This is a genomic window from Streptomyces sp. NPDC048734 (genome assembly GCF_043198675.1).
In the GTDB taxonomy this organism is placed as follows: Bacteria; Actinomycetota; Actinomycetes; order Streptomycetales; family Streptomycetaceae; genus Streptomyces.
In genome coordinates, this window is record NZ_JBICUZ010000002.1 from 221445 (window position 1) to 277288 (window position 55844).

Sequence of the window (55844 nt, forward strand, 5' to 3'; positions counted from 1 at the left end):
CCGCCCCCCCCCCCCCCCCGCCCGGGGTGGGGGGGCCCCGCGGGCCCCCCGCCCGCCCCGGGCGCCCCCCCCCCCCGCCCCCCGGGGGGGGCGCCCCGGGGGGGGGGCCCCCCCCCCCACCAAAAGGGGTGAACGGTCGTAACTTTCCCGCGCGGGCGGCGTTCCGTCGCGCTAGGAGATCAGGCGAGCGCGAAACGTTACGACTCGGGGGAGCGCGGAGGTACCGCCGGAGGCGTCCCGTGGTCGGCGCCCCGCCGTTCGTCAGTTGTTCGGGTAGGGCCAGGGGTTGGGCAGGCAGCGGATGCCGTCGTACTCCAGGAACTTCGTCTGCTGCTGCATGACCGGGGCGAGGTCCCCGTCCTTGTCGCAGGTGACATGGCCGTAGCCGAGCCGGTGGCCCACCTCGTGGTTGATCAGCATCTGCCGGTAGGCGTACATCTCGTCGCCGTAGGTCGCTGACCCCTGCGCCCACCGGTAGGCGTTGATCATCACTCGTTCGGTGGCGGCCGAGTCGCAGGAGACGTTGTCCTCGGTGGTGTCCAGGCCGGACTTCGCGCACCAGTCGGCGGTGGTGCCGGGGCTGGCGAGCGTGATGACGAAGTCCGGCTCCCCCGAGTGGATCCGCTCGAAGGTCCGCGCGCCGCCGTGGGCCCAACTGCGTTCGTCGTTGAGCGTCTTCTGCACGGCCTGCGCGAACAGTTCGGCGTCGAGTCCGAGCCCCTGCTCGACATCCACGCGGTAGGTGTACTTCTGTCCCTTGCCGGGCGCCTTGTCGATCCCGGGCACGGCGTCGAACTTCCCCGACCCCGCGAGCGTGGCCCCGAAGCGGTAGCGCGCGCTCATCATCTGGTCGTACGTCAGCGGCACCGCACCGGGTGACGCCGACGGGCTCGGCCGTTCGGCGCCGCGCGCGGCGGAGTCGCGGGCGTCACGGGCGGCCTTGTCGGTCGTGGTGTGCGACTGGACGGAGTCCTCGTCGCGCGCGTCGGTGACCTGGCCGGCGACGACGATGGCCAGCACGGTGGTGACCGCGGCGGCCGCGATGCCGGTGAAGGCCCGGCCCTTGCCGCCCCCGGCCGCCGGTTCACCGGTGGGCGGCTCGCCGCCGGCCCCGCCGCCCGTGGGAGCCGGACGGGGGTCTCGGTCCCGGTCGGTGGCGGAGACGTAGGCGTCGGTGGGACGCGGGGCGACACACGTGTCCGTGGCGAGTGCCGTGGCCGTGGCGGCCGTCACGGGCGCGCGGCGCTCGAAGACGTTGTCGTCCTCGGTGAAGGCGTCGAGGTAGTCCTGGCGCGGACCCGCCGCCGTGTCGGACGCCCGCTGCCGGGACGCTGCCGCGGACTCGGGCCGCTGACGAGGGATCAGTGGGCCGGATCCGCTCGCCGTACGGCCCCGCAGCTCGCCCCAGGCGCCCCCTGCCTCCCGCTGCTCGGGATGTCCGCCGCGAACCTGCGGGGTGCCGTGGGCGGGAGTGCCGCCGGGGGCACGGCGAGCCCCCGGGAGGGGCAGGCCGTGGGCGGGGGTGCCGTCGGGAAGCCGCGGCACACCGCGAGCCGGGGTGCCGTCGGGAAATCCGGACTTCACCGAGGGCGCGTCGGCGGGCGGGGCCGCGCCATGGGGGCGGGCGTCCCCCGCCTCGCCCGGGGCGGCTTCCCGGGGGGTACCGCCGGTGCCCTGCTGTGCTGTGCTCCTGGGCGCGGGCCCGCGCCGACTGTGACGTCCCACGGCCCCCTCAGCTCCCCGTGCCCGCGGATCCGCCGGCTTGTTCGGTGAACGCCCCGGAGCCCGGTCCGGTTCCCGGGCCCCCCTCCGGCCCCGCCCCGGTGTCCGCTTCCGACCACGCCCCGGCACCGGCATCCGGTGCCGGGGCGTCGCCCGGGCCCGTCCCGGCCCGCGCCTCCATGGCCGGTCCCGGATCCGCCGTCTGCTCCAGCAGTTCACGGAACGCCGTGGCGACCGTCTCCGGGTACTCCATCATCGCCACGTGCCCCGCGTTCGGCAGGGTGAGCAGGCGGGAGTTGCGGAAGGTGCGTGCCGCCCGCTGGGCCATGCGGAAGCCGACGAGCCGGTCGCGGCCGCCGTAGACGAGGAGCGCCGGGGCGAGGACGCGTTCGGCCTGGCGCCACAGGCCGTGCTGGCCGCCCAGCGTGTAGGCGCTGACCAGCCCGCGGGCGGAGCGCGTCATCGCGTCCCAGAAGTACGGCAGCCGCAGCCGCCGCTCGAGTTCCTCCACGGCGTGGCCGAACGCCTCCGGGGTGACTCTCCCGGGATCGCCGTAACACAGGGCCATGACGCCGCGGACTCGCTGCTCGGCCGTCCACTCCCGGGTGAACCGGGTGAACAGCGCGGCCACACCTGGCATGCCGATCAGGCCGGTGGGCACAGCCGTGCGCTGGACGCGCAGTTCCGGGAGAGCGGGCGAGACGAGGGTCAGCGTCCGGACGAGGTCGGGGCGGACCGCCGCGACACGCGTGGACACGGCACCGCCCAGCGAGTTGCCGAAGAGGTGGACGGGTCCGCGGCCGGACGCGTCGAGGTGACGGATCACGGCACGCGCGTGTGCCGTGATGGAGTAGTCGCCGTCGTCCGGCGGCGGGGAGTCCCCGAAGCCGGGCAGGTCGACGGCCTCGCTCTCGACGACGCCGTCGAGCTGCGCCATCAGCGCGGACCAGTTCTGCGAGGAGCCGCCGAGGCCGTGGACGTACAGCGCGGGATGCAGTCCCGCGCGCGCGGCCGGCCTGGAGCGGACCGTCAGGGTGATGCCGGGCAGGCGGACCGACCGCAGCCTCTCGCCCTCGGCGACCCGGACCGCCGCGGCCTTCGGCAGCACGCTGGTGGGCGGCACGGACGGCAGCTCTGTCGAAGACATGCCGCAATGTTACGAGACGATCACACGCGGAACCGTGTGTTCGGCGTCACAAGAGGCCGACCGCGCGTCGCGCGGATGGCGGCGCGATTCCCGGGCACATCGCATGGCGTCCGAAATGGGTGTCTCCTAGGCTCGTACAGAGGGCACCCGCGTGTGACCCCTGCGTTTTCAGGGACGTTCGTAGGAAGGGAGCCCGTCATGGCCATCGACCCCACCGATCCGGAGACGTTCGCGGACCAGGAGGACGCCGCCGCGGAGATCGACGTCGAGGCGCCGGAGAACGACACCGCCGAGCAGCAGGCCGATGTCGCGCCGGAGAGCGACGACCCGCTGGACGAGATGGATCCGAGCCGGGCCAACGAGGCGGACGTCATCGAACAGGCGCGTGTCGTCTCGCAGGACGAGGACGACTACCGCTGAGCGGACCCGGGGCCACCCCCGGGGACACCGAGGACCGCCGCGCGCCCGGCCGGAGCGGAGCACGATTCTGCCCGCTACGCCCCGCTACGAAACCTTACCTACGGCTTTTGCCTTCGTCCGGTCCGTGAAATTCTGCGCTCGCACCGCGCACACCACGGTTACCGAAAAGTACGATGGCGGCGCGGCGGCACACCGCAAGAGGGACGACATTGGGAGGCGGCGTGACAGCCATCGAGCAGACCGAGGCGGCGCGCCCGCGAGGCACCCGCCTGCCGCGCCGTGCCCGACGGAACCAACTGCTGGGCGCCGCCCAGGAGGTCTTCGTCGCGCAGGGCTACCACTCGGCGGCGATGGACGACATCGCGGAACGGGCCGGCGTCAGCAAGCCGGTGCTCTACCAGCACTTCCCGGGCAAGCTCGACCTGTACCTGGCGCTGCTGGACCAGCACTGCGAGTCGCTCATCCAGGCCGTGCGCAGCGCGCTCGCCTCGACGACCGACAACAAGCAGCGCGTGCGCGCGACGATGGACGCGTACTTCGCGTACGTCGAGGACGACGGCGGCGCCTTTCGTCTGGTCTTCGAGTCGGACCTGACGAACGAGCCCGCCGTGCGCGAGCGCGTCGACAAGGTCACCAACGAGTGCGCCGAGGCGATCTGCGAGGTCATCGCCGAGGACACCGGCCTCTCGCGTGCGGAGTCGATGCTGCTGGCCTCCGGCCTCGGCGGTCTCGCGCAGGTGGTGGCGCGTTCCTGGCTGCACAGCGACCGCAGCGTCCCGCGCGACCAGGCTGTGCAGTTGCTGGCCTCCCTCGCCTGGCGGGGCATCGCCGGATTCCCGCTGCACGGCATCGAGCAGCACTGAGCGGCACCGCCCCGGCCGTTTGTTCCCGTTCGCTGTTCGCTCCTGGCGTGGACGGCCGCGCCGTGCACGTCCCCTCACCGGGCTAATGTGTGCAGCGTACGGCGCGGACGCCCGCGCACCTCGTGATCGTCGGAGGGACTTAGCCGTGGAGGTCAAGATCGGCGTGCAGCACGCGCCCCGCGAGATCGTTCTGGAGAGCGGTCAGACTCCAGAGGAGGTCGAGCGCGTGGTGGCCGACGCCCTGGCCGGGAAGTCGCAGCTGCTCAGCCTCACGGACCAGCACGGCCGCAAGGTCCTGGTTCCGGCCGACCGCCTGGCCTACGTGGAGCTGGGCGAGCCGGCCCCGCGCAAGGTGGGCTTCGGCGCACTGTAGGCCACGCTCGACGGAAGGGGCCCGGCGGCCGTTCGGCTGCCGGGCCCCTTCCGCGTCCCGCCACGCCGGCACGCAGATCAGCAGACACACCGGCCCGGTCAGCCCATGCACCGGCCAGATCGGCCCGCACCGGAACGCGCACCGGATCCCGCGCCGCGCCCGCCACGGACGGAGCACGGCCCGACCGCGCAGGAGGATTGCATTCCGCAGGTCACGGGTAAGACGGGCTACGACCTTGGTGCACGGCCCGGCCGCCTGGAAGGACCCCGGATGATCTTGGAAGTGCTCGGCTCCGCTGTGCTCGGTCTCGTGCTCGCGTGGGTGGCGGTCCACCGCCTGTCCCACCGGCTCCCCGCCCGCACCCTGGTGTTGGCGACGGGCGTCGCCGGAGCCCTGTTCGGCGACTTCGTCACCCACAGCGCGCTGGATCCCGGCTCCTCGATCGCCGCTCTCCTCGGCGCGGCGGTCGTCTCCACCGCCTCCCTCTCGCTGCTCCTGCGCCCCGCGGCCGGAATCCGTCGCAGATCAGCCACCGCGTAGCCGCGTCGGCCCGGCGGGAACCGAGCCGGCAAGAGGCGCGGGGAACCACCTGACCAGCCGCGCGCGGCAGGCCCGCGGCGCTCCCACCCGGAGTGCTGCAGGGCCCCCGGCGGAGCGCTACGCGGCCAGGCCCAGCGCAGCCATCCGCTTCGTGTGCGCCTCGGTGATCCGGGAGAACATCCGCCCCACCTCCGCGAGGTCGAACCCGTCCGCGACACCGCCCACGAGCATCGTCGACAGCGCGTCACGGTCGGCCACCACCCGTTGCGACTGCGACAGGGCCTCGCCCATCAGCCGCCGCGCCCACAGCGCGAGCCGCCCGCCCACGCGCGGGTCCGCGTCGATCGCCGCGCGCACCCGGTCGACGGCGAAACCGGCGTGACCGGTGTCGTCGAGCACGGCCAGCACCAGGGCGCGGGTGTCGGTGTCCAGACGGGCCGCGACCTCGCGGTAGAAGTCGCTGGCGATCGAGTCGCCGACGTAGGCCTTGACGAGGCCCTCCAGCCAGTCGGACGGGGCGGTCTGCTTGTGGAAGCCGTCGAGCGCGGCGACGAACGGCTCCATCGCGCGCGTCGGCTCCTCGCCGACCTCCGTGAGCCGGTCGCGCAGCCGCTCGAAGTGGTGGAACTCGGCCGACGCCATCTTCGCCAGTTCCGCCTTGTCCTCCAGCGTGGGCGCCAGTTTGGCGTCCTCGGCGAGCCGCTCGAAGGCCGCGAGCTCGCCGTACGCGAGCGCGCCGAGCAGGTCCACGACCGCGGCCCGGTACTGCGGATCGGCGGAGGCCTTCGCCCAGTCCTGGGCGGCGATACCGGTGGCGGCGTTCTCAGGCTTGTCAGAGCTCGTCATGGAGCGCACAATAGCCCGCCCGTCGCGAGAGGGAAGTCCCTGGTCAGTCAGTGCGACGACGACGACGCGAGGGACCGTGTCCGACGGTGTGACAACCACAACGTGACCGGATCGGCCGTCGCATGTGCGCGAATCCGGGGTATGGTGGTAATGCGCCTGCCGAGTATTCGACGGGCCGCACGTATGAGGATGCCCGGTCGGTGGCCCGATCGGCTCCGACCCGACAGCCCTCCCTGGCCGTACGGCACATTGCGTACGACGACCGGAGGGACCCCTCAGCGGTACGAACGCTAGAGCGTCGGCAGAGGTCCCGTGTCTTGCCGGCTTCGCCCACAGGGCGGCCGACGTCCCCGACGCGGTCCGCCACGACCCCCGCGCTCGCCTCGCACCGCGCACACAGAAGAGGCAGCACCCTGACTACCACGTTCCGAGAGCTCGGGATCCTCCCCGAGACCGCCGAAGCCCTCGAGGCCGTCGGCATCATCACCGCCTTCCCCATCCAGGAAATGACGCTCCCGGTCGCCCTCACGGGCACGGACGTCATCGGACAGGCCAAGACCGGCACCGGCAAGACGCTCGGCTTCGGCCTTCCGCTGCTGGAGCGCGTCACCGTCCCCGCCGACGTCGAGGCCGGGCGCGCCGGGCCCGAGGACCTGACCGACGCCCCGCAGGCGCTCGTCGTCGTCCCCACCCGCGAGCTGTGCACCCAGGTCACCAACGACCTGCTCACCGCGGGCAAGGTGCGCAACGTGCGCGTCCTCGCCATCTACGGCGGCCGTGCCTACGAACCCCAGGTCGAGGCCCTGCAGAAGGGCGTCGACGTGGTCGTCGGCACCCCGGGCCGGCTGCTGGACCTCGCGGGCCAGAAGAAGCTCGATCTGAAGCACATCCGCTCGCTCGTCCTCGACGAGGCCGACGAGATGCTCGACCTGGGCTTCCTGCCCGACGTCGAGAAGATCATCAACATGCTTCCGGCGAAGCGCCAGACCATGCTGTTCTCGGCGACCATGCCGGGCGCGGTCATCGGCCTCGCCCGCCGCTACATGTCGCAGCCCACGCACATCAACGCCACGTCGCCGGACGACGCGGGCGCGACCGTCGCGAACACCAGGCAGCACGTGTACCGCGCGCACAACATGGACAAGCCCGAGATGGTCTCGCGCATCCTCCAGGCCGAGGGCCGTGGTCTCGCCATGGTCTTCTGCCGCACCAAGCGGACCGCCGCCGACCTCGCCGACCAGCTCAAGCAGCGGGGTTTCGCCTCCGGCGCGGTCCACGGCGACCTCGGTCAGGGCGCTCGCGAGCAGGCGCTGCGCGCCTTCCGCAACGGCAAGGTCGACGTCCTCGTCTGCACCGACGTCGCCGCCCGCGGCATCGACGTCGAGGGCGTCACCCACGTCATCAACTACCAGTCCCCCGAGGACGAGAAGACGTACCTGCACCGCATCGGCCGCACCGGCCGCGCGGGCGCCAAGGGCATCGCCGTCACCCTCGTCGACTGGGACGACATCCCGCGCTGGCAGCTGATCAACAAGGCGCTGGACCTGGGTTTCCCGGACCCGCCGGAGACGTACTCCACGTCCCCGCACTTCTTCGAGGACCTCGACATCCCCGCCGGCACCAAGGGTGTCCTGCCGCGTTCGGAGCGCACGCGCGCCGGACTCGACGCGGAGGAGATGGAGGACCTCGGCGAGCCGGGCGGCCGTGGTGGACGCGGCCGCAACGACCGGGGTGACCGCCGTGGCGGCGGCCGTGGCGAGTCCCGCTCCGCCGAGCGCGAGCGTCCCGCCCGTGCGCCGCGCCGTCGCCGCCGCACGCGCAACGGCGAGCCCCTCGACGCATCGGCCCCCGCCGTCGCCGCGGCGCCCGAGCAGGCGCCCGTCGCGGAGGAGGCGGCCACGTCGCGCACGCCGCGCCGTCGGCGCCGTACGCGTGGCGCGGTGGCACAGGAAGTCGCCACGGCGGCGCCGGTGACGCCCGTCGACGCCCCGGAGGCCGCGCAAGCGGCGGTGGCGTCCGCGGAGGGCCCGGCCCTCGACGCCCCGGAGGCCGCCAAGCCGCGCCGCCGCCGCACCCGCCGGAACGCGGACGTGCCGGCGGACGTGACGGAGACGGCGGTCGAGACCGCGGTCGAGACCGTGGTGGAGATCCCCGCCCAGGCGCCGGTCGCGGCCCCCGAGACTGCCGTCGACACGGCGGAGGCGACGGAGGCCAGGCCGCGCCGTCGCACCCGCAAGGCGACCGCCCCGGCGGATTCCGGGGTCGACACCGCCGAAAGCGCCGCGGTGGCCACCGAGGCGAAGCCTCGCCGGACCCGCAAGGCCGCCGCCACGGCACCGGCCGCCGAGGCCGCCGTCGACACCGCCGAGACCACGGAGGCCAAGCCCCGCCGCACCCGCAAGACCGCGGTGGCGGAGACGACGGCCACCGTCGCCGACATCCCGGCCCAGGCCGCGCAGGAGCCGGAGCCCAAGCCCCGCCGCACCCGCAAGACCGCCACCACGGCACCGGCCGCCGAGGCCGCCGTCGACACCGCCGAGACCACGGAGGCCAAGCCCCGCCGCACCCGCAAGACCGCGGTGGCGACGGAAGCCGTGGCGGGCGTCGCCGACGCGGTCGAGGCCAAGCCCCGTCGTACGCGCAAGACGGCGGCACCGGCTGCGGAATCCGCGGTCGAAACGGCCGAGGGCGCGGAGGCCAAGCCCCGCCGCACACGCAAGACCGCCGCGTCGGAGGCCGCCGCCGACACGGCCGAGGCGAAGCCGCGCCGGACCCGCAAGACCGCCGCGCCGGCCGAGGCCGCCGTCGACACCGCCGAGACCACGGAGGCCAAGCCCCGCCGCACGCGCAAGACGGCCGCCGCCGCACCGGCCGCCGACGACGCCGAGGCCAAGCCCCGCCGCACCCGCAAGGCCGCCCAGCCGGAGACGACGGCCACCGTCGCCGACATCCCGGCCCAGGCCGCGCAGGAGCCGGAGCCCAAGCCCCGCCGCACCCGCAAGACCGCCACCACGGCACCGGCCGCCGAGGCCGCCGTCGACGAGGCGAAGCCGAAGGTCCGGCGTACGCGCAAGGCGACGGCCGCCGCGGAGTCCGCGGAGAGCTGATCGCCCGCGAGGGCACAGTCCGAGGGCCCGGTCACTCCCTGGTGGAGCGACCGGGCCGTCGGCGTTCCCGGCACCGGGCGTCGTTCGCCGACCGGTCCCCTCCGCAGCGGTCCCGTCGACGTGGCCCGGTAACCTCGGCGTGTGACCGTCCCGACCTCCTTCACCCCGCCTGCCGGCGCTCGCGCGTACCGGTTGCGCACCGCGCGCGGCGAGTTCGCCGTCGTCGACTCGCCCGTGGCCGACGGTGTGGTGCCGCGGGGCGTCGCGCTGTTGCTGCCCGGGTTCACCGGCAGCAAGGAGGACTTCCACCTGCTGCACGAGCCGCTCGCGGCGCGCGGGTACCGCACGGTCGCCGTGGACGGGCGCGGGCAGAACGAGAGCGACGGGCCCGCGTTCGACGAAGCGCCTTACGCACAGGAGGAGTTGGCGCGGGACGTACTCGCGCAGGCGGCCGCGCTCGGCACCCCCGTGCATCTGGCCGGGCACTCGCTGGGCGGCCAGATCGCCCGGGCGGCCGTGCTGCTCGACCACTCCCCCTTCGTCTCGTTCACACTGGTCGCGTCGGGCCCGGCGCAGATCTCCGATGTGCAGCGGCAGCGCGTGCGACTGCTGCACGACGCGCTCGCGCTGATGACGATGCCGCAGGTGTGGGAGGCGATCCTGGCGATGGGCCCGCCGGAGGAAGTCGGCGGCCCGGCCCGCGGGTTCGGCGAACCGCCGCTGCTGCGGCAGCGCTGGGTGAACCACAAGCCCGCCCAACTCCTTTCCACCGGAAGCCAGTTGCTCATCGAGCCGAACCGCGTCGCGGAACTCGCCGCTGTGCCGCTGCCCTTCCACGTGCTGTCGGGGGCACGCGACGACACCTGGCCGGTGACCGTCCTGGACGACATGGCGATGGACCTGGGCGCGCACCGGACGGTCGTCGCGGGAGCCGAGCACTCCCCCAACCTGGACCAGCCCCTGCCGACGGCCCACGCGCTCGCCGACTTCTGGGACAAGATCCGCCCCGATGGGGACTGATGCCGCGACGGGCGACGTTCGCCCCGTCGCGACGCCCGGCACGCTCCCCCGGAGGGGGGACCCCACTCGCCGCACCGGCCGAAGACCCGAGCACGCCCAGTACGAGGGCCTCCGGCGGCACTCCCCCAGCCTTCGGCCGGGGGTAACGCCGGAGCACGCACCGGCCGCCGCTCCTTCACGGGCGAACGCTGCCCGCCACGGCACACCTAGTACTGCGTCTGCAGGTGCTCCCAGAACCCGTCCCGCAGCGCCCGTCTGAGGTCCGACTGGCCGCGCAGCGAGTACTGGAGCAGGCCCTCCGCCTCCACGAGGAGGTCCTGGTCGACGGAGCCGGGCAGGTAGGGGTGGCCCGGCAGCAGTTCCACCAGGGACTCCCGACCCCGCGCCGCCAGCCACTTCGCCGCGATCTGCGCGCCCACGAAGCGGACGTCGTCGCGGGTGGGCCGGGCCGCGCCGGCCGGCTCGTAGGTCCGGTCGGTGCGCCGTGAGACGTACGGCTTGAAGAAGTCGAGGTCGAGGGTGCGCTGGCTGTCGACCTCCCACAGCAGGGGTTCCGCCTGGTTGCGGCCCTCTGGGGCATCGATGCCCCAGAGGTGGACGCGGGCGCCGTACCCCTGCGCCGCCTCCACGGCGGAGACCAGGTCCTCGTCGCCGCCCAGCAGCGCGGCGTCGCTGATGGCGCGGTGCCGGGCGAGGGACTCCAGGTCGCTGCGGATCAGGGAGTCGACGCCCTTCTGCTGGTTGTTGGCGTTGAGGTTGCCCAACCGGACCTTGACGTCCGGGAGTTCGGCGATGGACTGCTGCTCGGCCGTGTGGATGCGGCGGCGGGCGCCGTCGTACCAGTAGACGCGCAGCAGCCGGCTGTCGGCGAAGATCGTGCGGGCGCGGTCGATGAGGGCGTCGATCAGACCCTCGGCGTCGAGGTCGAAGGCCCGGCGGTCCTCGGTCCCGGCGACCAGCCGGCCCGCCGCCGCGTAGAGGTACCCGGCGTCGACGAAGATGGCATGGGTCGAGGGTGTCTTCGCCACCTCGGCGAGCATGCGGGTCAGCAGCTCGTTCGTGCGGTCGATGTGGGCGGCGAGGGCCGTGAGGTCGTCGTTCATCGCGTCCATTGTCCCGGCGGTCACGCTGCGAACACAACCGGTCCCGTTCGGTCCATACCGGCTGGGTGACCGATCGAGGCGGACCGTCGGGCGGCCGTCCACCGCGACAGCTCCCTTACCAGTCAGTAATTAGACGTTCGAAAAATTTCTTTAGCGTAGGGAATGTTCGTAACACGCGCCGCGTTGACTCTTCACGTACAGCAATTCTCCTCAGGAGGATGACCAGACGAAGGGAGAAGCCCGTGCGCTTCGAAATCATGCGACTCGACGACGTCGACGGCACGCCCGTGGACAGCACCGTTGTGGACGCCGCCTCCGTCAACCGGATCGTCCAGCAGGCCGCCGCCATAGGGCAGCGACTGTGGATCCGCCCGGCCGACACCTCGGCCTCGTAACACTCAGGGTCTTCACCCAAGACTTCAGAGCCCCCCACGGCACGATGCCGTGGGGGGCTCTGCCTGCACCGGAGGAACCTCCGCGCGCGCCGGAGGTGCTCAGGCCGCCTGGATCACCTGCGTGACACCGTTGATGATCTGCTGTACGGCGATGGCGGAGAGCATCATGCCCGCCAGGCGCGTCACCAGGACCACGCCGCCGTCCTTGATGACGCGGATGATCAGCAGCGAGTAGCGCATCACCAGCCACAGCACCGCGTGGATGGCGAGGATCGCCGTCCACACCGACACCTGCGTGGCGGCGCTGTCGGCCTTCTGCACGGCCAGGATCACCGACACGATCGCGCCCGGCCCGGCCAGCAGTGGCATGCCGAGCGGGACCAGGGCCACGTTGACGTCCTTGGTCTGCTGGGGCTCGTCGGTCTTGCCGGTCAGCAGGTCGAGGGCGATCAGCAGGAGCAGCAGCCCGCCGGCGATCATCAGCGCGGGCACGGACACGTGCAGGTAGCCCAGGATCTGGTGGCCGAGGAGCCCGAAGACGGCGATGACACCGCCGGCCACGCAGACGGCCTGGAAGGCCATCCGCTTCTGCACCTTGGCGGGACGCCCCGCGGTCAGCGCGAGGAAGATCGGGGTGATCCCAGGGGGATCCATGATGACGAAAAGGGTGAGGAAGAGGGAGCCGAAGACGGCAACGTCGAACATCAGTGCGAAAGCCTTGCGGAAAGAGAGGAAGGGTGACGGGTCGGGGGAGCCTCAGGCCCCGCCGGTCCCCGGCACCGGGAACGCGCCGGTCGCGCGCCGGGTGATCTCCCCGTAGACCTCGGGGTCCGTGGTGTACTCGCCGAGCACGCAGGTCTTGCGGCTGCCGTGGTAGTCGCTCGACCCGGTCACGAGGAGCCCCAGGTCGGCGGCGAGCCCACGCAGTCGCGCGCGGGTGTCGTCGCCGTGGTCCATGTGGTCGACCTCGATGCCGTCGAGGCCGGCGGCGGCCAGTTCGGCGATCACGGACTCGGGCACCGTACGGCCCCGCTTGCTCGCGCCCGGGTGGGCGAAGACGGTGACCCCGCCCGCCGCCTTGACCAGCCGGATCGCCTCGAAGGGGTCGGTCTCGTGCTTCTCGACGTAGGCCCGGCCGCCGTCGGCCAGCCATTCCCGGGTGAACGCGTCGCTCACGGTCGGTACGACGCCGAGTTCGACGAGCGCGGTGGCCACGTGCGGGCGCCCGACGGAGCCCTCCCCGGCGATCCGCGCGACCTGCTCCCAGGTGACGGGCACGCCCAGCTCGTTGAGCCTGGCGACCATCCCGCGCGCCCGCGGCACCCGGTCGTCGCGCACCAGCTCGCGCTCGGCGAGCAGGGCGGGCTCCTCGGGGTCGAAGAGGTAGGCCAGCATGTGCATGCCGACGCCATCGACACGGCAGGACAGCTCGGCCCCGGTGACGAGGGTGAGTCCCGGCGGCAGCGCGGCGATCGCCTCGGCGTGCCCCCGGGTGCTGTCGTGGTCGGTCAGCGCCACGACGTCCAGCCCGGCCGCGGCGGCGTTGCGCACCAGCTCGGCCGGGGTGTCCGTACCGTCGGACGCCGTGGAGTGGCAGTGCAGATCGATGCGCACGACGCGGACTCCAAGCGGTGACGGGCGGACGGGGACGCTCAAGGATAACCGGATTTCCGGACTTCTCCGTCACACCCGAACCAGTCGAGCGCCCCCGCCCGTACGCCCCCCGCCGGCCCGCCCGCTACGGCTTCAGCAGCCGCGGCGAGAGCGCCCCGCACGGCACCAGCTCGACCTCGGCCCCGGCATCGCGCAGATCGGTCAGCACCAGCTCGTCGTACATCAGCAGCCCCGACTGCTCGGGCCAGACGACCGCCCACAGCCACAGCCCCCGCGCCTCGCCCGCGAAGACCGCGCGGTCGTCCGGGGCGCCGTTGACCAGCCAGAGCGGGGTGGGGCGGCCGGCGGCCAGGACCTTGGCCTGGGGCGGCTTCTCGACGTCCAGGTACGGGCCGGGGTCGGGGCCGTCCATCCCGGCGTACCGCGCGCCGAGTCCGACGCCCAGCTCCTCCGCGACGAGGATCAGCTCCCCCATGCCGCCGAGCGGGCCGGGGCCCGTACAGGCGACGGCGCTGGCGCGGCCGCCGCTGCGGTCGTCACCGGCGTAGGTCACGCCCGTGAAGAGCCAGCCGACCGGCAGCGGCCACGGCATCCACACCGGCACCCGGGTCCGGTGCACGACGACGTCGAGGGCCTCGACGCTGGGCGGTATCACGGGCTGGAGCGGATGCACGGCCCCGTGCACATCGCACTGCCAGGAATCGGAGAAGAGGCCGGGAGCCCTGACCCGGCCACCACACTTCGGGCAACTGGGTTCGCCCCTCATAGAGCCCCACGGTCCTACCCGATCCGGTCCGCGTCAAGGACGATCACCCGTCCGGGCGGAACCCAGCCCGAACGGCCGATATAGATGTAAATTACATTCATTAGCTTGGCTAACTTACTGTATGTAAAAGCCAACCATCTGTCGGGGCGGGAGCAAGCATGGACCCCTTCGAAGCGGGAGCCGGTGGCCTTCTGCGCCAGCCCAAGGCGGTCTGGGCGACCGCCGGCGCGTCCGTCGTCGCCTTCATGGGCATCGGACTCGTCGACCCGATCCTGCCCTCCATCGCCCGGGGGCTGGACGCCACGACCGGCCAGGTCTCCCTCCTCTTCACCTCGTACTTCCTGATCACCGCCTTCGCGATGCTGCTGACCGGCTTCGTCTCCAGCCGGATCGGCGGCCGCAGGACCCTGCTGCTCGGCCTCGCCCTCGTCGTCGTCTTCGCGGGCCTGTCCGGCACCTCCGACACGGTCGGACAGCTCGTCGGATACCGCGCCGGCTGGGGACTGGGCAACGCGCTGTTCGTCTCCACCGCCCTCGCGGTGATCGTCGGCGCGGCGGCGGGAGGCAGCGCCGCGGCGATCCTGCTGTACGAGTCCGCCCTCGGCCTCGGCATGGCGTGCGGGCCCTTGCTGGGCGCGCTGCTCGGGGACGCCAGCTGGCGCTACCCGTTCTTCGGCACCGCGCTGCTGATGGCGGTCGGCTTCCTGTGCATCACGGCGTTCCTCGGGGAGCAGCCGAAGCCGGCCCGCAGGACCTCGCTGCTGGACCCGCTCAAGGCGCTCGGCCACGGCGGTCTGGCCTCGACGGCGGTCTCGGCGTTCTTCTACAACTACACGTTCTTCACCGTGCTGGCCTTCACACCGTTCGTGCTCGACATGACGCCCTACAGGTCGGGCGCGGTGTTCTTCGCCTGGGGCGTGCTGCTCGCCGTCTTCTCGGTCCTGGTGGCCCCGCGACTGCAGAAGCGGTTCGGCTCGCTGAAGGTGCTCGGCGGCTCCCTGGTGCTGCTCGCCGCCGACGTCTTGGTGCTCGGCTACGGCGGCCACACCACCGCCGTGGTGTGCACGGTCCTGTCCGGCGCCCTCATCGGCGTGAACAACACCGTCTACACCGAGCTGGCGCTGGGCGTGTCGGACGCGCCGCGCCCGGTCGCGAGCGCCGGCTACAACTTCGTGCGCTGGTTCGCCGCGGCCGCCGCGCCGTTCTTCGCGCCGCGGATCGAGGAGTGGACGGACATCCACGTCCCGTTCGCCGTCGCCGCGGTCACCGCGCTCCTCGGCGCGGTCGTGGTCCTCGTACGGCGCGAGGCGCTCACCGCACGGGCGGAGGAGCTGGAGCCGAGGCACGCGGCGGAGGACGGGGTCGCCGTCTTCGCCGACCGACGCGTCCTCCCGGCCGACCGGTGAGTTCGGTCACTCCAGCGGGACGGACCCGCGGGACGGGTCCCGCAGGTCCGTCCCGTGCGTCAGCCAGCGCTCCTGGAGGGCCTGCGCGCCGTGCACGCGCTTCCAGGCGGCCTCGTTGGGGGTCATCGGCAGCAGCGGCAGGAAGTGGACCGGGTCCAGGGGCCCGTCGAGGTCCAGGTCCTCGACCAGGCCGCCGGGCTCGGCCACCAGCACGGAGGTGAACGGGGCGCCCGGCCACAGGGGTTCACCGACGTCGAGGGAGGCGCCGGGTGCCACGATCACGCCCTCGACCTGCGGGGAGGCGGCGAGCACGGCGAGCGGGCGGAGCACCTTGTCGGTGTCGGCGAGGCCCGCCCGCACGGACAGGACCAGCTCGGCGCGCGGCCCCTTCACCGGATCGGCGAGCACCGCGGTGGGGTCGCTCATCGGCTGCGCGGACATGCCGAGCGTGGCGTAGCGGACGATGTCGCCCTCCTGGAAGCGCAGGACCTCGATGCGGTCCGTACCCAGGAAGGTGACCGCGGCGCGGGCGTCCGGCTCGCCCAGCGCGCTGCGCAACCGGGCCTCGACCAGAGGAAGAACATCAGCCATGCCGCGAGCATAGAACTCGCCAGTACTGGGCAAAGCAGCGCCTTGACACTTCGGTCGGCTGATACTGTTGCCCGGTGGTTCGGGGCAGCACGCAGAAGCGTCGCGATCAAGTCCCGACGCCGAGGTAGTCCCTCACGGGGGACCGGCTGGAGGAGGTGGGGCTGTCATGGATCGAAGTCGACCGTGCAGTACCACTCGCTCTTCCCGCCGCTGATGTAGCTCTGGCTCCGGCCGACCGCCGCCTCTCGCGTTCTCGTCCTCACTCGGAAGAGCACTTCGTTTCGTTGTACCGGATCTGCCCGATCCTCTCGGTCCGCGCGATCCGTCTGATCTGAAGCAGTACCTGAATCAGTAGCGAAACCCGCCACCGCGACGGAGCGGTGCTCCCCGCTTTGTGGACGTGCCAAACATCCTTCCCTGCCTCGAAGGGCGGGAGACTCCTTGTCAGGACGTCAGGACGTCCCCATTCCGGGTAGTTCCACCCTCGTCGGCGCCTTTCGTTGCCTGTCGCGAAGGAGCCTGCCATGTCGATGATCCGTGACCTGCGTGCCGTGGTCCGCCCGTCCCGCCCCAGCCTGCGCAAGGACAGCGGCGCGTACGACACCACCCGCGACCCCGCCACCCCCTCGGCCGTCGTCGACTGCGCCGTCTACCGTGACGGCGCCCGCGTCGAGACGGCGGCGCCGCTGGCCCCGCACGAGGCGATGCGTCAGGTGCGCCGCGACGGCGGCTTCGTGTGGATCGGCCTGCACGAGCCGACGGAGAGTGAGTTCGCCGGGATCGCCGGGGAGTTCGGACTGCACCCGCTGGCCGTGGAGGACGCGGTCCAGGCCCACCAGCGCCCCAAGCTGGAGCGCTACGACGACTCCCTGTTCACCGTCTTCAAGACCATCCACTACGTCGAGCACGACCAACTCGACGCCAACAGCCAGGTGGTGGAGACCGGCGAGGTCATGTGCTTCACCGGCAAGGACTTCTTCATCACCGTCCGGCACGGCGGCCAGGGCTCGTTGCGCGCGCTGCGCCACCGACTGCAGGACGACCCGGAGTTGCTCGCCAGGGGCCCCTCGGCGGTGCTGCACGCGATCGCCGACCACGTCGTCGACGGGTACATCGCGGTCGCCGACGCCGTGCAGGACGACATCGACGAGGTCGAGACGGAGGTGTTCTCGCCGGGCCGCAAGGGCAGCCCGCGCGGCACCGACGCCGGCCGGATCTACCAACTCAAGCGTGAGGTGCTGGAGTTCAAGCGGGCGGTGTCGCCGCTGCTGCGGCCGATGCAACTGCTGAGCGAGCGGCCGATGCGGCTGGTCGACCCCGACATCCAGAAGTACTTCCGGGACGTCGCCGACCACCTCGCCCGCGTCCAGGAACAGGTCATCGGCTTCGACGAGTTGCTCAACTCGATCCTCCAGGCCAACCTCGCGCAGGCGTCCGTCGCGCAGAACGAGGACATGCGCAAGATCACGTCCTGGGCGGCCATCATCGCCGTACCGACGATGGTCTGCGGGGTCTACGGCATGAACTTCGACCACATGCCGGAGCTGCACTGGCGCTACGGCTACCCCGTCATCATGTCGGTGACGGTGATGCTCTGTGTGGGCATCCACCGCACGCTCAAGCGCAACGGCTGGCTGTGACGACCACCTGGATAGGGTGGGCCCCATGACACGCGAGCTGCTCGAACCGGCCCTCGTCGAGGAGGCCACCAAGAAGTCCGGCCTCGTCTGGGTCGAGGCGGCCGGTGAACGGAGCGCACGGCCGCTGTGGCACGTGTGGCACGAGGGCGCCGCCTGTCTGGTCGGTGACGGGCCCGGCGAGCAGCCGCTGCCGGGACTGGCGGACGGTGTGACGGCCGAGGTGACCGTCCGCAGCAAGGACAAGGGCGGCCGGCTGGTCACCTGGACGGCGCGGGTCGCCCAGCTCGCCCCCGGCACCGAGGCGTGGGAGGCGGCCGTCGCCGACCTCAAGGGCAAGCGGCTGAACGCGCCCGACGGCGAGGCGATGACGGCGCGCTGGGCGCGGGAGTGCCGGGTGATCCGGCTGGAGCCCACCGGGGTCACGTCCCCGCTGCCCGACGGGGATCTGGCGGCACCGCCGGCGCCGTCCCCGGCGACGACCCGTCAGCCGGTCCCGGCGGGCCTTCCGCGGCTGCTGTGGAAGAAGCGCGGGAAGGGCACGCGCGCGTAGCCGGTCACGACGTCGGCAGTTCCTTGCCGTAGTCCACGGTCTCGCTCTCCGCGGGCTCCTTCAGGGCGAAGTCCTTGCCCCAGGCGGAGAAGGCCAGGGTGCCCGCCCCGCCCGCGCGCACCAGGCGCAACGGGTACGGCTTGCCCTCCAGGGACACGTCCAGCGTGCCGCCGGAGCCCCCGTCGCCCGTGATGCGGATGGTGCGCACCCCGCCCTGCTCGTGGTGCCCGTCCTTGCCCAGCGAACCGTGCAGTGTCAGCACACTGTCGAGAAGGAGGTCCTTGTCCGTGAACCCGCTGAACTTCTTGTACGAGGGGTCGCCGGCCGGCACCTTCACGTACTTGTCGTCGAGTTTGCCCGCCGCCGCGTCGTCGGAGCCGGCGTCGTCGGACGCGCCGTCCTCGTGCTTCCAGAACGCGGCGTCCGCCTTGAGGTACAGCTCCTCGTCGACCCGCAGCAGGTGGAAGGTGCCGCCCTCGGCGGTGACCGACCCGGTCGCGCCGTCCGACTTCAGGCTCATGTCGAGCCGGTACGACTTCCCGCCGGCGACCACGGTCCCGGACAGCCGCACCGCGTCCACCGCCGCGGCGGCCGCCCGTGCCTTCGCCTGGATCTTGTCGGCGGCCAGTTTGCCGACCCCGTTCGTCCCCGCGTCCGGGTCCTCAGCGCACCCGGTGAGCCCCAGGCCCGTCACGGCCAGCGCGCACATCGCGCTCACCAGCGCGGCCCGGCGACGGGTACGGCCCTGGGCGATCGCAGTCACAGAGGGAGCTGCCTTTCTGCGGGGGACTCCTGAGCGGCGTACCGCAGCGTACCGGGGTCCCGGCGGGGGAACGGAGCCAGTCCGTCCGGACCGCTCACCAGGGCGTACCCGATCGGGACGGGCTAGCCTGAAGCCCGCACGAGCGGGCAATTGGGAAAAGAACCTCACCCGCAACAGCGCGGGGAGCACGACAGCGAACACCCCGTACCGGCGCGTACGAGAAGGAGGTCCGGACATGGCAGCGGGCGCCCCCCGGATCTTCGTCTCCCACCTCGCCGGAGTCGCCGTCTTCGACCCCAACGGCGACACCGTGGGCCGGGTGCGCGACATGGTCGTCATGCTGCGGGTCGGCCGCAAGCCGCCCCGGTTGCTCGGGCTGGTCGTCGAACTCACCACCCGGCGCCGGATCTTCCTGCCCATGACCCGGGTGACCAGCATCGAGTCGGGCGAGGTCCTCAGCACCGGCGTGCTGAACGTCCGCCGCTTCGAACAACGGCCCACCGAACGGCTCGTCTTCGGCGAACTGCTCGACCGGCGCGTCACGCTCACCGAGACCGGCGAGGAGGTCACCGTCCTCGACCTGTCCGTGCGGCAGCTGCCGGCCCGCCGGGACTGGGAGATCGACCGGATCTTCGTGCAGAAGGGCCGGAAGTCGGGCGCCTTCCGGCGCGGCAGGGGCGAGAAGCTGACCGTGGAGTGGTCGGCGGTCACCGGCTTCTCCCTGGAGGAGCACGGGCAGGGCGCCGAGAGCCTCCTCGCCACCTTCGAACAGCTGCGCCCGGCCGACCTGGCGAACGTCCTGCACCACCTGTCCGCGAAGCGCCGCGCGGAGGTCGCCGCCGCCCTCGACGACGACCGGCTCGCCGACGTCCTGGAGGAGCTGCCGGAGGACGACCAGATCGAGATCCTCGGCAAGCTGAAGGAGGAGCGCGCCGCGGACGTCCTGGAGGCCATGGACCCCGACGACGCCGCCGACCTGCTCTCCGAACTGCCGGAGGAGGACAAGGAGCGGCTGCTGAGCCTGATGGAACCCGACGACGCCGCCGACATGCGCCGGCTGATGGCGTACGAGGAGCACACGGCGGGCGGGCTGATGACGACCGAGCCGATCGTGCTGCGGCCCGACGCGACCGTCGCCGACGCCCTCGCCCGGGTCCGCAACCGCGACCTCTCCCCCGCCCTCGCCGCCCAGGTCTACGTGTGCCGTCCGCCCGACGAGACGCCGACCGGCAAGTACCTGGGGACGGTCCACTTCCAGCGGCTGCTGCGCGACCCCCCGTACACGCTGGTCAGCGCGCTCCTCGACGACGACCTGCAGACCCTCGCCCCGGGCGCGACGCTGCCCGTGATCGCCGGGTTCTTCGCGACGTACGACATGGTCGCGGCGCCCGTCGTCGACGAGGCGGGCTCGCTGCTCGGCGCGGTGACGGTGGACGACGTGCTGGACCACATGCTGCCCGAGGACTGGCGGGAGACCGAGTTCCACCTGGCCGAGGGGGAGGTGGCCGATGGCTCCCGAGCGTGACCCCGCCCGCGTCGAGCGCGGCCCGGCCGGCGCCACGGCGACGACCCGCCCCCGGGTCCGGCTGGACCAGCCGCGCCCGCCCAGGCGCCGGATCCTGCCCGAGTGGGACCCCGAGGCCTTCGGACGGCTCTCGGAGCGCATCGCGCGGTTCCTGGGCACCGGACGGTTCATCGTCTGGATGACGATCGTCATCATCGTGTGGGTGCTGTGGAACATCTTCGCTCCACGTGACCTGCGCTTCGACAACTATCCCTTCATCTTCCTGACGCTGATGCTGTCGCTCCAGGCCTCCTACGCGGCCCCGCTGATCCTGCTCGCGCAGAACCGCCAGGACGACCGCGACCGGGTCAACCTGGAGCAGGACCGCAAGCAGAACGAGCGGTCCATCGCGGACACCGAGTACCTCACCCGGGAGATCGCCGCCCTGCGGATCGGGCTCGGCGAGGTCGCCACCCGCGACTGGATCCGCTCCGAACTCCAGGACATGGTGAAGGAACTCGAGGGGCTGCGGGACGGTCACGTCGTATTCCCGGCGGAACGGTCGCGCGGACGTGACGTAGACGACCGCTGACGGCCATGCCAAGGCTCCAGCGGGGCGCCGTACCATCGTCCTCATGGCTACGGAAGACGCGGTGCGTGAAGCACTGGCGACGGTGAACGACCCCGAGATCAACCGCCCCATCACCGAACTCGGGATGGTCAAGTCGGTGGACGTCGGCGCGGACGGGGCGGTCGCGGTCACCGTGTACCTGACGGTCTCCGGCTGCCCGATGCGCGAGACGATCACGCAACGCGTCACCGAGGCGGTCTCCGGCGTCGACGGCGTCACGCGGGTCGACGTGACGCTGGACGTGATGAGCGACGAGCAGCGCAAGGAGCTGGCCTCCGCGCTGCGCGGCGGCCAGACCGAGCGCGAGGTGCCCTTCGCCAAGCCGGGCTCGCTCACGCGCGTGTACGCGGTCGCGTCCGGCAAGGGCGGCGTCGGCAAGTCCTCGGTGACGGTGAACCTGGCGGCGGCGATGGCGGCCGACGGCCTGAAGGTGGGCGTCGTCGACGCCGACATCTACGGCCACAGCGTGCCGCGCATGCTGGGCGCGGAGGGCCGTCCCACCCAGGTCGAGAACATGATCATGCCGCCGTCGGCGAACGGCGTGAAGGTCATCTCGATCGGCATGTTCACACCCGGCAACGCCCCGGTCGTCTGGCGCGGCCCGATGCTGCACCGCGCGCTCCAGCAGTTCCTGGCCGACGTGTACTGGGGCGACCTCGACGTCCTGCTGCTGGACCTCCCGCCGGGCACCGGCGACATCGCCATCTCGGTGGCCCAGCTGGTCCCGAACGCGGAGATCCTGGTCGTCACCACGCCCCAGCAGGCCGCCGCCGAGGTGGCCGAGCGCGCGGGCTCGATCGCCGTCCAGACCCACCAGAAGATCGTCGGCGTCGTCGAGAACATGTCCGGGCTGCCCTGCCCGCACTGCGGCGAGATGGTCGACGTCTTCGGCACCGGCGGCGGCCAGAGCGTCGCGGACGGTCTGACCCGCACGACGGGCACCTCGGTGCCGGTCCTCGGCTCCATCCCCATCGACGTCCGCCTGCGCGAGGGCGGCGACGAGGGCAAGCCGGTCGTCCTCACCGACCCGGACTCCCCGGCGGGCTCCGCCCTGCGGGCCATCGCGGGCAAGCTGGGCGGCCGTCAGCGCGGTCTGTCGGGCCTGTCCCTCGGCATCACCCCGAAGAACAAGTTCTGACCCGTCGTCCGAACACGATCTCCGACCCTTCGTACGACCGCGGGGGCGCCGTCCGTCAGGACCGCGCCCCCGTCGTCGTCACCGCCGCTACGCGTACTCGGCGATGTCCTTGATCACGGCGAAGCCGAGCCCGTACGCGCTCATGCCCCTCCCGTACGCCCCCACGTGCACCCCTTCCCGGGTCGAGCCGGCCAGCACCCAGCCGAACTCGGACTCGCGGTAGTGGAAGGGGGTCGGCACGCCGTCGACCGGCAGGGACAGCGTGGACCAGTCCGGGCCGGACAGGTCGTCGGCCAGTACCCACGCCGTCTCGGTCTGCTGCTCCAGCCAGTCGTCGCGCAGGCTGTGGTCCATCTGGCCCGGCCAGGTGAAGGACAGCAGTCCCACTCCCGCCAGCCAGGCCGCCGAGGACACCGAGGTGGCCTCCAGCAGCCCCGTGCCGTCCGCGCTGCGCCGGTCGGGGTTCGCGGCGACGGTCACGACGACCGCGAACTTCCCGCGGTCCTCCCCCGCCGTCTCGTGCCGCACGGAGGGCTCGTCACCGTGCCCGATCGAACCGTGCTCGACGGCACCGTCGGCCGCCGTGCCGACCTGCATCAGCCAGCGCGGTCCCGTGAAGGCCTCGTCGAGGCCGTACCAGGGGAACGGCGCCTCCAGGTATCCGTCGACCGTGCGCCGGGCGGAGGGGACCTGTTGTCCGCCCTCCGCGGCCGGCGCCTGCACGACTGCCCGACTCGTCGTCTCCATGTGCCCGGACGCCTCCTCGCTCTCGCCGGACCGTACGGCCCGCCCCCCTTCGGGCGGCGTTGCCCTTTTGGGTACGGCCCGCACAACAACCAGGCAGCATAGCCACCTCACTCGTGGCTGCGGGGAAGCCGCCCGGCGCGGGGGACGTGCGCCCCCTCACATCCGGGGACGCGGGAGGCTCAGGTGGCGTCCGCGTCGAAGGGCGGGCGGTCGTCCCTGCCCGGCTCCTCCGGCTTCTTCGTCATGTCGATCCGGCCGCCGGACGAGCCGGACGAGGACGAGGAGGACTCCTGGTCGCGGCTGTGGACGGCGTCCGTGACCTCGGCCATCTCCTTCTTCAGGTCGAAGCCGTTGCGGATCTCCTTCAGCCCCAGGTCCTCGTTGTCCAGCTGCTTGCGGATGAAGGTCTTGGGGTTGAGGTCCTCGAACTCGAAGTCCTTGAACTCCGGGCCGAGTTCCTGCCGGATGTCCTGCTTGGCGCTCTCGGAGAACTCGCGGATCTTCCGGATCGTGCGCATCACGTCCTGGATGACCTTCGGGAGCTTGTCCGGACCGAAGACGAGCACGGCCAGGACGATGATCGTCACCAGCTCGAGCGCCCCTATGTCATTGAACACCTGAAGCTCCTTGCGATGTCCGCGGTCCTCGGTGGCCCTGGCGGCCCTCGGTGGTGGGTGCGGGTCTTCCGTGGTCCGGGCCGGGTCCACGGTACCTGTCGCACCTGTCCGACCGGTACCGTCCCGAGGTGTCCGGCTGGTTGCGGGCGGCCTGTTTCCGCGTGGTCCGCCCGGTGGGGCGGCACGCGGGCGGCCGGACTGTGAGGTTTCTGTGAATCGGCCGGGGTGCCGGCCGGCTCAGCCGCTGTCGGAGGAGCCGAGCACGAGGGGAAGGGTCCGTTCCTCTCCGTCGCGTTCGACGGTCAGCTCCAGGCGGTCGCCGGGGCGGTGCGCGCGGATCTTCACGATCAGTTCCTCGCCGGAGTGGACGGGCCGGCCGTCGACCGCGGTGATGACGTCCCCGGGCCGGATGCCGGCCCGGTCGCCGGGGCCGCCGGCGGTCACCGGATCGCTCCCGCCACCGTCCTCGGTGCCGACGCGGGCGCCGTCGCCCGAGTAGTCCATGTCGAGGGTCACACCGATGACCGGATGGGTCGCCCTGCCGGTGTTGATCAGCTCCTCGGCGACGCGCTTGCCCTGATTGACCGGGATGGCGAAACCCAGGCCGATCGAACCGGCCTGGCCGCCGTCGGGAGCGGTGCCGTCGGCGGCGGAGCGGATGGCCGAGTTGATACCGACGACCTGGCCCCGCGCGTCGAGGAGGGGGCCGCCGGAGTTGCCCGGGTTGATGGGCGCGTCGGTCTGCAGGGCGTCCACGTAGGACACGTCGCTCGCGTCGCCGCTCTCGCCGCCGGCGGTGATGGGCCGTTCCTTGGCGCTGATGATGCCCGAGGTGACGGTGCCCTCCAGGTCGAAGGGGGCGCCGATGGCGACGACCGGGTCGCCGACCCGGACGTTGTCGGAGTTGCCGAGGGGCAGGGGCTTCAGACCCCGCACGCCGGTCACCTTCACCACGGCGAGGTCGTACCCGCTGTCCTTGCCGACGACCTCGGCCTCGGCGGTCCGGCCGCCGTTGAAGACGACGGATATCCCGCCGCCGGACCCGGCGGGCTCGACGACATGGCTGTTGGTGAGGATGTGCCCCCGGGTGTCGAGCACGAAGCCGGTGCCGGTGGCGCCCGCCTCGCTGCCGCCCACGTGCAGGGTGACGACGCCGGGCAGGGCACGGGCGGCGATCCCGGCGACACCGTCCGCGTCCCGGCCGCCCGCTTCGACGGGGGCCTGCGGCAGCTCCACGGCCCCCATGCCGCCGTTCCGCTCCAGGTACACCCCGACGCCCCCGCCGATCCCGCCGGAGAGCAGAGCGAGCAGCAGGGCCCCGCCGGCCAGGCTCCGCCGCCGACGCCGACGCAGTTGCTCCCGGCCGGCGACCGCGGCCCCGGTCTGCTGAAGCGGCCCGGCGGCCACGGGACCGCCGGCCCAGGGGTCGTAGCGGCGCCACGGGTCGACGGGGGCCGTGGCGGTCGGGGCGGGCCTGGAGTGCGCCTCGGGGGCCGTGGCGGGGACGCCGGGGGCGCCCGGCACGGGCTGAGGTGCCACGGGGGCGGACACCGGGGCGGGCGGCACCGTGTCCGAGGCAGGCGCGCCCGGCACACCGGGGACGGAATCGGGCGACGGCGCATGGGGGACGCCCACAGCCGTGCCGGGGACCCCGGGCACGGCCGGAGGCGTCACGAAGGCGCCCGTACCGGGGACGCCGGGGGTGGACGAGTCGGCGGTGGGCGTGCCGGGGACGGGCGGACCGGAGACCAGCGGACCCGAGGCGGACGGACCGGAGACCAGCGGACCCGAGGCGGGAGCGGGCGCGGCCGGGGGCGGCACCGTCGCGTCCACGGCGGCCGTGCCGGGGGCCGGTGTCGCCGCGGGGTGCTGGACGGGCGGTGCGGGCGCCCAGGGGCCGGGTTCGCCGTACGGCGGGGTGCCGTAGGGGTCGGGATCGTGCAGGGGCTTGGGACGGTCGGTGACGGCCGGGGGCTGGGGCGTCGGCTCCGCCGGCCGCGCGGGACCGCCCGCAGGGGTCACGAACCCGGTGGCCCCGCCCGCAGGGGTGGCGGACCCGGTGGCCCCGCCCGCAGGGGTCGGAGCCGTGTCCGCGCCGGAGGTGACGCGCTCCGGCCCCTCGATGGCAACGGGGTGTGCCGCCGGGCGGTGGTCGGGCGTGACGTCGCCGTCGGGAAACGGGCGGGGCCGATCCGCCACGGCCTTCTCCGCGTCCTGCGCGGGACGGGCCAGCTGATAGTCGCCCTCGGAGATCACGCCCCGCGCAGGCCCGCTCGGCGACTCCCCGCCGGTCCGCCCGGCAGGGCTCCCCTCGACCGGGCCGCCCTCGACCGGTTCGTCCCCGGCCGGGTGCCCCGCCGTCGCGCTCGGGTCGTTCCCGTTCGCCCGCCCGGCAGGGCTTTCTGTGGGCTTGCCCTCGTTCATGCTCTCCCCGCGGTCAGGCTCGCGCTCCGCCCCGCGCCGCGTGGGCGCGGTTCACCCTGGATTCAACCAGGTTCACGGATCAGGGGGCCTGGTGCGGCGACGGGGTGGGGGCGGAGGTGTCGTCGGGGACGGGTGCGGCGAGCAGGCCGGGGGAGGCGATCTCCGGGGTGGTGGTCCAGGAGGTCAGCGAGACCGGCGGGGTGGCGTCGAGCGGTCGTATCAGAGGGGACATGGCGGCGGCGCCGGCCATCACGGGTGTGGTCAGCCGGTGCAGCGACTGCTCGGGGTGGACCGCCGGGGACGGCACTCCGGGCAGCAGCGGGGCGGAGACCTGGGTCGGGGCGACCGACGTCTCGCCGAACATCTGCCCGCCCTGCGCGAGCAGGGGCCCGACGCCACGGCGGCGCTGGCTCTCGGAGGTCGTCGCGGAGCCACCGCCCGGTGTGCGGGTGGGCGTCACGTTGCTGCCCGCGCCGCCGCGGGCGTCCGTGTCGGCCGGGACGCCGGTGTTCATGCCGCCGAGGGCGATCGCCGCCAGCGACACCGCGCCGGCGGCGACGAAGGCGAACCGCAGCCCACGCGAACGCTCGGTGTCGGACCGGCCGGCCAGGTGGCCACCGAAGCCGCGCCCGGTGGTGGGGGTGAGTACGGAGCCGTGGTCGCGTGTCGGGACGTAGCCGAACTCGAAGGGCTCGTCCCGTCTCGCTCCGAAGACTCCGGGCGCTCCGGGGCGGGCCCCGAATCTGTCGCCGAGGCCTCCACCGAGGGGCGGCAGGCCGGCATTGCCCGGGTCGCCTCCTGCGGGCAGACCCTGAAGGCGTGCCAGGAAGCTCTCCGAAGGGGCGGGCGGGGTCACTTCCGCGAAGACGTTCTTCAGCCTGCGCTGCGCGTCGACCTCTGCCTTGCATTTGGAGCAGGTCGCCACGTGCGCCAGCACACGCTCGCGGGTGTCATGGCCCAGCTCGCCGTCCACGAGGGCGGAGAGCCGGTCACCGAGGTGCTGCTCGGCCGGGGTAGGACGGGTTCCACTCACGCGGTCGCGCCCCCTCCTCCCAGAACGGGGACACGGGCCACGAACGAGCGGCGCTCGGAGCGCGCCTCGGGTGAGCGGTGCGCCAGTGCCTTGCGCAGCTGCGAGCGGCCGCGGTGGATCCGCGAGCGGACCGTGCCGAGCTTGACGCCGAGGGTCGCGGCGATCTCCTCGTAGGACAGTCCCTCGATGTCGCACAGGACGACCGCGGCGCGGAACTCGGGTGCGAGGGTGTCGAGGGCCTGCTGGACGTCCGCGTCGAAGTGGGCGTCGTTGAAGATCTGCTGCGGCGTGGGCTCCTTGCTGGCCAGTCGCTCGGCCGCGTCGTCGCCGAGCGAGTCGAAGCGGATGCGCTGCTTGCGGCGGACCATGTCCAGGAAGAGGTTGGTGGTGATGCGGTGCAGCCAGCCCTCGAAGGTGCCCGGCGTGTACGTCGACAGCGAGCGGAAGACGCGGACGAAGACCTCCTGGGTGAGGTCCTCGGCGTCGTGCTGGTTACCGGTGAGGCGGTAGGCGAGCCGGTAGACGCGGCCGCTGTGCATGCTGACGATCTCCTCCCACGTGGGCGGAGTCCACGCCTGCCCGTCCGCGTCGGTGGAGAAGGTCGCGGTCTGGGCGGGGCCGGCACCAGGGCCGGCGGCGTGGCTGTGGTCAGCGGTGTCGTTCACGGATTTCGGCCTGCCTGCCGAACCGAGAAAGCGCCGCAGCGCTCCTCCCCGATCCACAGGTGCAGCCGCACCTCCCCTGTCGGCTCTGGTGGTGTCCAGCGGAGCCCCTACCATAGCCACCTCGCCCGTTAGCTCCGGATAAGCGGTTTTACGAGAATTTGATCTGGGCTGATACGGCTCATACGACTGCGTCAGCACTTGCTCGGCATCCCGTCGGTCGTCGTGATCCAACCGTGTCCCCCTCAGTCCGTCCCACCTCTTCAAACGCGCGGTCCCATCTGCGGGTTCCCGGCGCCAACGGATACAGTCACGCCCAGGCAACCACGGGGACAGGAGAGGGTCATTACCGGCAACCGGCAGACGAGCTGGGCGTTCGCCGACGCCTATGTCGCCGAGGACGAAGCACTGCTGTGGGCCCGTGACCGGGCCCGCGAAGCGGGGCTGCGCTCGGTGTCGCCCAGCACGGGCGCCGCGCTGCGGTTGCTCGCCGCCACCGTGGACGCCAAGGCGGTCGCGGAGATCGGTACCGGTACCGGCGTCTCGGGTATCCACCTGCTGCACGGCATGCGCCCGGACGGCGTCCTGACGACCGTCGACCTCGAACCGGAGCACCAGCAGTTCGCCCGGCAGGCCTTCCGGGCCTGCGGGTTCGCCAGCAACCGGGCCCGCTTCATCCCCGGCAGCGCGCTGGACGTCCTGCCGCGGCTCGCGGACGCCGGCTACGACCTCGTCTTCTGCGACGGCGACCGGCTCGAGGTCATGGACTACCTCGCCGAATCGTTGCGTCTGCTGCGGCAGGGGGGTCTGGTGGTGTTCGAGGGCGTGTTCGCGAACGGCCGGACGGTCGACTCGGGCCCGCAGCCCACCGAGGTCATCAGGGTGCGCGAGCTGCTGCGCGCGGTGCACGAGAGCCAGGAGCTGGTGCCGTCGCTGCTGCCGGTGGGCGACGGCCTGCTCTGCGCGGTCAAGCGGTAGCCGCGCCGACCGAGGCCCCGCGCGTCACGACCACCCGCCCGCACGAGGCCGTGCGACCCCCCGCCCGCACGGAGCCCTGCGACCGCCTGCCCGCACGAGGCCCTGCGACCCGCCTGCACCGCTGCCCGCACCCGGGCGGTCCGCCCGGGTGCCTGCCCGCTCCTGGCCGGTCCGCTCGTACGCCTGCCCGCCCGGTACGCCGTTCGGGTCACGGCTCCCCGGACTCCCTTGCGGAGAGCGGAAAAAGGTCTCCCCGGCACCCTGAAGGTGCCGGGGAGACCTGTTTCCGCAAGGGGTGTGGTCGCTTGCGCGTCAGCCGACGACCTTCTTGAGGGCGTCGCCGAGCGCGTCGGCCTCGTCAGGGGTCAGCTCGACGACGAGCCGACCGCCGCCTTCGAGCGGAACGCGCATGACGATGCCCCGCCCCTCCTTGGTCACCTCGAGCGGGCCATCGCCCGTCCGCGGCTTCATGGCCGCCATGCTCGTTCCCCTTCCTGAAACCAGCTCATCGTCAAAGCCGACGGCCCATGAAGGGCAAGGCGCGGCCCAGCATGGGACCCACGACACCGGCATCGAACACATTGCTTCCCAGCCATTATCCCGCATCAAAGGACCCGATGACCAACATCGGTAGGCATCGCTTGGGCAACGCGCGCGAGCAAAACCACTCAATTCGGCGGTGTGACTGCGATACTGCGCGCCCGCACGGACTTCCGCCCACCGGAAATCGTCCGGATTTCTTTGACGCAGGTCACACGTCCCGCGCGCTCGGCGTCCTTCATGCTGTCCTTCGGACACTGCGTACTGGTCAGTACGCCAGCCGTGACACCGGAGGGGACATTCCATGACCGACACCGTGCTCTACGAGGTGAGCGACGGACTCGCGACGATCACCCTGAACCGCCCGGAGGCGATGAACGCGCTGAACATCGCGACCAAGGTCGCCCTGCGGGAGGCGGTGGAGTCCGCGGCGGCCGACGACGCCGTACGGGCCGTGCTGCTGACCGCGGCGGGTGAGCGGGCCTTCTGCGTGGGCCAGGACCTCAAGGAGCACATCGGGCTGCTGATCGAGGGCTCGGGCGAAATCATGAGCACGGTCAAGGAGCACTACAACCCGGTCGTGCGGGCGCTGACCGAGGCGCCGAAGCCGGTGGTCGCCGCCGTGAACGGGGTCGCCGCCGGGGCCGGTTTCGGTTTCGCGCTGGCCGCCGACTACCGGATCGTGGCGGACACCGCGTCCTTCAACACCTCGTTCGCGGGGGTCGCGCTGACCGCCGACTCGGGCGTCTCCTGGACCCTGCCGCGCGTGGTGGGCCCGGGCCGGGCCACCGACCTGCTGCTGTTCCCCCGCAACGTCAAGGCGCAGGAGGCGTACGAGCTGGGGATCGCCAACCGGGTCGTACCGGCGGACGAGCTGCGCGCCGAGGCCGAGAAGGTCGCGCGGGCGCTGGCCGAGGGGCCGACGGTCGCCTACTCGGCGCTGAAGGAGGCCGTGGCGTACGGGCTCTCCCACTCGCTGGCCCAGACGCTGGAGAAGGAGGACGAGCTGCAGACCCGGGCGGGGGCCTCGGAGGACCACACGATCGCCGTGCGGGCGTTCGTGAACAAGGAGAAGCCGAAGTACCTGGGCCGCTGAGGTTCAGCTGCCGGGCGCCGGGCCGCGGGTTCGTCGCGCGGCCCTCCGCGTCCCTCACGGGGCGCTTCTCGACACGCAGGCCGCCAGGTGGTCGTCCACCAGCCCGCAGGCCTGCATCAGCGCGTACGCCGTCGTCGGGCCCACGAAGCGCAGGCCCCGCTTCTTGAGCGCCTTCGACAGGGCGGTCGACTCCGGGGTGACCGCAGGGACGTCCGCGAGGATCTTGGGTACCGGGCGGGTCGCCGCGTCCGGGGCGTGGGACCAGATCAGTTCGTCGAGGTCGCCCGGGGACCAGCCGGCCAGCACGCGCGCGTTGGCGAGCGTGGCGTCGATCTTGGCGCGGTTGCGGATGATGCCGGTGTCGGCGAGCAGGCGGGTGCGGTCCTCGTCGGTGAAGGCGGCGACCGCGTCGATCTCGAAGTCGGCGAAGGCGGTGCGGAAGCCGGTGCGGCGGCGCAGGATGGTGATCCAGGACAGACCGGACTGGAAGGCCTCCAGGCTGAGGCGTTCGAAGAGGGCCTGGTCGCCGTGGACCGGGCGGCCCCACTCCTCGTCGTGGTACGTCATGTAGTCCGCCGCGGACAGGGCCCAGGGGCAGCGGGGCGCTCCGTCGGGGCCGGCGAGGGCGGCGCCGTCGCTCACTGCTGCTCCTCCCGCGCGGACTTGTCCATGGAGACGTGCGGCTCGGGCTCCCGGGCGGCCGAGAGCGCGGACTCCAGTTCGCCGATGCGGGCGTCGCGCTCGGAGAGTTCGGCGCCGAGGCGGTTGAGGGCGTCGTCGACGTCGGCCATGCGGTAGCCGCGGGCGGCGAGCGGGAAGCGGAGCCGGTCGACGTCGGACCGGTCGACGGGGCGGTCGGGAGGCAGCGGGTCGTGCAGCCTCTCGGGCGCGACCTCCGGCAGCGGACCGGTGCCCTCGCCGCCGCCCACCACGGCGAGTGTCACCGCGGCCACCACGACGGCGAGGGCGATGACCAGGAAGAAGAACATAACCATCGGTGGGTCCCCACGCTCGCTGTGCTCGTTGTCGGATGTGTCAGGGTCCGATCGTGCCATGAGGGTGTGACCGTTAGGGTCGCAGGCGGCGGATGTCAGGGACGTACGAGGAGAGGTCACAGGGGATGCTCAGGCTGGGCGGGCGGGAATTCGGCACCCACGAGCCGGTGATCATGGCGATCGTGAACCGGACCCCCGACTCCTTCTACGACCGGGGCGCGACCTTCCGTGACGAGCCGGCCCTCGCGCGCGTGGAGCAGGCGGTGGCCGAGGGCGCCGCGATCATCGACATCGGCGGGGTCAAGGCCGGGCCCGGCGAGGAGGTCACGGCCGAGGAGGAGGCGCGTCGCACGGTCGGTTTCGTGGCCGAGGTGCGGCGGCGTTTCCCGGATGTCGTGATCAGCGTGGACACCTGGCGGGCCGAGGTCGGCGAGGCGGTCTGCGAGGCGGGCGCGGATCTGCTCAACGACGCCTGGGGCGGGGTCGAACCGCGGCTGGCCGAGGTCGCGGCGCGCTACGAGGCCGGGCTGGTCTGCACGCACGCGGGCGGCACGGAGCCCCGGACGCGGCCGCACCGGGTGGCGTACGACGACGTCATGGCCGACATCCTGGAGGTGACCGTGGGGCTGGCGGAGCGGGCGGCCGGGCTGGGGGTGCCGCGGGAGTCGATCCTGATCGATCCGGGGCACGACTTCGGCAAGAACACGCGGCACAGCCTGGAGGCGACGCGGCGGCTGGGGGAGATGGTGGAGACGGGGTGGCCGGTGCTGGTGTCGCTGTCCAACAAGGACTTCGTCGGGGAGACGCTGGACCGGCCCGTCAAGGAGCGGGTGGTGGGGACGCTGGCCACCACCGCGGTGTCCGCCTGGCTGGGGGCGCAGGTGTACCGGGTGCACGAGGTCGCCGAGACGCGGCAGGTGCTGGACATGGTGGCGTCCATCGCGGGGCACCGGGAGCCGGCGGTGGCCCGGCGGGGGCTGGCGTAGTTCTCGCGCGCCCCCGCCGTCGGCCGGAAGGACCGGCCCGACCGCTCCGACCGCTCCGACCGCTCCGACCGCTCCGACCGGCCCTAGCGGCTCGTCTCCTTCGAGACCAGGGCCACCGCTTCCGCCACGTCGTCCGTGACGTGGAAGAGGAGGAGGTCCTTCTCCGAGGCCTTGCCCTGGGCGATCAGGGTGTTCTGCAGCCAGTCGACCAGGCCGCCCCAGTACTCCGTGCCGAAGAGGACGATCGGGAAGCGCGTGACCTTCTGGGTCTGGACGAGGGTGAGGGCCTCGAAGAGTTCGTCCAGGGTGCCGAGGCCGCCGGGCAGGACGACGAAGCCCTGCGCGTACTTCACGAACATCATCTTGCGGACGAAGAAGTACCGGAAGTTCAGGCCGATGTCGACGTAGGGGTTCAGTCCCTGCTCGAAGGGCAGTTCGATGCCGAGGCCCACCGAGACTCCGCCCGCCTCGCTGGCACCCCTGTTGGCCGCCTCCATGGCGCCGGGGCCGCCGCCGGTGATGACCGCCCAGCCGGCCTCGACCAGCGCGCGTCCGAGCCGCACGCCCGCCTCGTACTCGAGGGAGTCCACCGCCGTCCGGGCGGAGCCGAACACGCTGATGGCGGGAGGGAGTTCGGCGAGGGTGCCGAAGCCCTCGATGAACTCGGACTGGATGCGCAGGACCCGCCAGGGGTCGGTGTGGACCCAGTCGGAGGGGGCGCGCTCGTCCAGCAGCCGCTGGTCGGTGGTGCTCGTCTGCACCTGATCCCGTCGCCGGAGGACCGGTCCCAGGCGCTGTTCCTCCGGTGGCCGCCGCTCGCCCTCCGGGTTGCCTGTAGCCATGTGAACTCCCTCCGCTTGCAGTCGTTCCACCTCAGCGTAGATCTACGCGGGTTACGGGCGGGGGACGTCGGCGTGTCCGCCGCGAAGCGTCCCCGGGCACGGATGCCCCGTGATCACGCGGTCAGCCAGGCCCGCAGCCGTTCCTCCCCCGCCAGGATCTTCGCGGTCTCCACGCGCTCGTCCCGCCTGTGCGCCAAGTGCGGGTTGCCCGGGCCGTAGTTGACGGCGGGGACGCCGAGCACCGAGAAGCGGGAGACGTCCGTCCAGCCGTACTTGGGCTGCGGGGTGCCGCCCACCGCCTCGACGAAGGCCGCCGCGGCGGGGTGCGAGAGGCCGGGCAGGGCCGCCCCGCTGTGGTCGTCGACGACGAACTCCGCCACCCCGCAGCCGGCGAACACCTCGCGGACGTGGGCGACGGCCTCCTCGGGCGTACGGTCGGGCGCGTAGCGGAAGTTGACGGTCACGACGCACTCGTCGGGGATGACGTTGCCGGCCACTCCGCCGGTGATGCCGACCGCGTTGAGGCCCTCGCGGTACTCCAGGCCGTCGATCACCGGGTGGCGCGGCTCGTACGAGGCGAGGCGGGCCAGGATCGGGGCGGCGGCGTGGATCGCGTTGGAGCCCATCCAGCCGCGCGCGGAGTGCGCCCGCTCGCCGGCGGTCTTCAGCAGGACCCGCAGGGTGCCCTGGCAACCGCCCTCGACCTGGCCGTCGGACGGCTCCAGGAGCACGGCGAAGTCGCCCTCCAGCCACTCCGGGTGCGCCTCGGCGACGTGCCCCAGTCCGTTGAGGTCGGCGGCGACCTCCTCGTTGTCGTAGAAGACGAAGGTCAGGTCGCGGTTGGGCGCGGGGACCGTCGCGGCGATGCGGAGCTGGACGGCGACGCCGGCCTTCATGTCGCAGGTGCCGCAGCCCCACAGGACGCCGTCCGCGTCCAGCCGGGACGGCACGTTGCCGGCGATGGGGACGGTGTCGAGGTGGCCGGCGAGGATCACCCGCTCCGGACGGCCGAGGCGGGTGCGGGCGATCACGTTGTTGCCGTACCGGTCGACGGTGAGGTGCGGCAGCGCGCGCAGGGCCGCCTCGACGGCGTCCGCGAGCGGCTTCTCCGTGCCGCTCTCGGAGGGGAGGTCGACGAGCTGCGCGGTGAGCAGGGCGGCGTCCAGCGTGAGGTCAAGCGGGGTCTCGGCCATGCCGTCGACCCTAACGCGCCGACGGCTCCGCCCGCCCGGCCCCGGCTTTCCCCGTGGCCTCCCCCGTTTCCGTACTCTCCAGTACCTTGTACGCGTGCCAGAGCCGTCAGCCTCTCCCAAGCGCCGCGGCCGCCTCCTGCGATGCGCGGCGGCCTGCACGGTCCTGTCCGCCGTGGCGGGTTACGTCGTGGTCCAGTACGTCACCGGTGGCGCCGGGGACCCGGGATGCAGAGTCCTTTCCGCGGACTCGGCGGCGGAGTACGAGTTCACGCCGGAGCAGGCGGTGAACGCGGCCACCATCGCCGCCGTCGGAACCAACCGGAACATGCCCCGGCGGGCCGTGACCATCGCGCTGGCGACCGCGCTCCAGGAGTCGGCGCTGCGCAACCTCGACCACGGCGACCGGGATTCGCTCGGTCTCTTCCAGCAGCGGCCCTCGCAGGGCTGGGGCAGCCCCCAGGAGGTGACGGACCCGGCCTACGCGGCGGACATCTTCTACGAGCACCTCGCCAAGGTCCCCGACTACACCGAACTACCGCTCACCGTCGCCGCGCAGCGCGTGCAGCGCAGCGGCTACCCCGACGCGTACGCCAAGCACGAGCCGGACGCGGCCCTGCTGGCCGCCGCGCTCACCGGGACCTCCGCGGCCTCGCTGACCTGCGACGGCCGCCCGGCCGCCCGGGCGGCGACCGCGACGGCCACCGGTCCGGACGCGGTCCGCGCCGCCCTCGTGCGGGACTTCGGGCGCGACGCTCTCCAGCAGGCGGGCGCCGAGGTGGGCGGCGCGCGGACCTCCGCCGCGGGCGGGGCCCCGCCGGTCGCCGAGACCGGCGGGCGGACCGTGACGCTGCCCGTGGCCGGGCGGACCGCCGCGGACGGGCGCGAGGCCGCCGAGCGCGGCTGGCAACTCGCGCACTGGGCGGTCGCCAACGCCTCCGCGCTGCGCATCGAGCGCGTCACCTACGCCGGCCGGGAGTGGGTCGCCGGGCACACCGGCAGCACCTGGCGGGCCACCGGCTCGACCGAGGCCGCCGGCGCCACGGGCACGGGCGGCGGCACCGGGAGCGTACGGATCGTCACCGCGCAGTAGTACGGGCCTTCATGCCTGCGGGTGATGCACGGAGCACCGGACGGCGGGGCGCCCGGGTTTTCGCGCCGTCACCGTCGAGGTCGCCGAACGCCTTGCCGCCACTGGGATCGACGGGTTGTGCGGACTTTCACACCGGGCGGGTTTCGCCCGCTTTTATCCAGATCTGATTATGCGACCCATTGCCAACTCTTTACGTCGGGCGTCCGCAACCTTCGCGGGGTTCGAGCGGTAGTCACTGCGTCCGGGCCCGGACCGATGTCACAGACCGTTCTTGTTCTCTCCCGTTCGAAGGAGCACCATGTCCCTCCCCCTGACCCGCAGGATCGCCCGTGCCGCACTGCTCGTCGCCGCGGGAGCCGCTGCCGGTGTCGGTGCGGCCGGCTCCGCCAGCGCCGCCCCCGACCTGCCCGCCACCCCGAACCTCGGCGGCCTGACCGCCCTGGACGGGGCGAGCGTCGGCAACACGGTCGACAGCGCGACCCAGAACGTCACCGGGACCGCGGGCGAGACCGGCGGCAAGGTGGTCGAGCAGGCGGTGCCGGGCGCGGGCAAGACCGGCGGCAAGGCCGTGAAGAAGGTGACTCCGGTGGCGCAGAAGGCCGCCGGTCGGGCGGCCGGCTCCGCGGCGGGCTCCGCCGGGGACCTCCTCGGGGACACCGCGTCCACCGCCACCAAGGGTGGGCTGCCGACGGACTCGCTGGCGCAGGGCGGGCTGCCGGGGGCGGGGACGCTGCCGGCCAAGGGCCTGCCGCTCGGCTGAGCACCGGCTTCCACGATGACGGGGTCCAGGGTTCTCCCTGGACCCCGTCCTCCGTGTGTGCGGGCCCCGCCGCGGCGTGTGTGCGGGCCCCCGCCGCGGCGTGCGCACGAGTCCCGCCCGGCACACGCGCGAGTCCCATCCGGCACGCGTGCCGGTCCGTCCCACCTCGGCACGCGTGCCGGTTCCGCCTCGGCAGCGTTCGGCGGGGTCCTCACCCCGCGGAACGACCGCCCGCGGCGGGACCGCGTCAGGCCAGCCGTTCCACCGCCGCCCGCACCCGCTCGTCCGTCGCCGTCAGGGCCACGCGTACGTGCCGGTCGCCCGCCGGGCCGTAGAAGTCGCCGGGGGCCACCAGGACGCCCCGCTCCGCCAGGTGGGACACCGTGTCCCAGCAGGACTCGTCCCTCGTGGCCCAGAGGTAGAGGCTGGCCTCGCTGTGGTCGATGCGGAAGCCGTGGGCGAGGAGGGCCTCGCGCAGGAGGGTGCGGCGGGCGGCGTAGCGTTCGCGCTGCTCGCGGACGTGGACGTCGTCGGAGAGGGCCGCCACGACCGCCGCCTGGGTGGGCGCCGACGTCATCATGCCGCCGTGCTTGCGGATCTCCAGGAGCGGGGCGAGCACCGCCGGGTCGCCGGCCAGGAAGGCGGCGCGGTAGCCGGCCAGGTTGGAGCGCTTCGACAGGGAGTGGACGGAGACGATCCCGTCGTGGGAGCCACCGTTGACGTCCGGGTGGAGGACGGAGACGGGGTCGGCCTCCCAGCCCAGTTCGAGGTAGCACTCGTCGGAGAAGAGCAGGATGCCGTGCTCGCGGGCCCAGGCCACGGTCCGGGTCAGCTCGGCCTTGGACAGGACCCTGCCGGTCGGGTTGGACGGCGAGTTCAGCCAGAGGAGCCTGAGGCCGGCGGGGTCCAGCGCGGTCGGGTCGTCGTAGGCCTCGTACGCGGCACGGGCCAGGCGGGCGCCGACCTCGTACGTCGGGTACGCCAGGCGCGGGAAGGCGACCCTGTCACCGGGGCCGAGGCCCAGCTGGGTGGGGAGCCAGGCGACCAGTTCCTTGGAGCCGACGATCGGCAGGACGTGCCGGTGGGTGACCCCGCGGGCGCCCAGGCGCCGCTCCAGCCAGCCGGTGATCGCGTCCCGCAGCGCCGGGGTGCCCCAGACCGTCGGGTAGCCCGGGGAGTCCGCCGCGTCGATCAGCGCCTTCTGGATCAGCTCGGGGACCGGGTCGACCGGGGTGCCGACGGAGAGGTCGACGATCCCGTCGGGGTGCGCCGCGGCCGTCTTCTTGTACGGCTCCAGCTTGTCCCAGGGGAAGGTGGGAAGACGGTCGGAAACTGCGGACACGGTTCTCAGCTCGCTCTCTGACGGATACGGCCCATGACGGTTGCGGCCTGCGGCCGCGGCCCGCGGCGGACACGGCAAACGCCTCGGTCCCGTACGGCGATCCGGGCGATCAGGCCGTACGGGACCGAGGCGGCGCGATGGGGCGGGCCGCTTGCCCGGTTACCCGGCCTGCGGCGGCAGCGCGGCGATGAAGGGGTGGTCGCGCTCGATCAGACCCAGCTTGCTGGCGCCGCCGGGCGAGCCCAGCTCGTCGAAGAACTCGACGTTCGCCTTGTAGTAGTCCTTCCACTCCTCCGGAGTGTCGTCCTCGTAGAAGATCGCCTCGACCGGGCAGACCGGCTCACAGGCACCGCAGTCGACGCATTCGTCCGGGTGGATGTACAAGGACCGCTGGCCCTCGTAGATGCAGTCGACCGGGCACTCCTCGATGCACGCCTTGTCCTTCACGTCGACACAAGGCTGCGCGATGACGTAGGTCACGCTGTCGTTCCTCCTCGATAGGGCGCTGGCGGGCCTCCCCAGGCTCCGCCGCCTGGCGCGCGGGAGCGCGGCGTCGTCGATGCCCGCCCCTAGTATCTCCGTTCTTGGCACTGATCCGAACAGGAGGGGTGGACCGACCTGTGGAAATCTCGGCCGCCGGACGTCTCGAGGTTCGCATCACCGCCGCTGACGTGGGCAAACGTGTCTCCGTGCGGCGCTTGAGCGAGGCTGGGGCCACCGAGGGGAAATTCACCGACACGGTCGGTGTTCTCACATCATGGGACAGCGGTGTGCTGCTGATCACACGGAAGAGTGGCGAGAGCGTCCGTATCGCGGAGTCCTCCCTGGTCGCCGGGAAGGTCGTCCCGGCCGCTCCGGCCCGCCGCCGGGGGCCGGCCGCCTCCTACGGGGAACTCGCCCGGGTCTCCGCGCGGGCCTGGCGGCCCGTGGAGAGCGAGCGGCTCGGCGAGTGGGAGCTGCGCGCCGCCTCCGGCTTCACCCGCCGCGCCAACTCCGTGCTGCCGCTGGGCGACCCCGGCCTGCCCCTGGACGGGGCGCTGGACGCCGTACGGCGCTGGTACGGCGACCGGGGCCTGCCCGCCTACCTGCAGACCGCGACCGGGGCCGAGGGCGCCCAGGAGCTGCTGTGCGCCGAGCTGGAGCGGCGCGGGTGGGTGCGTGAGGTGACCGCCGAGCTGTGGACCGGGGCGCTGGCGCCGGTCGCCGACCGGGCCGGGGCGGAGGCCGACGGGGTGGTGCTGGCGCGGGAGGCCGACGAGGCCTGGCTGTCCCGGTACCGGCGCGAGGGGGTCGGCGAGGCGGCGCTGAGGGTGCTGGGGTCGGGGCCGTCGGTGTGGTTCGCGTCCGTGCCCGGCGAGGGGGTGGCTCCCGCGGCCGTCGGGCGGTGTGTCGTGGACGGGCGGTGGGCCGGGTTCGCGGCGGTCGAGGTCGATCCGGCACGGCGGCGGCGGGGGCTTGCGACGGTCGTCATGGCCGCGCTGGCGCGCCGGGCGCTGGAGGAGGGCGCCTCGGCGGCCTGGCTCCAGGTCGAGGAGGACAACGCGGGAGCGCGGGCGCTGTACGCCGGGATGGGGTTCGGGGCGCACCACGCCTACCACCACTACCGGCAGCCGGAGGCGGGTACGCCGTGACGGGACTCGAGCGCGCGGAGCTGCGGCGCCGGTTCGCCGAGGAGGCGCGGTCCGGGCGGCCCGACCTGTCGCTGCTGTGCCTGCTGGTGGGGGCGGCGGCGGACCCGACGCTGGACGAGGCCGGGCTGGACGGCGCGCAGGTCGACCTGGACGCGCTGGCGGGTCGGGTGCCGTTTCGGCCGGGCGGGCCGCTCGCGTGGGCGGTCGCGCTGCGCGAACTGCTCGGTGAACGGCTCGGTTTCGGCGGCTCCGCGGCGGACTACGAGCGGCTGGAGTCGTCCCTGCTGCACCGGGTGCTGGAGCGGCGGCGGGGGCTGCCCATCCTGCTGTCCGTGGTGTGGATCGAGGTGGCGCGGCGGGCCGGGGCGCCGGTGTACGGCGTCGCCCTGCCGGGGCACTTCGTGGTCGGCTTCGGTCCTCCCCGGGAGCAGGTGCTCGTCGATCCGTTCGACGGGGGCCGGGTGCTGACGGGGCGCGATGCCGAACTGCTGGTGACGGGGGCGACGGGGGCCCCGCTGGAGCCCTCGATGCTGGAACCGGCCGAGACGCTGGACGTCGTACGGCGGATCCTGGGCAACATCCGCGCGTGGGCCGCGGTCCGGCCGGAGCGGTCGGACGTCGCGCTGTGGGCGGTGGAGCTGGCGCTGCTGCTGCCGTCCCATCCGGCCCGGCTGCGCTACGAGCGGGGGCAACTGCTGGTGCGGCGGGGTGAGTTCGTGCAGGGGGCGGAGGAGATGGAGGAGTACGCGGATCTGGTGGAGGTGGTGGACGAGGCGCTGGCGGAGCGGGTCCGGCAGGAGGCCCGGGGAGCGCGGGCCCTGCTGAACTGAGGCCCGGGACGGTGGGGCGGACGGCTCCACCGGAACGCGGAGGGCACCCGGCGCGGATGCTGCCGGGTGCCCTCGGGCGGAAGTGCCCGCCTCGCGTCAGCTCGGGTCGGTGTCGATGACCGCGAGCCGGTCCGTCGTGCTCGTCAGGGCCGGGCGCAGGGCGCTGATCACGTCCTGGACCGTGACGGGCGTCTTCTGGCCGGTGCCGCGGGTGATGAGGACACCGTCGAAGGCGCCGCCGTACAGCTCCTCCAGCGCGGCCTCGTCGTAGCTCTCGACGAGTTTGCCGTCGACGGCCTTGACGCCCAGGAACCTCCACAGGGAGTTCTTCGGGCTCATCGGCACGGAGTGCGCGGCGTCGGTCTGGACGGTGACGTTGCCGGACATCGCCGGTTCGGCGAACTCCTTCATCATCCGGTCGACCTCGGCGTCGGACACCGTCGGCTGCTTCGTCGTGGTCGGGACCTTCACCGCGGTGGGCGTGCCGGTCTCGACCTGGCCGCGGTAGGCCTCCACGACGGCCGTCTGGGCCTTGGCCGCGTCGATGCCCTTGCCCGCCTTGCCGTAGACGGCGACGGCCTTGCCGGACTCGAACTTGATCGTGCCGTCGGTGGCCGAGCCGGAGCCGCTCGCGGCGTTCTTCAGGGCCGCCTGCAGCTTCTCCTCGTCGACCGGCATCACGGGCTCGACCTCGCGGTGCTCGCCGAACAGCGAGCCGATCACCGAGACGGGGTTGTAGTCGCTCCTGGCGGCCGCGTCGACGGTGGCCTGCATGTCGAACTGCAGGCCCGCCTGCTCCGGCTTGAGGGTGACGGTGCCGCCGTCCACGGACAGCTTCAGCGCCTGGTTCACCCGGTCCTCGAAGGCGTCGTCGAGCTTCTTGACGGCGTCGTCGCGGGTGCCGCCGCCGATGTCCACGCCGAGCACGGTGGTGCCCTTGGGCACGTCGGAGTGGTTCATCAGCAGTCCGGCTCCGTAGGCGCCGGCCGCGGCGACCACCACCAGGCTGCCGAGCAGGACCAGCTTGCTGCGGCCCTTCTTCTTTTTCTTCTGCTTCGCGCCGGCCGCGGGCGCGTTCTGCGCGACGGGCTCGGGCGCCTGCGGCGGGGTGTGCGGCAGCGGCCCGTCGGGGTGGCCGCCGGGGGCGAACGGCCCGCCCGGTCCGGGGCCCTGACCGGTCGCGGGGACGACCGGGATGCCGCTGGTGACGGTCTGCCCGGAGACGTTGTCGTGCCGGCCGTGGCCACCGGCGCCGGGCTCGGAGAACGGCTGCTGCGGGGTGAGGATCGCGGTGTCGTCGCTGAGGCCGCCGCCGGGGTGGCGGACGGCGGCCGCGGCGGAGCCCGGAGCCGCGCCGACGGCTCCGCCGTTCATCGGCGGCACCATCGGGCCGTCACCGGTCACCGGGCCGCCGGTGGGCCCGGCGGGGCCCTGCGGGCCGCCCCGGCCACCACGGCCAGCAGGGCCTTCCGGTCCGCTGAAGTCGTAGGCGGCACCGGGGCCGGCGGCGCCGGTGGCCGGGCCGCCCGGTCCGGGACGGCCGGCCTGGCCGTTGCCGTTGCCGTTGCCGTTCCCGTTCGCGTTGCCGTTCCCGTTCGCGTTGCCGGCGAAGTACGGCAGGTCGTCGCGGCGCGGCTCGGGGCCACCGCCCTGTATCGGACCGCCCTGCGCCGGACCGCCCTGTATCGGACCGCCCTGCGCCGGACGGGTGCCGTTGCCGAGGGGACCCGCGGCGAGCGCCTCGGTCACGTCGAAGGAGCCGGTGCCGCCACCGTGCCCGGGGGCCACCGGACCGCCGGTGGCGCCGGACATCCCGGCGCCGTTGGTGCCGCCGGGGCGGGCGGCGCCCGGTGCGCCCGGGGAGCCGGTCGCACCGCCGGGCCGCCCGGCCCCCGGACGCGTGCCGCCGGGCGCGGGCGGGGCGGAGGGGACGCCGGAGGGCGCGCCGGGTCCCGAAGCGGGCGCCTGGTCGCCGCCGTTGGCGGGGCCGCCGCCCTGACCGGCCTTGGCGGGGCCGGACTTGCGCGGCGCGAACCAGTCGCTGGGCGTCTTCTCCTCGGCCGTCGGCGCGTGGTCGCCGGGTGTCTCGGCGCTGCCGCCGGCTCCCGGGCGTCCGGCGGCTCCCGCCGTGGGGGCGCCGCCCGCGGCGCCGGAGGGGCTCGCGCCCTGCGCGTCGGCGCCGCCGTGCGCGTCGGCACCGCCGTCGTCCTCCGCGTCGTTGACGGGTTTGCGCACGACGACCGGCGGGATGGGCCGCGACCCGGGGATGTTGATCCGGATCCGGGTCGTCAGCGTGGTCTCGGTCTTGCGTTCCTCCGGCCGTGCGGCCGAACGGCCCGCGTCCGGGCCGCCGTCGGGCACCATCGGGGTGCCGTAGGGCGGCGTGCCCGAGGGGTAGGCGGCTCCGCCGCGCCCGTTGGACCCGTTGGGCCCGGAGGACGGACTGTCAGTTTCACGACTCAAGGCAGGTTCTCCAGGTTGGCTCCGCCGCCCGCCACGACCTCACGGGCAGCTCGGCGGCGCGCACCACCATACTGGCCACTTATGGCCGGTATCCCATGACCGCCGTCGAAACCGTCACGGGACTCGCACGCCCTTGCCGCGGCGAAGTGGTACGTCATTTCCCAAGTCGGACGCCGTCGCCGACTGGTTGCCGCCCCCAGCCGATGGTGGCGCAGATCACAGCGAGCGCCATGCCGCCGAGCAGGAAGAGGTAGGAACCGCCTCCCGCGCCGAACAGGAAGTCGCCCTCGGGGCGGCCGGCGGTGAGCAGGACGACGGCGATCATCCAGCCGGCGGCGGGCGCGACGGCCCCGGCCCGGCTGCCGACGGCCCGTGCGCCGCCGAGGAACAGCCCGGCGGCGCCCGCGAGCGCGAGCAGCAGGCCGCCGGGGAACCAGCCGGCCTGCAGGAGCGCCCCGGCCAGCGCGGTGAGCGCGCCGAGCAGCAGGAGCCCGAGGTAGGCGGCGATCCGTGCGGCGGGGGGCCGTTGGAGGGGCTGGGCGAGCAGGGAGCCGTGGTCGGGCATCAGAGGGCCCCCTCGATGCCGGCGCCGTCGACACCGGCGAACAGGTCGGTCTCCCGCTCCCGGGGCCGCCGCCCGCGGACGAGTTCGTAGTACTCGGTGGTGAACAGGGGTTGGGCCAGCTCGTTGGAGAGCGCGAAGTGCCTGCCGTCGGGGGCGACCTCGATCTGGGTGGCGTGCGCGCGCATCGCGGCGGCCTTGGCGGCGGCGTACGCGCCGCCGTCGATCTCGGTGGTGATCCGCTCGTCGTCCACGACGCCGGGTACGTCCGCCAGGGCGGCGCTCCGGTCGAAGGGCAGGCCGGGCAGCTCCTGCCCGAGCCGGGCGAAGGCGGCCTCGGCGACGGAACGCGGGAGGCGGTTCCAGTAGACCTTGGGCACGCTCCAGCCGGCCCGGTCGGCCAGCTCGACGGCCCGCATGGCGACACGGTGGGCCTGGATGTGGTCGGGGTGGCCGTAGCCGCCGTGGTCGTCGTAGGTGACGAGGACCTGGGGGCGCAGGGCGAGGATCACCTCGACGAGCTCTCCGGCGGCGGCGTCGACGTCGGCCTGCCAGAAGGCGGCGGGGTCGTCGTTGTCGGGCAGGCCCATCATCCCGGAGTCGGCGTACTGCCCGGCGCCGCCGAGCAGCCGGAAGTCGCCGACGCCCAGTTCGCCCATGGCGGCGGTGAGTTCGCGCAGGCGCCACTCGCCCAGGGCGGCACCGGTGAGGTGCCGCAGCTGCGGCGGGATGACCTCGCCACGCTCACCGAGGGTGCAGGTGACCAGAGCCACCTGGGCACCCTCGGCCGCGTACCTGGCCATGGTCGCGCCGTTGTTGATCGACTCGTCGTCCGGGTGCGCGTGCACCAGCAGCAGACGCCGGGCTGGCAGTTCCGTCATGGGGCAACCCTACGAGGCGGGCATGCATCCGTGCCGCGGGGGCAGACGGACACACGGACGCGGGGTCGCGCCGGTCAGAACTTGATGCTCCCGATCATGCTCGCGACGCTCGTCGTCAGGTCGTTGATCGTCCCCGCCATCGTGGAGGAGGCGAGGTAGAAGCCGAGCAGCATGCAGACAACCGCGTGACCGCCCTTCAGTCCTGACTTCTTGATCAACAAGAAGACGATGATCGCCAGCAGCACCACCGCCGAAATCGAGAGTGCCACGGCGGCTCACCTCCAAGTACCCGGTTACGTGGGGGACGACAAAGCTAGGGAACCTGTAAATCCATACATCAGCCAGCAGGTTCATACCCACACAGCGCTAGTGATCATAACTGTGGGTGCGTGCGCATCTCTCGGCGCACAGCCGCACAAGGGGGCGCATGGCCAATATGGTCGGGGCATGACGACCGAGTCCGACTCCTTCCCCCGCCGGCACGCCCGGACCCAGCGGTTCACGCTCGGCGCGCCGCGTTCGTTCACGGTGGCGCCCGACGGCTCCCGTGTCGTGTTCCTGCGTTCCCCGGCCGGTGACGACCGCAGCAGCGCGCTGTGGGTCCTCGACCCGGCGGACGGCCAGGAGCGCGTGGCCGCGGACCCGCGCGCCCTCCTCGGCGGCGCCCCGGAAGCCCTCTCGCCCGAGGAGCGGGCGCGCCGCGAGCGCAGCCGCGAGGGGGGCGCCGGGATCGTCGGGTACGCCACCGACGCGGCCGTCGAGCTGGTGTCTTTCACCTTGTCAGGGCGGCTTTTCACGGCGGAGCTGCGGGCCGGCACGGCGCGCGGGATCCGCACTCCCGGGCCGGTGATCGACCCCCGCCCCTCCCCCGACGGGCGGCTCGTCGCGTACGTCGCGCGGGGCGCCCTGCGGGTCGTGGGAGCCGAGGGTGAGGGCGACGTGGCGCTCGCCGAGCCGGAGTCGGAGGGGGTTTCGTACGGATTGGCCGAGTTCATCGCGGCGGAGGAAATGGGCCGTTCGCGGGGGTTCTGGTGGGGTCCGGAGTCCGACCGGCTGCTGGTGGCGAGGGTGGACGACACGCCGGTGGAGCGGTGGTGGATCTCCGATCCGGCCCAGCCGAAACGTGACCCACAACACGTCCCGTATCCGGCTGCCGGGACGGCCAACGCCGACGTGCGGCTCTTCCTGCTCGACCTCGACGGGGTGCGCACGGAGGTCGTCTGGGACCGGGCGCGCCACCCCTATCTGGCGCGAGTGCACTGGTCAGCGGCGGGTGCCCCGCTGCTGCTCGTACAGGCGCGCGACCAGCGCAGTCAGCTGTACCTGGCGGTCGACACCGCCTCCGGGTCGACCCGGATGGTGCACGCCGACGAGGATCCGATTTGGCTTGATCTTTTCCCCGGGGTGCCCTGCTGGAGCCCCTCCGGGCAGCTGGTGCGCATCGCCGACGAGGGCGGCGCCCGGGTCCTCGCGGTCGGTGAACGTCCGCTGACCAACGGCCAGTTGCACGTCCGCGCGGTATTGGACGTGACGGCCGACGACGTGCTGGTCTCGGCCTCGGCCGGGGAGTCCGCGGAGCGCCCCGAGATCGGCGAGGTGCACGTCTACCGCGTCAACGAACTCGGTGTGGAGCGCGTGTCCGACGAGCCCGGCGTGCACTCGGCGGTGCGGGCCGGGGGCGTGACCGTCCTGGTCTCGGCGACCCTGGACCGGCCCGGGAGCCGGGTGCGGGTGCTGCGCGGCGGCGACCGGAGGGAGGCGGGGGGCTCGCCGGCCGGAGGGCGGGCGCCGGCGGTAACCGTCCGGTCGTACGCGGAGGATCCCGGCCTCTCTCCCCGCGTGACCCTCACCCAGGGGGGCGCACGACGGATTCCGTGCGCCGTGCTTATGCCTACGGACTACCCCGGTGACACCTCGCTCCCGGTCCTGCTGGACCCCTATGGCGGCCCGCACGGGTCCCGGGTGCTCGCCGCGCACGACGCCCACCTCACCTCGCAGTGGTTCGCCGACCAGGGGTTCGCGGTGGTCGTCGCCGACGGGCGGGGCACGCCGGGGCGCTCACCGGCCTGGGAGAAGGCGATCAGGGACGATCTGGCGGCCGTCGTGCTCCAGGACCAGGTCGACGCCCTCCAGGCGCTCGCCGCCGACTTCCCGCTCGACCTGGGCCGGGTCGCCGTCCGCGGCTGGTCCTTCGGCGGCTACCTGGCGGCCCTCGCGGTGCTGCGCCGCCCGGACGTGTTCCACGCGGCGGTGGTCGGCGCCCCGGTCACCGACCTGCGCCTGTACGACACCCACTACCAGGAGCGCTACCTCGGACACCCCGAGCGGCACCCGGAGGTCTACCGGCGGAACTCACTGGTGGACGACGCGGGACTGGTCGACCCCGCCGAACCGGCCCGCCCGATGATGATCATCCACGGCCTCGCCGACGACAACGTGGTGGTCGCCCACTCCCTGCGGCTCTCCTCGGCCCTGCTCGCCGCCGGCCGCCCGCACGAGGTCCTGCCGCTGGCCGGCGTGACGCACATGACCCCCCAGGAGACGGTCGCCGAGAACCTGCTCCGCCTCCAGCTGGACTTCCTGCGGCGCTCCCTGGGCCTGGCGTAGACACGGCAGCGGGCCGGGAGACATGGCGCTCCCGGCCCGCTTACGGCACCCGCACGGCCGTACGCTGTTCAGCCTGACGCGTCCGTATATCGGAATCGCGTCGGCCGAGTTGCCTGCGTGTTAACGGGATTACGGCTCACATGTGCCCCCGTGGCCCCTCTTTTCCCTGATCTCCCCGGGGCTCCTCGGGCGGCACCACCTGCTTCTCCTCCGCGAAGTGGCAGGCGGAGTCGTGGGCCGCGGGGCCGCCGGTGTGACGGAACTCCGCCGGGACGGCGAGGGCCGGCACCTCCACGGCGCACCGCTCCCGCGCCTTCCAGCAGCGGGTGCGGAAGCGGCAGCCGGAGGGGATGTTCGTCGGCGAGGGCACGTCCCCGGAGAGGATGATCCGCTCCCGGCGCTCGCGCGCCTCCGGGTCCGGCACGGGCACCGCGGAGAGCAGCGCCTGGGTGTACGGGTGGGTGGGGTGGTCGTAGATCTCGGCGTCGCGGCCGGTCTCCACGATCCGGCCGAGGTACATCACCCCGACCCGGTCGGAGATGTGCCGGACGATCGACAGGTCGTGCGCGATGAAGACGTACGAGAGGTCGAACTCGCTCTGCAGGCTCGCCAGCAGGTTGATGACCTGCGCCTGCACGGACACGTCGAGCGCGGACACCGGCTCGTCGGCGACGATCACCTCGGGGCGCAGGGCGAGCCCCCGCGCGATGCCGATGCGCTGGCGCTGGCCGCCGGAGAACTGGTGCGGGTAGCGGTTGATGTACTCGGGGTTGAGGCCGACCACGTCCAGCAGGTCCTGGACCTTGCGGCGCCGGTCGCCCTTGGGTGCCACCTCGGGGTGGATCTCGTACGGCTCCCCGATGATGTCGCCCACCGTCATGCGGGGGTTGAGGGAGGTGTACGGGTCCTGGAAGACCATCTGGATGTTGCGGCGCACCGCTCTGAGGGCCTTCCCCGACAGCCGGGTGATGTCGTCGCCCTTGTAGCGGATCGTCCCGCCCGTCGGCCTCTCCAGGTTGACCAGCATCTTGGCGACCGTGGACTTGCCGCAGCCGGACTCCCCCACGATGCCGAGGGTCTCGCCGCGGCGGAGGGTGAAGTCGACGCCGTCGACGGCCTTGACCGCGCCGACCTGCTTCTTGAAGAGGATGCCCTGCGTGAGCGGGTAGTGCTTGACGAGCCCGGTCACCTCGAGGATCGGCTCGGCCGGCGCGGGGACCGGCGCGGGGACCGGCGCGGGGACCGGGGCGGCCGGGTCAGCCGGGGTACTGGCCATGCAGGCACTCCCTCCAGAAGTGGCAGGCGCTGCCGCGCTCCCCGTCCACCTCGTACAGCGGCGGCTCGTCGGTGCGGCACACGTCCTGGGCCATGGGGCAGCGCGGGTGGAAGGCGCAGCCCGGCGGGATGTGCATGAGGTTGGGCGGCAGGCCCTTGATGGCGTACAGCTCCCGGCCCTTCTGGTCCAGGCGCGGGATGGAGTCGAGCAGGCCGCGGGTGTAGGGGTGGGCGGGCGCCTTGTAGATGTCGTGGACGGGTGCCGACTCCACGATCCGGCCCGCGTACATCACGGCGATGCGGTCGGCGACGTCGGCGACCACGCCGAGGTCGTGGGTGATCAGGATGAGCCCCATGCGCAGTTCGCGCTGCAGCTCGGCGAGCAGGTCCATGACCTGGGCCTGGACGGTGACGTCGAGGGCGGTGGTCGGCTCGTCCGCGATGATCAGCGCGGGTTCCAGGGCCATCGCCATCGCGATCATGATGCGCTGGCGCATGCCGCCGGAGAACTGGTGGGGGTACTGGCGGACCCGTTCCCCCGCCGCCGGGATGCGGACCCGGTCCATCAGTTCGACGGCCTTGGCGCGGGCGTCCTTCTTCGACATGCCGCGGTGCACGACGAACATCTCGCCGAGCTGGTCGCCCACGGAGAGCACGGGGTTGAGCGAGGACAGCGCGTCCTGGAAGATCATCGCCATCCCGGCGCCCCGGACCTTGCGGCGCTCCTCCTCCTTGAGGGTCAGCAGGTCCCGGTCCTGGAAGAGGATCTCCCCTCCGGTGATCCGGCCGGGCGGGACGTCCAGGATGCCCATGACGGCCTGGGCGGTGACGGACTTGCCGGAGCCGGACTCCCCCAGCACGGCGAGGGTCTCGCCCGCGTCGACGCCGTAGGTGACGCCGTTGACGGCCTTGGCGATCCCGTCGCGGGTGCGGAACTCCACGTGCAGGTCGCGCACTTCGAGCAGCATCGGGACGTCACCTCAGCTTCGGGTCGAGGGCGTCGCGCACCGCGTCGCCGAGCATGATGAACGCCAGCACGGTGAGCGCCAGGGCGCCGGAGGGCCACAGCAGGGCGTGCGGGGCGTTGCGGATGTACGGCGAGGCGGCGGAGATGTCGATGCCCCAGGAGACGGTCGGCGGCTTCAGGCCGACGCCGAGGTAGGACAGGGTCGCCTCCAGGGCGATGTACGTGCCGAGCGCGATGGTGGCGACGACGATCACGGGGGCGACGGCGTTGGGCGTGATGTGCCGCAGCAGCATGCGGGAGTTGGAGGCACCGAGCGCCCGCGCGGCCTGGACGTAGTCGTTCTGCTTGGCGGTGATGACCGAGCCGCGGGCGATGCGGGAGATCTGCGGCCAGCCGAGCAGCACCATGAACCCGATGACGGGCCAGACGGTGTTGCTGGTCACCACGGAGAGCAGCACCAGGCCGCCGAGGACGACCGGGATCGCGAAGAAGATGTCGGTGATCCGGGACAGGAACGAGTCCCACGTCCCGCCGAAGAAGCCGGCGAGCCCGCCCAGGACGCTGCCGAACAGGGCGACGCCGAGCGTGGCCAGGACACCGACCGTGACGGACGTACGGGCGCCGTAGACGGTGCGGGTGTACACGTTGCAGCCCTGGCCGTCGTAGCCGAACGGGGCGCCCTGCCGGGAGCCCTCCTGGGCCTTGGCGAGGTCGCAGGTGAGGGGGGAGCCGGAGGCGATCGCCGAGGGCCACAGGGAGATGAACACCAGGAAGAGGATGACCAGGGCGGAGATGAGGAAGACCGGGTTGCGGCGCAGGTCGCGCCAGGCGTCGGACCACAGGGAGCGGGCCTTCTCGGCGGGGCCGGTGCCGTCCGGGCCGGGTGCCTTCTCCAGGGTCTCGCCCTCGGAGGTGGCGAGGTCCATCGCGCCGCCCATGCCCGTCGCGGCGACGGCGCCGTCCTCCTCCGGGACGCGGCCCCCGCCGGAGGGAGGGCGGGGCTCCGGCGGCATCGGTTCAGGCATAGCGGATCCTCGGGTCGAGTACGGCGTACAGGAGGTCGACGAGCAGGTTGGCCACCAGGAAGACCAGGACGAGGACGGTCACGAAGCCGACGACGGTCTGGGTGTTCTGGCGGAGGATGCCCTGGTAGAGCTGGAAGCCGACGCCGTGGATGTTGAAGATGCGCTCGGTGACGATCGCGCCGCCCATCAGGGCGCCGATGTCGGTGCCGATGAAGGTGACGACCGGGATGAGCGAGTTGCGCAGCAGGTGGCGGGTGACGACGCGGCGCCTGGGCAGGCCCTTGGCGACGGCCGTGCGGACGTAGTCGGACCGCTTGTTCTCCGCGATGGAGGTGCGGGTCAGGCGGGTGACGTAGGCCAGGGAGACGCTCGCCAGCACCAGGCCCGGCACGATCAGTTCGTCGAACGTGGCGTCCGGCGACACCGACGGTTTGATCCAGCCCCACTCGACGCCGAGCAGCAGCTGGAGCAGCAGGCCGGTGACGAAGGTGGGGACGGAGATCACGACGAGGGTGACGAGCAGGACGCCGGTGTCGACGGGGCGGCCGCGGCGCAGGCCGGTGACGACTCCGAGGGTGATGCCGATGACGATCTCGAAGAGGATCGCGACGATCGTCAGCCGGATGGTGACGGGGAACGCCGAGGCCATCAGCTCGGTCACCGGCTGGCCGTTGAACGCCGTCCCGAAGTCACCGGTGAAGACGTTCCCCATGTAGGTCAGGTACTGCTGCCAGACCGGCTTGTCGAGGCCGAACTCCTTCTTCAGCTGGGCGGCGGTGGCGGGGTCGCACTGCCGGTCGCCGCACAGGCCCGCGATGGGGTCGCCCATCACGTTGACCATCAGGAAGATCAGCAGGGTGGCTCCGACGAACACCGGGATCATCTGGAGGAGGCGCCGGATCACGTACCGCCCCATGGCGGGTCAGCTGACCTTGATCTCGTTGTAGACCGGGACGGAGAACGGGTTGAGCTTGACGCCGGAGAGGCGCTCCGAGTAGCCGGCGCTGCCGTTCTGGTACCACAGCGGGATGGCGGCCATGTTGTCCCGGACGACCTCCTCGGCCTGCTGGAACGTCTCGACGGCCTTGGCGGTGTCGGTCTCGGCGTTGGCCTTGTTCACGAGGTCGTCGAACTCCTTGTTCGACCACTTGCCGTCGTTGGAGGAGGCGTTGGTGTAGTAGAGCGGCTGGAGGAAGTTCTGGATGAGGGGGTAGTCCATCTGCCAGCCCGCCCGGAACGGTCCGGCCATCTTGCGGTCGCCGATCTGGCTGCGGAAGTCGGCGAAGGTGCCGACGGGGTTGCCGACGCAGGCCTTGTCGTTGCCGAGGGCGTTGTTGATGGAGTTGCAGACGGCGTCGACCCACTGCTTGTGGGAGCCGGTGTCCGCGTTGTACGTGATCTTGACCTGGCCGCCGGGGAGGCCGCCGCCCTCCTGGATGAGCTTCTTGGCCGCGGCCGGGTCGTAGTCGCAGGCGTCCCCGCACAGGCCCTCCTTGAAGCCGCCGTCCTCGCCGAGCACCGGGGAGGTCCAGTCGGTGGCGGGGGTGCGGGTCTTCTGGAAGATCGTCTCGGTGATCTGCTCGCGGTCGATGGCCCGGGACAGGCCGGTGCGGACCTTGTCCGAGCCGCTCTTGTTCCAGTTCGGGTCGTAGAAGGGGAAGGCGAGGGTCTGGAGGATGCCGGCGGGGGTGTTGAGGTAGCGGTCGCCCAGGTCGTTCTTGACGTTCTTGAGCTGGGCCGCGGGCACGTCGTCGACCAGGTCGAGGTTGCCGGCCAGCAGGTCGGTGTAGGCGGTGTTGTTGTCGGTGTAGACCTTCAGGTCCACGCCGCCGTTCTGCGCGGCGTCGTCGCCGGGGTAGTCCTCCCACTTGCGCAGGCTCATCCGGGAGCCCTTGGCGTAGGAGTCGACGGCGTAGGGCCCGTTGCCGACCGGCTTGGCCAGCCAGCCCGCGTGGTCGGTGAAGAAGGCCTGGGGCAGGGGGGCGTAGGCGGGGTAGCCGAGGACGTCGGGGAAGGTGGAGAACTTCTGGTTGAGCTTGACGGTGAAGGTCCTGTCGTCGACGACCTTCAGCCCCGAGAGGGTGTCGGCGCTCTGCTTGCTCCCGTCCTCGGGGTGCGTCTTGTCGTAGCCCTCGATGTAGCCGAAGAAGTAGGCGTTCTTCTGGTTGTTCTTCAGGCTGGCGCCGTAGTTCCAGGCGTCCACGAAGGACTTGGCGGTGACCTTCTCGCCGTTGCTGAAGGTCCAGCCGTCCTTGACCGTGACGGTGAAGTTCTGCGAGTCCGCGGTCTCGATCTTCTCGGCGAGCATGTCCTCGGCCTCGCCGGTCTCCGGGTCGTACCTCTTCAGGCTCCGGAAGATCATGTCGAGGACCTTGCCGCCCTGCACCTCGTTGGTGTTGGCCGGCTCCAGCGGGTTCTGCGGGTCACCCCACGAGGAGCTGAGCACCGCGCCGGTGTCGCCCCCGCTGTCGCCGCCGCCCCCGCAGGCCGTCGCCGTGAGGGCTACGGCCGCCGCGCATGCGGCCCACCTGGCGTGCGTGGCTCCACGCATGGATGCCTCCTCTTGACCGCGCCGTTCCCGGACGCCGTGCCGTCGGTACCTGTACAGCGACCCTTCAACGGTAAATATCGCCATATACCAGACACATCGCACAGCAGGCACCCCCGTACGCGGGACGGACCACCCGTTCGAGGGTCCGCGGCGCGGGCACCGGTGCCGGAAACGCCGGTTCCCGGCACCCGGGTGCTCGGGTGCCGGGAACCGGCGGGAGAGGACGCGAGGAGGCTACGCCGCGTGCACGACGTCCTTCTCCTCCGCGAAGTGGCAGGCCGACTCGTGGGCCGCCGGGGAGTCCGAGCCCCGGAACTGCTCGGGGACCGCGAGGAGCGGCACCTCCTCGGCGCACTTGTCCTGCGCCTTCCAGCAACGGGTGCGGAAGCGGCAGCCCGACGGCGGGTTGGCCGGGGACGGGACGTCGCCGGTGAGGATGATGCGCTCGCGGTTCTCGCGGGCGTCCGGGTCGGGGACCGGGACCGCCGAGAGCAGCGCCTGGGTGTACGGGTGGGTCGGGTGGTCGTAGATCTGCTCGTCGGTGCCGATCTCGGCCATCTTGCCGAGGTACATCACGCCCACGCGGTCCGAGATGTGCCGGACGATCGACAGGTCGTGCGCGATGAAGATGTAGGAGAGGTCGAACTCGTCCTGCAGTCGCTCCATCAGGTTGATGACCTGCGCCTGGACGGACACGTCCAGGGCGGACACCGGCTCGTCGCAGATGATGATCTCGGGGTTCAGGGCCAGGCCGCGGGCGATGCCGATGCGCTGGCGCTGGCCGCCGGAGAACTGGTGCGGGTAGCGGTTGATGTACTCCGGGTTCAGGCCGACGACGTCCAGCAGCTCCTGGACCTTGCGGCGCCGGTCGCCCTTGGGCGCCACCTCGGGGTGGATGTCGAAGGGCTCCCCGATGATGTCGCCCACCGTCATGCGGGGGTTGAGGGAGGTGTACGGGTCCTGGAAGACCATCTGGATGTTGCGGCGCACCGCCTTGAGGGCCCGTCCGGACAGCTTGGAGATGTCCTGGCCCTTGTAGAGGATCTCGCCGGCCGTGGCGCGCTCCAGGTTCATCAGGAGCTTGGCCACCGTCGACTTGCCGCAGCCGGACTCGCCCACGATGCCCAGCGTCTCGCCCTGGAACAGCTCGAAGGAGATGCCGTCGACGGCCTTGACCGCGCCGACCTGCTTCTTGAGCAGGATGCCCTGGGTGAGCGGGAAGTGCTTCTGCAGGTCGCGCACCTGCAGGAGCGGCTCGCCGCGGTCGACGGGCGCGACGGTCGCGGCGACCGCCTCCGGCCCGGTGCGGACGCCCTCGGCCCGCGTCCCGGAGACGTCCGTCGTGGCGTCCCGCCGCTCGTCGTTCTTGCTGAGCTCAGCCATGGATCGTCTCCTTCCAGAAGTGGCACGCCGAGCCGCGGCCGGCCAGTTCGGCGCCGTCCGGTTCGGTGACCGGCAGCAGCGCCGGGACCTGCTCGCGGCAGATGTCCTGCGCCTTGGGGCAGCGCGGGTTGAAGGCGCAACCGCTCGGCATGCGCAGCAGGTTGGGCGGCAGGCCCTTGATCGCGTACAGCTCCTGGCCCTTGTGGTCCAGGCGCGGGATCGAGTCCAGCAGACCGCGGGTGTAGGGGTGCGCCGGCCGCTTGTAGAGCTCGTGGACCGGGGCGCGCTCCACGATCCGGCCCGCGTACATCACGGCGATCTTGTCCGCGACGTCGGCGACCACGCCGAGGTCGTGGGTGATCAGGATCAGGCCCATGTGGTACTCGCGCTGGAGCTCCGCGAGCAGGTCCATCACCTGTGCCTGCACGGTCACGTCGAGGGCCGTGGTGGGCTCGTCGGCGATGATCAGGTCCGGCTCCAGGGCCAGCGCCATGGCGATCATGATGCGCTGGCGCATGCCGCCGGAGAACTGGTGCGGGTAGTCGTCGACCCGGGCCGCGGCGGCCGGGATCTTCACCCGGTCCATCAGCTCGATCGCCTTGGCCTTGGCGTCCTTCTTGGACATGCCCTGGTGGACGCGGAACATCTCGCCGAGCTGGTAGCCGACGGTGTAGACCGGGTTCAGGGACGACAGCGCGTCCTGGAAGATCATGGCGATCTTCGCGCCCCGGATCCTGCGCCGCTCCTCGCCCGACATCTTCAGCATGTCCTGTCCGCGGAACAGGATCTCGCCCTTGGGGATGCGGCCGGGAGGCATGTCGAGGATGCCCATGATGGCCTGGGCGGTGACGGACTTGCCGGAGCCGGACTCGCCGAGCACGGCGAGCGTCTCGCCGGCGTTCACGGTGTAGTCGACACCGTTGACCGCCTTGGCCACTCCGTCACGGGTGTGGAACTCCACGTGGAGGTCGCGGACTTCGAGCAGCGGAGTGCCGTCGGGTCCTTCCTCGCGGGGCACCATGGGTGCTTCGTCGATGAGAGTCATCGTGTACGCCTCCCTCAGCGCAGCTTCGGGTCGAGGGCGTTGCGCACCGCATCGCCGAACATGAGGAACGAGAGCACCGTGACGGAGACCAGCACGGACGGCATGATCAGTACGTACGGTGCGTTGCGGATCGACTGGAAGCCGCGCGAGATGTCCACACCCCACGAGACCACCGGTTCGCTCAGACCCACGCCGAGGAACGACAGCGTGGCCTCCGCGCCGATGTAGCCGCCGAGCGAGATGGTGGCGACGACGATGATGGGGGCCAGCGCGTTGGGCAGGATGTGCCGCAGCAGGATCCGGGTCGTGGAGGCGCCGAGGGCCTTGGCCGCGACGACGTAGTCCGCCTGCTTCACGCCGATGACCGCGCCGCGGGCGACGCGGGCGATGGTGGTCCAGCCCAGGAAGGCGATCGCGAGGATGACGACCCAGACGCTGCGCTTCTCGAAGCTGGTCAGGATGACCATGGCGCCGAGCAGGAACGGGATGCCGAAGAAGATGTCGGTCAGCCGGGACAGGAGGGAGTCCCAGACACCGCCGAAGTAGCCGGCGATCATGCCCAGGACGCTTCCCACGAGCGTCACGATCACGGTGACGACGACGCTGACGATGAGGGAGGCGCGGGTGCCGTAGACCATGCGGGTCCACACCGAGCGGCCCTGGATGTCGTAGCCGAACCAGTCGGGCTGCAGGAAGTGGGACCAGTTGGGCGGCGAGAGGTAGTTGTTGGCGAGGTCCGCCTCGGTGGGCGAGCCGTCGGTGAACAGGCCGGGGAACACGGCCATCGTCACCAGCAGCAGGATCAGCACCGACGACGCCAGGAACAGAGGGCTGCGGCGCAGGTCGTGCCAGGCGTCGGACCACAGGCTGCGGGGCTTCTCCGCGCCGGTGCCGGTGCCGGCGTCGGTGCCGTCGACCGCACCGGAGGTGGCGGCCAGGGCCGTCGCGTCGTCCGCGCGGACGGCCTCGTTGTCTATCGCGGTCTTCTCAGGCATACCGGATCCTCGGGTCCAGGACCGCGTACAGCAGGTCGACGAGCAGGCTGCAGAACAGGTAGACGATGACGATGAGGCTGACCACGCCCACGACCGTCGACCCCTCGCGGTGGCCGAGGGCCTGGAAGATCAGGCTGCCGATGCCCTTGATGTTGAAGATGCCCTCGGTGACCACGGCGCCCGCC

At 72.4% G+C, this 55844-nt stretch carries 55 protein-coding genes (1 of these 55 only partly in view); 21 read left to right on the forward strand and 34 right to left on the reverse strand.

The features are described 5' to 3' along the window. Positions 1-261: 261 nt before the first annotated feature. Positions 262-1725, reverse strand: a complete 1464-nt coding sequence (locus ACGFQC_RS06200; protein WP_393287878.1) for a DUF3152 domain-containing protein — start codon at positions 1723-1725, stop codon at positions 262-264. A gap of 7 nt (positions 1726-1732) precedes the next feature. Continuing rightward, positions 1733-2869 carry an alpha/beta hydrolase gene (locus ACGFQC_RS06205; RefSeq protein ID WP_363092500.1) on the reverse strand — a complete coding sequence of 379 codons (1137 nt, stop codon included), beginning with the start codon at positions 2867-2869 and terminating at the stop codon, positions 1733-1735. A 198-nt stretch (positions 2870-3067) separates the two neighbouring features. Here ACGFQC_RS06205 and ACGFQC_RS06210 point away from each other — a divergent pair, with 198 nt between their 5' ends. The 4 genes from ACGFQC_RS06210 (at position 3068) to ACGFQC_RS06225 (ending at position 5065) form a co-directional block, all read left to right on the forward strand. Beyond that, complete coding sequence (locus ACGFQC_RS06210; RefSeq protein WP_363092499.1) at positions 3068-3289, forward strand: hypothetical protein; 222 nt, start codon at positions 3068-3070, stop codon at positions 3287-3289. A 221-nt stretch (positions 3290-3510) separates the two neighbouring features. Further along, a complete protein-coding gene (locus ACGFQC_RS06215) occupies positions 3511-4152 on the forward strand; it encodes a TetR/AcrR family transcriptional regulator (RefSeq protein ID WP_363092498.1) in 642 nt (213 codons plus the stop codon). Between the two features lie 145 nt (positions 4153-4297). Next, on the forward strand, positions 4298-4525 hold the full coding sequence (locus ACGFQC_RS06220) for a DUF3107 domain-containing protein (RefSeq protein WP_073493074.1): 228 nt from the start codon (positions 4298-4300) through the stop codon (positions 4523-4525). Between the two features lie 270 nt (positions 4526-4795). After that, complete coding sequence (locus ACGFQC_RS06225; protein WP_363092497.1) at positions 4796-5065, forward strand: hypothetical protein; 270 nt, start codon at positions 4796-4798, stop codon at positions 5063-5065. Between the two features lie 117 nt (positions 5066-5182). On the opposite strand, the gene ACGFQC_RS06230 is transcribed toward ACGFQC_RS06225, so the two are convergent. Next, on the reverse strand, positions 5183-5911 hold the full coding sequence (locus ACGFQC_RS06230; RefSeq protein WP_363092496.1) for a ferritin-like fold-containing protein: 729 nt from the start codon (positions 5909-5911) through the stop codon (positions 5183-5185). Positions 5912-6417: 506 nt separating this feature from the next. On the opposite strand from ACGFQC_RS06230, the gene ACGFQC_RS06235 reads away from it, so the two are divergent. After that, a complete protein-coding gene (locus tag ACGFQC_RS06235) occupies positions 6418-9018 on the forward strand; it encodes a DEAD/DEAH box helicase (protein ID WP_363092495.1) in 2601 nt (866 codons plus the stop codon). A 141-nt stretch (positions 9019-9159) separates the two neighbouring features. Continuing rightward, positions 9160-10038: an alpha/beta hydrolase gene (locus tag ACGFQC_RS06240; protein ID WP_363092494.1), complete on the forward strand. Its 879-nt coding sequence runs from the start codon at positions 9160-9162 to the stop codon at positions 10036-10038. A 206-nt stretch (positions 10039-10244) separates the two neighbouring features. Here the strand turns inward: ACGFQC_RS06240 and ACGFQC_RS06245 are convergent, their stop codons facing one another. Further along, entirely contained in the window at positions 10245-11150 is a 906-nt protein-coding gene (locus ACGFQC_RS06245) for an NYN domain-containing protein (RefSeq protein ID WP_363092503.1), read from the reverse strand. A 209-nt stretch (positions 11151-11359) separates the two neighbouring features. On the opposite strand from ACGFQC_RS06245, the gene ACGFQC_RS06250 reads away from it, so the two are divergent. Further along, the gene (locus ACGFQC_RS06250; protein WP_363092505.1) at positions 11360-11536 is read left to right on the forward strand and encodes a hypothetical protein; all 177 of its coding nucleotides are present in this window, start codon (positions 11360-11362) and stop codon (positions 11534-11536) included. Positions 11537-11635: 99 nt separating this feature from the next. Here the strand turns inward: ACGFQC_RS06250 and ACGFQC_RS06255 are convergent, their stop codons facing one another. The 3 genes from ACGFQC_RS06255 to ACGFQC_RS06265 all read right to left on the reverse strand — a co-directional run bounded on the left by ACGFQC_RS06255 (position 11636) and on the right by ACGFQC_RS06265 (position 13916). Next, positions 11636-12241: a MarC family protein gene (locus ACGFQC_RS06255; protein WP_363092493.1), complete on the reverse strand. Its 606-nt coding sequence runs from the start codon at positions 12239-12241 to the stop codon at positions 11636-11638. 51 nt (positions 12242-12292) lie between these two features. Then, positions 12293-13150: a PHP domain-containing protein gene (locus ACGFQC_RS06260; RefSeq protein ID WP_363092492.1), complete on the reverse strand. Its 858-nt coding sequence runs from the start codon at positions 13148-13150 to the stop codon at positions 12293-12295. 124 nt (positions 13151-13274) lie between these two features. Next, on the reverse strand, positions 13275-13916 hold the full coding sequence (locus ACGFQC_RS06265; protein WP_363092491.1) for a DUF6758 family protein: 642 nt from the start codon (positions 13914-13916) through the stop codon (positions 13275-13277). A gap of 158 nt (positions 13917-14074) precedes the next feature. Here ACGFQC_RS06265 and ACGFQC_RS06270 point away from each other — a divergent pair, with 158 nt between their 5' ends. Further along, entirely contained in the window at positions 14075-15322 is a 1248-nt protein-coding gene (locus ACGFQC_RS06270; protein ID WP_363092490.1) for an MFS transporter, read from the forward strand. Positions 15323-15328: 6 nt separating this feature from the next. Here ACGFQC_RS06270 and ACGFQC_RS06275 read toward each other — a convergent pair whose 3' ends face one another. Further along, on the reverse strand, positions 15329-15913 hold the full coding sequence (locus ACGFQC_RS06275; RefSeq protein ID WP_363092489.1) for a suppressor of fused domain protein: 585 nt from the start codon (positions 15911-15913) through the stop codon (positions 15329-15331). A 524-nt stretch (positions 15914-16437) separates the two neighbouring features. Between ACGFQC_RS06275 and ACGFQC_RS06280 the strand changes: the two genes are divergently transcribed. Beyond that, positions 16438-17553 carry a magnesium and cobalt transport protein CorA gene (locus ACGFQC_RS06280; RefSeq protein WP_363092488.1) on the forward strand — a complete coding sequence of 372 codons (1116 nt, stop codon included), beginning with the start codon at positions 16438-16440 and terminating at the stop codon, positions 17551-17553. Between the two features lie 25 nt (positions 17554-17578). After that, positions 17579-18103: a hypothetical protein gene (locus tag ACGFQC_RS06285; RefSeq protein ID WP_363092487.1), complete on the forward strand. Its 525-nt coding sequence runs from the start codon at positions 17579-17581 to the stop codon at positions 18101-18103. A 4-nt stretch (positions 18104-18107) separates the two neighbouring features. Here ACGFQC_RS06285 and ACGFQC_RS06290 read toward each other — a convergent pair whose 3' ends face one another. Further along, the gene (locus ACGFQC_RS06290; protein WP_363092486.1) at positions 18108-18866 is read right to left on the reverse strand and encodes a hypothetical protein; all 759 of its coding nucleotides are present in this window, start codon (positions 18864-18866) and stop codon (positions 18108-18110) included. Positions 18867-19101: 235 nt separating this feature from the next. Between ACGFQC_RS06290 and ACGFQC_RS06295 the strand changes: the two genes are divergently transcribed. Genes ACGFQC_RS06295 through ACGFQC_RS06305 form a run of 3 tightly spaced genes read left to right on the forward strand, consistent with a single transcriptional unit; the run spans position 19102 to position 22139 of the window. Next, positions 19102-20391, forward strand: coding sequence for a magnesium transporter MgtE N-terminal domain-containing protein (locus ACGFQC_RS06295; protein WP_363092485.1), 1290 nt, complete (start codon positions 19102-19104; stop codon positions 20389-20391). Further along, a complete protein-coding gene (locus ACGFQC_RS06300; protein WP_363092484.1) occupies positions 20375-20962 on the forward strand; it encodes a DUF1003 domain-containing protein in 588 nt (195 codons plus the stop codon). The genes ACGFQC_RS06295 and ACGFQC_RS06300 overlap by 17 nt, the downstream gene beginning before the upstream one ends. Before the next feature lie 43 nt (positions 20963-21005). Then, a complete protein-coding gene (locus ACGFQC_RS06305) occupies positions 21006-22139 on the forward strand; it encodes an Mrp/NBP35 family ATP-binding protein (RefSeq protein WP_363092483.1) in 1134 nt (377 codons plus the stop codon). A gap of 87 nt (positions 22140-22226) precedes the next feature. On the opposite strand, the gene ACGFQC_RS06310 is transcribed toward ACGFQC_RS06305, so the two are convergent. From ACGFQC_RS06310 to sigE, 5 genes are all read right to left on the reverse strand, one after another. Next, the gene (locus tag ACGFQC_RS06310; protein ID WP_363092482.1) at positions 22227-22886 is read right to left on the reverse strand and encodes a hypothetical protein; all 660 of its coding nucleotides are present in this window, start codon (positions 22884-22886) and stop codon (positions 22227-22229) included. A gap of 179 nt (positions 22887-23065) precedes the next feature. After that, positions 23066-23503, reverse strand: a complete 438-nt coding sequence (locus ACGFQC_RS06315; protein WP_363092481.1) for a sec-independent translocase — start codon at positions 23501-23503, stop codon at positions 23066-23068. A 237-nt stretch (positions 23504-23740) separates the two neighbouring features. Further along, positions 23741-25927: a trypsin-like peptidase domain-containing protein gene (locus ACGFQC_RS06320; protein ID WP_363092480.1), complete on the reverse strand. Its 2187-nt coding sequence runs from the start codon at positions 25925-25927 to the stop codon at positions 23741-23743. A gap of 79 nt (positions 25928-26006) precedes the next feature. Beyond that, entirely contained in the window at positions 26007-26960 is a 954-nt protein-coding gene (locus ACGFQC_RS06325; protein ID WP_363092479.1) for a zf-HC2 domain-containing protein, read from the reverse strand. Then, on the reverse strand, positions 26957-27739 hold the full coding sequence (gene sigE, locus ACGFQC_RS06330) for an RNA polymerase sigma factor SigE (RefSeq protein WP_363092478.1): 783 nt from the start codon (positions 27737-27739) through the stop codon (positions 26957-26959). The genes ACGFQC_RS06325 and sigE overlap by 4 nt, the downstream gene beginning before the upstream one ends. Positions 27740-27901: 162 nt before the next feature. Between sigE and ACGFQC_RS06335 the strand changes: the two genes are divergently transcribed. Next, positions 27902-28600, forward strand: coding sequence for an O-methyltransferase (locus tag ACGFQC_RS06335; RefSeq protein ID WP_363092502.1), 699 nt, complete (start codon positions 27902-27904; stop codon positions 28598-28600). 312 nt (positions 28601-28912) lie between these two features. Here the strand turns inward: ACGFQC_RS06335 and ACGFQC_RS06340 are convergent, their stop codons facing one another. Beyond that, positions 28913-29080, reverse strand: coding sequence for a DUF3117 domain-containing protein (locus tag ACGFQC_RS06340; RefSeq protein WP_003966491.1), 168 nt, complete (start codon positions 29078-29080; stop codon positions 28913-28915). 364 nt (positions 29081-29444) lie between these two features. On the opposite strand from ACGFQC_RS06340, the gene ACGFQC_RS06345 reads away from it, so the two are divergent. Continuing rightward, positions 29445-30236, forward strand: a complete 792-nt coding sequence (locus ACGFQC_RS06345; RefSeq protein WP_363092477.1) for an enoyl-CoA hydratase-related protein — start codon at positions 29445-29447, stop codon at positions 30234-30236. A 54-nt stretch (positions 30237-30290) separates the two neighbouring features. Here ACGFQC_RS06345 and ACGFQC_RS06350 read toward each other — a convergent pair whose 3' ends face one another. Together ACGFQC_RS06350 and ACGFQC_RS06355 are read right to left on the reverse strand one after the other, a co-directional pair. Next, positions 30291-30878 (reverse strand): DNA-3-methyladenine glycosylase I, encoded by a 588-nt coding sequence (locus ACGFQC_RS06350; protein ID WP_363092476.1) that lies wholly within the window; start codon positions 30876-30878, stop codon positions 30291-30293. Next, positions 30875-31231, reverse strand: coding sequence for a DivIVA domain-containing protein (locus ACGFQC_RS06355; protein WP_363092475.1), 357 nt, complete (start codon positions 31229-31231; stop codon positions 30875-30877). Before ACGFQC_RS06355 ends, ACGFQC_RS06350 begins: the two co-directional genes overlap by 4 nt. Before the next feature lie 125 nt (positions 31232-31356). Between ACGFQC_RS06355 and folP the strand changes: the two genes are divergently transcribed. Beyond that, positions 31357-32217, forward strand: a complete 861-nt coding sequence (folP, locus tag ACGFQC_RS06360; RefSeq protein WP_363092474.1) for a dihydropteroate synthase — start codon at positions 31357-31359, stop codon at positions 32215-32217. 83 nt (positions 32218-32300) lie between these two features. Here the strand turns inward: folP and ACGFQC_RS06365 are convergent, their stop codons facing one another. Together ACGFQC_RS06365 and dapE are read right to left on the reverse strand one after the other, a co-directional pair. Next, positions 32301-33059, reverse strand: a complete 759-nt coding sequence (locus tag ACGFQC_RS06365; RefSeq protein WP_363092473.1) for a TIGR00730 family Rossman fold protein — start codon at positions 33057-33059, stop codon at positions 32301-32303. Between the two features lie 113 nt (positions 33060-33172). After that, entirely contained in the window at positions 33173-34252 is a 1080-nt protein-coding gene (gene dapE / locus ACGFQC_RS06370; protein WP_363092472.1) for a succinyl-diaminopimelate desuccinylase, read from the reverse strand. Positions 34253-34346: 94 nt separating this feature from the next. On the opposite strand from dapE, the gene ACGFQC_RS06375 reads away from it, so the two are divergent. Further along, the gene (locus ACGFQC_RS06375; RefSeq protein WP_363092471.1) at positions 34347-35342 is read left to right on the forward strand and encodes a heavy metal transporter; all 996 of its coding nucleotides are present in this window, start codon (positions 34347-34349) and stop codon (positions 35340-35342) included. A gap of 298 nt (positions 35343-35640) precedes the next feature. Then, entirely contained in the window at positions 35641-36102 is a 462-nt protein-coding gene (locus tag ACGFQC_RS06380) for an ATP-binding protein (protein ID WP_363092470.1), read from the forward strand. Positions 36103-36349: 247 nt separating this feature from the next. Here ACGFQC_RS06380 and ACGFQC_RS06385 read toward each other — a convergent pair whose 3' ends face one another. Both ACGFQC_RS06385 and fdxA read right to left on the reverse strand, forming a co-directional pair. Beyond that, the gene (locus ACGFQC_RS06385; protein WP_363092469.1) at positions 36350-37444 is read right to left on the reverse strand and encodes a bifunctional succinyldiaminopimelate transaminase/glutamate-prephenate aminotransferase; all 1095 of its coding nucleotides are present in this window, start codon (positions 37442-37444) and stop codon (positions 36350-36352) included. A 159-nt stretch (positions 37445-37603) separates the two neighbouring features. After that, positions 37604-37924 (reverse strand): ferredoxin, encoded by a 321-nt coding sequence (gene fdxA / locus ACGFQC_RS06390; RefSeq protein WP_130443832.1) that lies wholly within the window; start codon positions 37922-37924, stop codon positions 37604-37606. A gap of 140 nt (positions 37925-38064) precedes the next feature. Between fdxA and ACGFQC_RS06395 the strand changes: the two genes are divergently transcribed. After that, entirely contained in the window at positions 38065-39075 is a 1011-nt protein-coding gene (locus ACGFQC_RS06395) for a GNAT family N-acetyltransferase (protein ID WP_363092468.1), read from the forward strand. Continuing rightward, positions 39072-39905 carry a transglutaminase-like domain-containing protein gene (locus tag ACGFQC_RS06400; RefSeq protein ID WP_363092467.1) on the forward strand — a complete coding sequence of 278 codons (834 nt, stop codon included), beginning with the start codon at positions 39072-39074 and terminating at the stop codon, positions 39903-39905. The genes ACGFQC_RS06395 and ACGFQC_RS06400 overlap by 4 nt, the downstream gene beginning before the upstream one ends. A gap of 96 nt (positions 39906-40001) precedes the next feature. Here ACGFQC_RS06400 and ACGFQC_RS06405 read toward each other — a convergent pair whose 3' ends face one another. The 4 genes from ACGFQC_RS06405 to ACGFQC_RS06420 all read right to left on the reverse strand — a co-directional run bounded on the left by ACGFQC_RS06405 (position 40002) and on the right by ACGFQC_RS06420 (position 44080). Next, a complete protein-coding gene (locus ACGFQC_RS06405) occupies positions 40002-42368 on the reverse strand; it encodes a peptidoglycan binding domain-containing protein (protein WP_363092466.1) in 2367 nt (788 codons plus the stop codon). A gap of 154 nt (positions 42369-42522) precedes the next feature. Further along, positions 42523-42933, reverse strand: a complete 411-nt coding sequence (locus ACGFQC_RS06410) for a DUF6113 family protein (protein WP_363092465.1) — start codon at positions 42931-42933, stop codon at positions 42523-42525. Then, entirely contained in the window at positions 42933-43811 is an 879-nt protein-coding gene (gene mshB / locus ACGFQC_RS06415) for an N-acetyl-1-D-myo-inositol-2-amino-2-deoxy-alpha-D-glucopyranoside deacetylase (protein ID WP_363092464.1), read from the reverse strand. Before mshB ends, ACGFQC_RS06410 begins: the two co-directional genes overlap by 1 nt. 74 nt (positions 43812-43885) lie before the next feature. After that, positions 43886-44080 (reverse strand): hypothetical protein, encoded by a 195-nt coding sequence (locus ACGFQC_RS06420; protein WP_055635483.1) that lies wholly within the window; start codon positions 44078-44080, stop codon positions 43886-43888. Between the two features lie 178 nt (positions 44081-44258). Between ACGFQC_RS06420 and ACGFQC_RS06425 the strand changes: the two genes are divergently transcribed. Beyond that, the gene (locus ACGFQC_RS06425) at positions 44259-46418 is read left to right on the forward strand and encodes a prolyl oligopeptidase family serine peptidase (protein ID WP_363092463.1); all 2160 of its coding nucleotides are present in this window, start codon (positions 44259-44261) and stop codon (positions 46416-46418) included. Positions 46419-46554: 136 nt separating this feature from the next. Here the strand turns inward: ACGFQC_RS06425 and ACGFQC_RS06430 are convergent, their stop codons facing one another. From ACGFQC_RS06430 to ACGFQC_RS06470, 9 genes are all read right to left on the reverse strand, one after another. Continuing rightward, positions 46555-47694 carry a dipeptide ABC transporter ATP-binding protein gene (locus tag ACGFQC_RS06430; RefSeq protein ID WP_363092462.1) on the reverse strand — a complete coding sequence of 380 codons (1140 nt, stop codon included), beginning with the start codon at positions 47692-47694 and terminating at the stop codon, positions 46555-46557. Further along, positions 47675-48661, reverse strand: a complete 987-nt coding sequence (locus ACGFQC_RS06435; RefSeq protein WP_363092461.1) for an ABC transporter ATP-binding protein — start codon at positions 48659-48661, stop codon at positions 47675-47677. Before ACGFQC_RS06435 ends, ACGFQC_RS06430 begins: the two co-directional genes overlap by 20 nt. A gap of 7 nt (positions 48662-48668) precedes the next feature. Beyond that, the gene (locus ACGFQC_RS06440; RefSeq protein ID WP_363092501.1) at positions 48669-49673 is read right to left on the reverse strand and encodes an ABC transporter permease; all 1005 of its coding nucleotides are present in this window, start codon (positions 49671-49673) and stop codon (positions 48669-48671) included. 4 nt (positions 49674-49677) lie between these two features. Further along, positions 49678-50601: an ABC transporter permease gene (locus ACGFQC_RS06445; RefSeq protein WP_363092460.1), complete on the reverse strand. Its 924-nt coding sequence runs from the start codon at positions 50599-50601 to the stop codon at positions 49678-49680. Positions 50602-50607: 6 nt separating this feature from the next. Then, positions 50608-52236: an ABC transporter substrate-binding protein gene (locus tag ACGFQC_RS06450; RefSeq protein WP_363092459.1), complete on the reverse strand. Its 1629-nt coding sequence runs from the start codon at positions 52234-52236 to the stop codon at positions 50608-50610. A 234-nt stretch (positions 52237-52470) separates the two neighbouring features. After that, a complete protein-coding gene (locus ACGFQC_RS06455) occupies positions 52471-53619 on the reverse strand; it encodes a dipeptide ABC transporter ATP-binding protein (RefSeq protein ID WP_363092458.1) in 1149 nt (382 codons plus the stop codon). Beyond that, on the reverse strand, positions 53612-54664 hold the full coding sequence (locus ACGFQC_RS06460; RefSeq protein ID WP_363092457.1) for an ABC transporter ATP-binding protein: 1053 nt from the start codon (positions 54662-54664) through the stop codon (positions 53612-53614). The genes ACGFQC_RS06455 and ACGFQC_RS06460 overlap by 8 nt, the downstream gene beginning before the upstream one ends. Positions 54665-54678: 14 nt before the next feature. Beyond that, on the reverse strand, positions 54679-55659 hold the full coding sequence (locus ACGFQC_RS06465) for an ABC transporter permease (RefSeq protein WP_363092456.1): 981 nt from the start codon (positions 55657-55659) through the stop codon (positions 54679-54681). Next, a protein-coding gene (locus tag ACGFQC_RS06470; RefSeq protein WP_363092455.1) for an ABC transporter permease crosses the window boundary here: on the reverse strand, positions 55652-55844 show its 3' end. Its footprint extends 737 nt past the window's final position; only the last 193 of its 930 coding nucleotides appear in the window; the start codon falls outside the window, past its right edge — the gene reads right to left on this strand; its stop codon occupies positions 55652-55654. The genes ACGFQC_RS06465 and ACGFQC_RS06470 overlap by 8 nt, the downstream gene beginning before the upstream one ends.

Coding starts and splice junctions, on each gene's coding strand:
- ACGFQC_RS06205 (WP_363092500.1), bottom strand. CDS start 2,869: ATGTCTTCGACAGAGCTGCCGTCCGTGCCGCCCACCAGCGTGCTGCCG.
- ACGFQC_RS06210 (WP_363092499.1), top strand. CDS start 3,068: ATGGCCATCGACCCCACCGATCCGGAGACGTTCGCGGACCAGGAGGAC.
- ACGFQC_RS06225 (WP_363092497.1), top strand. CDS start 4,796: ATGATCTTGGAAGTGCTCGGCTCCGCTGTGCTCGGTCTCGTGCTCGCG.
- ACGFQC_RS06230 (WP_363092496.1), bottom strand. CDS start 5,911: ATGACGAGCTCTGACAAGCCTGAGAACGCCGCCACCGGTATCGCCGCC.
- ACGFQC_RS06235 (WP_363092495.1), top strand. CDS start 6,418: ATGACGCTCCCGGTCGCCCTCACGGGCACGGACGTCATCGGACAGGCC.
- ACGFQC_RS06245 (WP_363092503.1), bottom strand. CDS start 11,150: ATGGACGCGATGAACGACGACCTCACGGCCCTCGCCGCCCACATCGAC.
- ACGFQC_RS06250 (WP_363092505.1), top strand. CDS start 11,360: ATGACCAGACGAAGGGAGAAGCCCGTGCGCTTCGAAATCATGCGACTC.
- ACGFQC_RS06255 (WP_363092493.1), bottom strand. CDS start 12,241: ATGTTCGACGTTGCCGTCTTCGGCTCCCTCTTCCTCACCCTTTTCGTC.
- ACGFQC_RS06265 (WP_363092491.1), bottom strand. CDS start 13,916: ATGAGGGGCGAACCCAGTTGCCCGAAGTGTGGTGGCCGGGTCAGGGCT.
- ACGFQC_RS06270 (WP_363092490.1), top strand. CDS start 14,075: ATGGACCCCTTCGAAGCGGGAGCCGGTGGCCTTCTGCGCCAGCCCAAG.
- ACGFQC_RS06275 (WP_363092489.1), bottom strand. CDS start 15,913: ATGGCTGATGTTCTTCCTCTGGTCGAGGCCCGGTTGCGCAGCGCGCTG.
- ACGFQC_RS06280 (WP_363092488.1), top strand. CDS start 16,438: ATGTCGATGATCCGTGACCTGCGTGCCGTGGTCCGCCCGTCCCGCCCC.
- ACGFQC_RS06285 (WP_363092487.1), top strand. CDS start 17,579: ATGACACGCGAGCTGCTCGAACCGGCCCTCGTCGAGGAGGCCACCAAG.
- ACGFQC_RS06295 (WP_363092485.1), top strand. CDS start 19,102: ATGGCAGCGGGCGCCCCCCGGATCTTCGTCTCCCACCTCGCCGGAGTC.
- ACGFQC_RS06300 (WP_363092484.1), top strand. CDS start 20,375: ATGGCTCCCGAGCGTGACCCCGCCCGCGTCGAGCGCGGCCCGGCCGGC.
- ACGFQC_RS06305 (WP_363092483.1), top strand. CDS start 21,006: ATGGCTACGGAAGACGCGGTGCGTGAAGCACTGGCGACGGTGAACGAC.
- ACGFQC_RS06310 (WP_363092482.1), bottom strand. CDS start 22,886: ATGGAGACGACGAGTCGGGCAGTCGTGCAGGCGCCGGCCGCGGAGGGC.
- ACGFQC_RS06320 (WP_363092480.1), bottom strand. CDS start 25,927: ATGAACGAGGGCAAGCCCACAGAAAGCCCTGCCGGGCGGGCGAACGGG.
- sigE (WP_363092478.1), bottom strand. CDS start 27,739: ATGGTAGGGGCTCCGCTGGACACCACCAGAGCCGACAGGGGAGGTGCG.
- ACGFQC_RS06340 (WP_003966491.1), bottom strand. CDS start 29,080: ATGGCGGCCATGAAGCCGCGGACGGGCGATGGCCCGCTCGAGGTGACC.
- ACGFQC_RS06345 (WP_363092477.1), top strand. CDS start 29,445: ATGACCGACACCGTGCTCTACGAGGTGAGCGACGGACTCGCGACGATC.
- ACGFQC_RS06355 (WP_363092475.1), bottom strand. CDS start 31,231: ATGGTTATGTTCTTCTTCCTGGTCATCGCCCTCGCCGTCGTGGTGGCC.
- folP (WP_363092474.1), top strand. CDS start 31,357: ATGCTCAGGCTGGGCGGGCGGGAATTCGGCACCCACGAGCCGGTGATC.
- ACGFQC_RS06365 (WP_363092473.1), bottom strand. CDS start 33,059: ATGGCTACAGGCAACCCGGAGGGCGAGCGGCGGCCACCGGAGGAACAG.
- dapE (WP_363092472.1), bottom strand. CDS start 34,252: ATGGCCGAGACCCCGCTTGACCTCACGCTGGACGCCGCCCTGCTCACC.
- ACGFQC_RS06380 (WP_363092470.1), top strand. CDS start 35,641: ATGTCCCTCCCCCTGACCCGCAGGATCGCCCGTGCCGCACTGCTCGTC.
- ACGFQC_RS06410 (WP_363092465.1), bottom strand. CDS start 42,933: ATGCCCGACCACGGCTCCCTGCTCGCCCAGCCCCTCCAACGGCCCCCC.
- mshB (WP_363092464.1), bottom strand. CDS start 43,811: ATGACGGAACTGCCAGCCCGGCGTCTGCTGCTGGTGCACGCGCACCCG.
- ACGFQC_RS06425 (WP_363092463.1), top strand. CDS start 44,259: ATGACGACCGAGTCCGACTCCTTCCCCCGCCGGCACGCCCGGACCCAG.
- ACGFQC_RS06430 (WP_363092462.1), bottom strand. CDS start 47,694: ATGGCCAGTACCCCGGCTGACCCGGCCGCCCCGGTCCCCGCGCCGGTC.
- ACGFQC_RS06435 (WP_363092461.1), bottom strand. CDS start 48,661: ATGCTGCTCGAAGTGCGCGACCTGCACGTGGAGTTCCGCACCCGCGAC.
- ACGFQC_RS06440 (WP_363092501.1), bottom strand. CDS start 49,673: ATGCCGCCGGAGCCCCGCCCTCCCTCCGGCGGGGGCCGCGTCCCGGAG.
- ACGFQC_RS06445 (WP_363092460.1), bottom strand. CDS start 50,601: ATGGGGCGGTACGTGATCCGGCGCCTCCTCCAGATGATCCCGGTGTTC.
- ACGFQC_RS06450 (WP_363092459.1), bottom strand. CDS start 52,236: ATGCGTGGAGCCACGCACGCCAGGTGGGCCGCATGCGCGGCGGCCGTA.
- ACGFQC_RS06455 (WP_363092458.1), bottom strand. CDS start 53,619: ATGGCTGAGCTCAGCAAGAACGACGAGCGGCGGGACGCCACGACGGAC.
- ACGFQC_RS06460 (WP_363092457.1), bottom strand. CDS start 54,664: ATGACTCTCATCGACGAAGCACCCATGGTGCCCCGCGAGGAAGGACCC.
- ACGFQC_RS06465 (WP_363092456.1), bottom strand. CDS start 55,659: ATGCCTGAGAAGACCGCGATAGACAACGAGGCCGTCCGCGCGGACGAC.